The 57,671-nt window shown below is 38.5% G+C and carries 53 protein-coding genes and 1 pseudogene (1 of these 54 running past the window's edge); 19 read left to right on the top strand and 35 right to left on the bottom strand.

All coding sequences use genetic code 11. From position 1 onward, the window contains the following. From FTU83_RS04475 to FTU83_RS04455, 5 genes are all read left to right on the top strand, one after another. Nucleotides 1–1,930, top strand: the 3' portion of a protein-coding gene (locus FTU83_RS04475) for a Mu transposase C-terminal domain-containing protein (RefSeq protein ID WP_180033628.1). The gene continues 191 nt to the left of window position 1, outside the view; the window shows 1,930 of its 2,121 coding nt (coding positions 192–2,121); its start codon lies beyond the left edge, outside the window; the stop codon is at nucleotides 1,928–1,930. Further along, nucleotides 1,927–3,609, top strand: a complete 1,683-nt coding sequence (locus FTU83_RS04470; RefSeq protein ID WP_180091953.1) for an AAA family ATPase — start codon at nucleotides 1,927–1,929, stop codon at nucleotides 3,607–3,609. The genes FTU83_RS04475 and FTU83_RS04470 overlap by 4 nt, the downstream gene beginning before the upstream one ends. Before the next feature lie 25 nt (nucleotides 3,610–3,634). Then, nucleotides 3,635–5,176 carry a TnsD family Tn7-like transposition protein gene (locus FTU83_RS04465; RefSeq protein ID WP_180105747.1) on the top strand — a complete coding sequence of 514 codons (1,542 nt, stop codon included), beginning with the start codon at nucleotides 3,635–3,637 and terminating at the stop codon, nucleotides 5,174–5,176. Nucleotides 5,177–5,184: 8 nt separating this feature from the next. Further along, nucleotides 5,185–6,780: a Tn7-like element transposition protein TnsE gene (locus tag FTU83_RS04460; protein ID WP_180105748.1), complete on the top strand. Its 1,596-nt coding sequence runs from the start codon at nucleotides 5,185–5,187 to the stop codon at nucleotides 6,778–6,780. Between the two features lie 88 nt (nucleotides 6,781–6,868). Continuing rightward, nucleotides 6,869–8,239, top strand: a complete 1,371-nt coding sequence (locus FTU83_RS04455) for a phosphomannomutase CpsG (RefSeq protein ID WP_180105749.1) — start codon at nucleotides 6,869–6,871, stop codon at nucleotides 8,237–8,239. Nucleotides 8,240–8,341: 102 nt separating this feature from the next. Here the strand turns inward: FTU83_RS04455 and FTU83_RS04450 are convergent, their stop codons facing one another. From FTU83_RS04450 to tviB, 30 genes are all read right to left on the bottom strand, one after another. Next, nucleotides 8,342–9,784 carry a capsule assembly Wzi family protein gene (locus FTU83_RS04450; RefSeq protein WP_180105750.1) on the bottom strand — a complete coding sequence of 481 codons (1,443 nt, stop codon included), beginning with the start codon at nucleotides 9,782–9,784 and terminating at the stop codon, nucleotides 8,342–8,344. A gap of 183 nt (nucleotides 9,785–9,967) precedes the next feature. After that, nucleotides 9,968–10,984 carry a UDP-glucose 4-epimerase GalE gene (galE, locus tag FTU83_RS04445; protein ID WP_180105751.1) on the bottom strand — a complete coding sequence of 339 codons (1,017 nt, stop codon included), beginning with the start codon at nucleotides 10,982–10,984 and terminating at the stop codon, nucleotides 9,968–9,970. After that, nucleotides 10,977–12,650, bottom strand: coding sequence for a glucose-6-phosphate isomerase (pgi, locus tag FTU83_RS04440; RefSeq protein WP_180105752.1), 1,674 nt, complete (start codon nucleotides 12,648–12,650; stop codon nucleotides 10,977–10,979). The genes galE and pgi overlap by 8 nt, the downstream gene beginning before the upstream one ends. Beyond that, entirely contained in the window at nucleotides 12,650–13,903 is a 1,254-nt protein-coding gene (locus tag FTU83_RS04435) for a nucleotide sugar dehydrogenase (protein WP_180105753.1), read from the bottom strand. The genes pgi and FTU83_RS04435 overlap by 1 nt, the downstream gene beginning before the upstream one ends. Nucleotides 13,904–13,915: 12 nt before the next feature. Further along, the gene (galU, locus tag FTU83_RS04430) at nucleotides 13,916–14,791 is read right to left on the bottom strand and encodes a UTP--glucose-1-phosphate uridylyltransferase GalU (protein WP_180105754.1); all 876 of its coding nucleotides are present in this window, start codon (nucleotides 14,789–14,791) and stop codon (nucleotides 13,916–13,918) included. 24 nt (nucleotides 14,792–14,815) lie between these two features. Beyond that, complete coding sequence (locus tag FTU83_RS04425; RefSeq protein ID WP_180105755.1) at nucleotides 14,816–15,436, bottom strand: sugar transferase; 621 nt, start codon at nucleotides 15,434–15,436, stop codon at nucleotides 14,816–14,818. Between the two features lie 291 nt (nucleotides 15,437–15,727). Continuing rightward, the gene (locus FTU83_RS04420) at nucleotides 15,728–16,786 is read right to left on the bottom strand and encodes a glycosyltransferase (RefSeq protein WP_180105756.1); all 1,059 of its coding nucleotides are present in this window, start codon (nucleotides 16,784–16,786) and stop codon (nucleotides 15,728–15,730) included. Further along, the gene (locus FTU83_RS04415; RefSeq protein WP_180105757.1) at nucleotides 16,786–17,862 is read right to left on the bottom strand and encodes a glycosyltransferase; all 1,077 of its coding nucleotides are present in this window, start codon (nucleotides 17,860–17,862) and stop codon (nucleotides 16,786–16,788) included. Before FTU83_RS04415 ends, FTU83_RS04420 begins: the two co-directional genes overlap by 1 nt. Then, nucleotides 17,862–18,851, bottom strand: coding sequence for an EpsG family protein (locus FTU83_RS04410; protein ID WP_180105758.1), 990 nt, complete (start codon nucleotides 18,849–18,851; stop codon nucleotides 17,862–17,864). The genes FTU83_RS04415 and FTU83_RS04410 overlap by 1 nt, the downstream gene beginning before the upstream one ends. Before the next feature lie 114 nt (nucleotides 18,852–18,965). Next, entirely contained in the window at nucleotides 18,966–20,447 is a 1,482-nt protein-coding gene (locus FTU83_RS04405; RefSeq protein WP_180105759.1) for a capsular biosynthesis protein, read from the bottom strand. A gap of 3 nt (nucleotides 20,448–20,450) precedes the next feature. Continuing rightward, complete coding sequence (locus FTU83_RS04400; protein WP_180105760.1) at nucleotides 20,451–21,677, bottom strand: oligosaccharide flippase family protein; 1,227 nt, start codon at nucleotides 21,675–21,677, stop codon at nucleotides 20,451–20,453. Continuing rightward, nucleotides 21,677–22,729, bottom strand: a complete 1,053-nt coding sequence (pseI, locus tag FTU83_RS04395; protein ID WP_180105761.1) for a pseudaminic acid synthase — start codon at nucleotides 22,727–22,729, stop codon at nucleotides 21,677–21,679. The genes FTU83_RS04400 and pseI overlap by 1 nt, the downstream gene beginning before the upstream one ends. 2 nt (nucleotides 22,730–22,731) lie before the next feature. Further along, nucleotides 22,732–23,244: a UDP-4-amino-4,6-dideoxy-N-acetyl-beta-L-altrosamine N-acetyltransferase gene (pseH, locus tag FTU83_RS04390; protein WP_180105762.1), complete on the bottom strand. Its 513-nt coding sequence runs from the start codon at nucleotides 23,242–23,244 to the stop codon at nucleotides 22,732–22,734. Nucleotides 23,245–23,246: 2 nt separating this feature from the next. After that, the gene (gene pseG / locus FTU83_RS04385; protein ID WP_180105763.1) at nucleotides 23,247–24,341 is read right to left on the bottom strand and encodes a UDP-2,4-diacetamido-2,4,6-trideoxy-beta-L-altropyranose hydrolase; all 1,095 of its coding nucleotides are present in this window, start codon (nucleotides 24,339–24,341) and stop codon (nucleotides 23,247–23,249) included. Continuing rightward, nucleotides 24,338–25,036 (bottom strand): pseudaminic acid cytidylyltransferase, encoded by a 699-nt coding sequence (gene pseF, locus FTU83_RS04380; RefSeq protein WP_180105764.1) that lies wholly within the window; start codon nucleotides 25,034–25,036, stop codon nucleotides 24,338–24,340. Before pseF ends, pseG begins: the two co-directional genes overlap by 4 nt. Before the next feature lie 2 nt (nucleotides 25,037–25,038). Further along, on the bottom strand, nucleotides 25,039–26,199 hold the full coding sequence (gene pseC / locus FTU83_RS04375) for a UDP-4-amino-4,6-dideoxy-N-acetyl-beta-L-altrosamine transaminase (RefSeq protein ID WP_180105765.1): 1,161 nt from the start codon (nucleotides 26,197–26,199) through the stop codon (nucleotides 25,039–25,041). Between the two features lies 1 nt (nucleotide 26,200). After that, entirely contained in the window at nucleotides 26,201–27,199 is a 999-nt protein-coding gene (gene pseB, locus FTU83_RS04370) for a UDP-N-acetylglucosamine 4,6-dehydratase (inverting) (protein WP_180105766.1), read from the bottom strand. A gap of 105 nt (nucleotides 27,200–27,304) precedes the next feature. Beyond that, nucleotides 27,305–29,164, bottom strand: coding sequence for a nucleoside-diphosphate sugar epimerase/dehydratase (locus FTU83_RS04365; RefSeq protein WP_180105767.1), 1,860 nt, complete (start codon nucleotides 29,162–29,164; stop codon nucleotides 27,305–27,307). Between the two features lie 61 nt (nucleotides 29,165–29,225). Next, complete coding sequence (locus tag FTU83_RS04360; protein ID WP_180105768.1) at nucleotides 29,226–30,395, bottom strand: DegT/DnrJ/EryC1/StrS aminotransferase family protein; 1,170 nt, start codon at nucleotides 30,393–30,395, stop codon at nucleotides 29,226–29,228. A 27-nt stretch (nucleotides 30,396–30,422) separates the two neighbouring features. Next, nucleotides 30,423–31,088, bottom strand: a complete 666-nt coding sequence (locus tag FTU83_RS04355) for an acetyltransferase (protein ID WP_180105769.1) — start codon at nucleotides 31,086–31,088, stop codon at nucleotides 30,423–30,425. After that, nucleotides 31,081–31,689, bottom strand: coding sequence for a sugar transferase (locus FTU83_RS04350; RefSeq protein ID WP_180105770.1), 609 nt, complete (start codon nucleotides 31,687–31,689; stop codon nucleotides 31,081–31,083). Before FTU83_RS04350 ends, FTU83_RS04355 begins: the two co-directional genes overlap by 8 nt. 154 nt (nucleotides 31,690–31,843) lie before the next feature. Further along, nucleotides 31,844–32,383 carry a serine O-acetyltransferase gene (locus tag FTU83_RS04345; protein WP_180105771.1) on the bottom strand — a complete coding sequence of 180 codons (540 nt, stop codon included), beginning with the start codon at nucleotides 32,381–32,383 and terminating at the stop codon, nucleotides 31,844–31,846. Between the two features lie 32 nt (nucleotides 32,384–32,415). After that, entirely contained in the window at nucleotides 32,416–33,555 is a 1,140-nt protein-coding gene (locus FTU83_RS04340) for a glycosyltransferase family 4 protein (RefSeq protein ID WP_180105772.1), read from the bottom strand. Beyond that, nucleotides 33,552–34,646, bottom strand: a complete 1,095-nt coding sequence (locus FTU83_RS04335; RefSeq protein WP_180105773.1) for a glycosyltransferase — start codon at nucleotides 34,644–34,646, stop codon at nucleotides 33,552–33,554. The genes FTU83_RS04340 and FTU83_RS04335 overlap by 4 nt, the downstream gene beginning before the upstream one ends. After that, nucleotides 34,643–35,761 carry a glycosyltransferase gene (locus FTU83_RS04330; protein ID WP_180105774.1) on the bottom strand — a complete coding sequence of 373 codons (1,119 nt, stop codon included), beginning with the start codon at nucleotides 35,759–35,761 and terminating at the stop codon, nucleotides 34,643–34,645. The genes FTU83_RS04335 and FTU83_RS04330 overlap by 4 nt, the downstream gene beginning before the upstream one ends. A gap of 31 nt (nucleotides 35,762–35,792) precedes the next feature. Beyond that, nucleotides 35,793–36,341, bottom strand: a complete 549-nt coding sequence (locus FTU83_RS04325) for an acyltransferase (protein WP_180105775.1) — start codon at nucleotides 36,339–36,341, stop codon at nucleotides 35,793–35,795. Between the two features lie 119 nt (nucleotides 36,342–36,460). Then, the gene (locus FTU83_RS04320) at nucleotides 36,461–37,054 is read right to left on the bottom strand and encodes a DapH/DapD/GlmU-related protein (RefSeq protein WP_060513901.1); all 594 of its coding nucleotides are present in this window, start codon (nucleotides 37,052–37,054) and stop codon (nucleotides 36,461–36,463) included. Next, entirely contained in the window at nucleotides 37,054–38,226 is a 1,173-nt protein-coding gene (locus tag FTU83_RS04315; RefSeq protein WP_180105776.1) for a lipopolysaccharide biosynthesis protein, read from the bottom strand. Before FTU83_RS04315 ends, FTU83_RS04320 begins: the two co-directional genes overlap by 1 nt. A 10-nt stretch (nucleotides 38,227–38,236) precedes the next feature. Next, complete coding sequence (locus tag FTU83_RS04310) at nucleotides 38,237–39,259, bottom strand: NAD-dependent epimerase/dehydratase family protein (RefSeq protein WP_180105777.1); 1,023 nt, start codon at nucleotides 39,257–39,259, stop codon at nucleotides 38,237–38,239. Between the two features lie 15 nt (nucleotides 39,260–39,274). Further along, entirely contained in the window at nucleotides 39,275–40,552 is a 1,278-nt protein-coding gene (gene tviB / locus FTU83_RS04305; protein WP_180105778.1) for a Vi polysaccharide biosynthesis UDP-N-acetylglucosamine C-6 dehydrogenase TviB, read from the bottom strand. A 399-nt stretch (nucleotides 40,553–40,951) separates the two neighbouring features. On the opposite strand from tviB, the gene FTU83_RS04300 reads away from it, so the two are divergent. The 13 genes from FTU83_RS04300 (at nucleotide 40,952) to FTU83_RS04240 (ending at nucleotide 51,933) form a co-directional block, all read left to right on the top strand. Further along, nucleotides 40,952–42,028, top strand: a complete 1,077-nt coding sequence (locus FTU83_RS04300) for a polysaccharide biosynthesis/export family protein (protein ID WP_218945769.1) — start codon at nucleotides 40,952–40,954, stop codon at nucleotides 42,026–42,028. Continuing rightward, a complete protein-coding gene (locus tag FTU83_RS04295) occupies nucleotides 42,028–42,456 on the top strand; it encodes a low molecular weight protein-tyrosine-phosphatase (protein ID WP_180105779.1) in 429 nt (142 codons plus the stop codon). The genes FTU83_RS04300 and FTU83_RS04295 overlap by 1 nt, the downstream gene beginning before the upstream one ends. 16 nt (nucleotides 42,457–42,472) lie before the next feature. Further along, the gene (locus FTU83_RS04290; RefSeq protein ID WP_180105780.1) at nucleotides 42,473–44,671 is read left to right on the top strand and encodes a polysaccharide biosynthesis tyrosine autokinase; all 2,199 of its coding nucleotides are present in this window, start codon (nucleotides 42,473–42,475) and stop codon (nucleotides 44,669–44,671) included. Nucleotides 44,672–44,917: 246 nt separating this feature from the next. Continuing rightward, nucleotides 44,918–45,631 carry an FKBP-type peptidyl-prolyl cis-trans isomerase gene (locus FTU83_RS04285; protein WP_078191625.1) on the top strand — a complete coding sequence of 238 codons (714 nt, stop codon included), beginning with the start codon at nucleotides 44,918–44,920 and terminating at the stop codon, nucleotides 45,629–45,631. 54 nt (nucleotides 45,632–45,685) lie between these two features. Then, a complete protein-coding gene (locus FTU83_RS04280) occupies nucleotides 45,686–46,378 on the top strand; it encodes an FKBP-type peptidyl-prolyl cis-trans isomerase (RefSeq protein WP_180105781.1) in 693 nt (230 codons plus the stop codon). A 193-nt stretch (nucleotides 46,379–46,571) separates the two neighbouring features. Further along, nucleotides 46,572–47,312, top strand: a complete 741-nt coding sequence (locus tag FTU83_RS04275; RefSeq protein ID WP_180105782.1) for a dienelactone hydrolase family protein — start codon at nucleotides 46,572–46,574, stop codon at nucleotides 47,310–47,312. A 51-nt stretch (nucleotides 47,313–47,363) separates the two neighbouring features. Continuing rightward, nucleotides 47,364–47,723: an HIT family protein gene (locus tag FTU83_RS04270; protein ID WP_078191628.1), complete on the top strand. Its 360-nt coding sequence runs from the start codon at nucleotides 47,364–47,366 to the stop codon at nucleotides 47,721–47,723. 153 nt (nucleotides 47,724–47,876) lie between these two features. Further along, nucleotides 47,877–48,923: an A/G-specific adenine glycosylase gene (gene mutY / locus FTU83_RS04265; protein ID WP_180105783.1), complete on the top strand. Its 1,047-nt coding sequence runs from the start codon at nucleotides 47,877–47,879 to the stop codon at nucleotides 48,921–48,923. Between the two features lie 67 nt (nucleotides 48,924–48,990). Then, nucleotides 48,991–49,518 carry a M23 family metallopeptidase gene (locus FTU83_RS04260; RefSeq protein ID WP_168379469.1) on the top strand — a complete coding sequence of 176 codons (528 nt, stop codon included), beginning with the start codon at nucleotides 48,991–48,993 and terminating at the stop codon, nucleotides 49,516–49,518. Between the two features lie 15 nt (nucleotides 49,519–49,533). Continuing rightward, a complete protein-coding gene (locus FTU83_RS04255) occupies nucleotides 49,534–49,779 on the top strand; it encodes a hypothetical protein (protein ID WP_078191630.1) in 246 nt (81 codons plus the stop codon). 19 nt (nucleotides 49,780–49,798) lie between these two features. Further along, nucleotides 49,799–50,368, top strand: coding sequence for a DNA-3-methyladenine glycosylase I (locus FTU83_RS04250; RefSeq protein WP_180042052.1), 570 nt, complete (start codon nucleotides 49,799–49,801; stop codon nucleotides 50,366–50,368). Between the two features lie 25 nt (nucleotides 50,369–50,393). After that, on the top strand, nucleotides 50,394–51,416 hold the full coding sequence (locus FTU83_RS04245) for an NAD(P)-dependent alcohol dehydrogenase (RefSeq protein ID WP_180105784.1): 1,023 nt from the start codon (nucleotides 50,394–50,396) through the stop codon (nucleotides 51,414–51,416). A gap of 145 nt (nucleotides 51,417–51,561) precedes the next feature. Further along, nucleotides 51,562–51,933: a hypothetical protein gene (locus FTU83_RS04240; protein WP_180105785.1), complete on the top strand. Its 372-nt coding sequence runs from the start codon at nucleotides 51,562–51,564 to the stop codon at nucleotides 51,931–51,933. 32 nt (nucleotides 51,934–51,965) lie between these two features. Here the strand turns inward: FTU83_RS04240 and FTU83_RS04235 are convergent, their stop codons facing one another. Beyond that, complete coding sequence (locus FTU83_RS04235; RefSeq protein ID WP_078191634.1) at nucleotides 51,966–52,610, bottom strand: START domain-containing protein; 645 nt, start codon at nucleotides 52,608–52,610, stop codon at nucleotides 51,966–51,968. A gap of 58 nt (nucleotides 52,611–52,668) precedes the next feature. Further along, entirely contained in the window at nucleotides 52,669–53,490 is an 822-nt protein-coding gene (gene dapB / locus FTU83_RS04230) for a 4-hydroxy-tetrahydrodipicolinate reductase (RefSeq protein WP_180105786.1), read from the bottom strand. A 198-nt stretch (nucleotides 53,491–53,688) separates the two neighbouring features. Between dapB and FTU83_RS04225 the strand changes: the two genes are divergently transcribed. Continuing rightward, entirely contained in the window at nucleotides 53,689–55,332 is a 1,644-nt protein-coding gene (locus FTU83_RS04225; protein ID WP_180105787.1) for a PglL family O-oligosaccharyltransferase, read from the top strand. Between the two features lie 84 nt (nucleotides 55,333–55,416). Here the strand turns inward: FTU83_RS04225 and dnaJ are convergent, their stop codons facing one another. The 3 genes and pseudogenes from dnaJ to FTU83_RS04210 all read right to left on the bottom strand — a co-directional run. Next, a complete protein-coding gene (dnaJ, locus tag FTU83_RS04220) occupies nucleotides 55,417–56,535 on the bottom strand; it encodes a molecular chaperone DnaJ (protein WP_111885156.1) in 1,119 nt (372 codons plus the stop codon). A gap of 106 nt (nucleotides 56,536–56,641) precedes the next feature. Then, nucleotides 56,642–57,019 carry a hypothetical protein gene (locus tag FTU83_RS04215; protein WP_180003650.1) on the bottom strand — a complete coding sequence of 126 codons (378 nt, stop codon included), beginning with the start codon at nucleotides 57,017–57,019 and terminating at the stop codon, nucleotides 56,642–56,644. Nucleotides 57,020–57,152: 133 nt separating this feature from the next. After that, nucleotides 57,153–57,545 (bottom strand): annotated as a pseudogene (locus FTU83_RS04210) (efflux RND transporter permease subunit); the annotation flags it as partial. Nucleotides 57,546–57,671: the final 126 nt, after the last annotated feature.

Genomic DNA, 57,671 nt, shown 5'->3' with positions numbered 1-57,671 from the left:
AAAACGATTAAACTTGAGTGAAGATTCTATTCAACTCAAAAAAAGAGATGAAAACTTTTTAATTATTCAAGATTTAATTAATGATGAACAAGTTCTTATCAATGCAAAAATCAGGACTGCAAAAATTAAAACTCTACATCTAGAGAAAGAAGTATCAATTAATAAAATTCTACGACTCCTAAGACGCTACTGGCAGCGTGGTCAAACGATAAATGCTTTGGTACCGGACTATGAAAACTCAGGTGGAAAAGGCCAAAAAAGAACGATAGGTGATAAAAAAATTGGCAGACCACGCATCTATGAATCAAATGAAGGTAAGAATGTTACTGAACAGGTTGAATTATATTTTAAGAAAGCCATCGAAGAGTATTTAGTTCCTGTCAAAAAACAATCCATTAACGAAACTTATCTTCGGTTTAAAAATTTATTTTCCAAGCACTTTCATCAAGTGCAAGCTGGAGATATTCCAACGTATGCTCAATTCTACTACTTTTATAATACGCGATATAGAAATAAGAACAATTCCAAGGAAATTCTGAAGAATCAGAAAACCCTGAAAGATCACAAACCTCTGACTTCAACAGCGACCAAGCAAGCAAATGGTCCTGGTGCACGTTATGAGATAGATTCAACAGTCGCTGACATCTATCTAGTATCATCACGAGATCCATCACAGATTATTGGCCGACCTACCGTATATATTGTTATCGATGTATTCAGCAGGATGATTACTGGACTTTATGTCGGTATGGAAAACAGTTCATTTAACACAGCTATACAATGCCTCAGCGTTGCAATCCAAGATAAAGTGACATTCTGTCAGAGTTATGGCTTGCAAATACAACCAGAAGACTGGCCTATTTATGGTTTACCTGGTGCCATACTTGCAGACCGCGGTGAACTAATTGGCTATCAAATTGAACTTCTTGAAAAAAACTTTTCTGTTCGTATTGAAAATGCGCCACCGTATCGAAGCGATGCCAAAGGTATTGTGGAGAGGGCTTTTGGAATCATTCAGTCACGCTTTAAATCCTACGAGAATATTGGTGTTGTTTCTGGATTCAAGGAAAAAAAGAAAGGCGGACATGATTATCGACTAGAAGCTTGTCTAACTCTGGAAGAGTTCAGAAAAATCATCTTAAGCTGCGTCTTGTTACGCAATAATTTTGATATTTTGACGAAATACGATCGTAGTGCCGATATGCCGACTGACCTGCCTTCTACCCCCCTTAAGCTCTGGCAGTGGGGTCTACAGCACCGTACTGGGATGTTGAGACAAGTGGATAACAAATCACTATATGTTGGCTTGCTACCTAGGATCGATGCATCCTTAAGTGATAAAGGACTTAAAGTCAAAGGATTAGTCTATCAATGTTTGGAAATGCATCAACAAGGCTGGTTTATTCGTAACACGACCAAATCCCGCCCGAAAAAGTTGCGGATTGGTTTTGACCCATACTCAGTAAATACCATTTATGTTTTCTTTGATGAAAATAAATTGGAATACTGGGAAGCCCACTTAAGTGATGCCTCACGTCAATATCAGCATCTGACCTGGTGGGAAGCTGAACAAATTCAAAAAGCGATCAAAACTGTTGAAAAACAGCATTCGCAACTAAAGTCTGTAGCCATCAGTGAATTGCAGGATTTTACTGACAAAATCATTCATGCAGCACAGAGTCGGCAGGCTCAAGTAGGAGTACACCAACTTTCTAAAGCACAACGTACTCGGGATATCCGTCAGAATAAACAAGAAGCTATCCAAGTGGAACGTGCGGAACATCTCCAGAACAGACCCAGCAATTCTATCCAGACTATCAATCCCAACCAAGACAATTCTCAAATATCCCAATCTGACAGCAGCAATCTGGATTTAACCAGTCAACCAGACTTAATGAGACAATTATTTGAAGAGGACGATGAAGAATGAATAATAATGAAATAGTAGTTAATACATCGATACAAGACATCTATGGGGATAATCCTCTCATTACTAAATTACCGCCTATCCTTGATACAAAGTCAGTCATTAAACACCTACGGGGAAAACTGAAATTTATTCCAGAACAACGTTTCTTACCCCAACCAGAAAGAATCCATCTGATTGCTCAGCTGCCTCATGATTTTTTTCAACCACTGACCAAACATCTATCACTGGAACAAAAAATTTCTATCATGATCCGGCAAGGTTACGTGAGTAGAAACATCAATAATGGTGATAGACAAAGGCATTTACACGCCGCTTTTCAACAACTTGAACCATCAAATGAAAGTTCTTACCGATATGCACCTCCAGAATCAACTGCGACCAGCATGTCAATTATAGGATGCTCAGGAAGCGGCAAAACAACGACGATGAACAAGATTTTGCGTTATTACCCGCAAGTGATTGAGCATAAAGAGCTAGGATTAAAACAAATTGTTTTCCTTAAAATTGATTGCCCGCATGACAGCTCTTTAAAAAACTTATGTTCAAACTTTTTTAGAGCAGTAGATTTAGCATTAGGAGATACTAACTTTGAGCATCGTTTCACCAGAAGCCGCTTAAATGTGAATGCAATGCTGCAACAGATGAAAATTATCGCAAATAATTATTCTATTGGACTTCTGATCATTGATGAAATCCAGCATTTGAATACAAAAAAATCTGGCGGGGCTGAGATCATTCTTAATTTCTTTGTCACGCTGGTGAATGTGGCATCGATCCCTATCGTGATGATTGGGACACCTAAAGCGAATGAAATCCTGCAAGAAGACTTAAGGTCAGCTAGACGCAGTGCAGGATTAGGCTCTTTAATCTGGGAACCTATGCGAAATGAAGCGCCTATTCCCGATCCTGGCGACCCTGATCAAATGATCATTTCTGAATGGTATGCCTTTACCAACAAGCTGTGGCAATATCAATGGATTCAACAACCAGCTGAACTGACCGATGAATTAAGAAACACTTGGTATTATTATACGCAGGGCATTCCAGATTTAGTGGTTAAGCTGTTCTGTCTGGTACAAATTCACGCCATCACCATCGGCCTGGAAAAAATCACCTCAGAATTATTTAAAAAGGTCTATGAAGAACAATTACAGCCAGTCCACGACATTTTAGATGCACTGCGTTCAGGCAATCCCGCACGTATTGCACGGTATTCTGACCTAACCATCCCTCAAGTTCAAATTGAAGAATATGTTGAAAAACAACGTTTTAAATCTGAATTAAAAATGGAAAAACAGCATAAAGATTTAGGACCGCATTATTCTACCCTCATTGGTATGCTGACAGCCTTTGGTCACCCGGCTGCTACAATAGATCTGCATGTCACTTCTGCATTAAAAAAATATCCAAACGAGAACTTACAGGTACTACTCCAGCATATTCTGGAAGTATTAGACGGCTCTGTAGCAAAAGATAAATTGGACCAGCCTCAGACCACAACTTCGGTAAGAAAACCAAGAACATCACGCAAAGTCATGAAAGCAGAAGAATGGAAGAGCACTGAAGCCAATGACTTACGGAATTTTTTCAGTCAAGCACAAGAAAAGGAAGTAGATGTTTATGAGCTATTAAAATCATCTCACTATTTGTTTGATCCCACCTCTCCTGTGTTGCATTAAACAAAAAATAGAGAGTAAGTGTATTATGATTTCAAATTTTCCAATACCATATCCAGATGAGTTAATTTACAGCGTGATTGCACGTTATGCTATTCACAATGGAATTTTAAGTCCCAAATACCTTACTGAAGAATTATTCAATAATAGAAATTTGACGCCAACTTACGATTTACCATCTCATATAGGAAAATTGGCTAGTTATTTACCCGATTGCTATGATGCACTCTATTTAATCAACCGCCACACCTTATTACCAATTTATCAACCATTTCAACCTGATACAGTGATGCGTTATGCTGTACATGTATTACAGGGTGAACAGTATCAATCATTACATACCAAGTTGGGAAAAAATGCGTCACGAATCAAATCTGTAAATTTTTTTCGGTTCTGCCCTCATTGCTGGCAAGAACAGATGGAGCAATATGGTGAAGTTTACTGGAAACGCAGCTGGCAGATTACAGGATATGAATATTGCATAAAGCATGAATCTGCCCTTTTTGTCAGCTCTGTTCCTTGCAATGGGCTAGACCGAAGATTTTATAATGCTCATTTAAATGTCCTTATTGACTCCTCACAACTTTTTATTAATTCACAAGACTTAAAGCGTCATCTAGAGTTAGCAAAAATAATCGAGGATCTACTTATTCAATCTAGCCATATTGCAGTACAAGATGTTTCGATTTTATCAAATGCCTACTTCAATCTATTGAAAGACAGAGGCTTACTGTCAGGTCAAAAAAATATCAACTACGAAAAAATTCGTCACCTTGTCTTAGATTACTGGGGCGAAAGCTTTCTTAAATACTATCATTTAGATGATCTTCTTTCTGAGAACTGCTGGCTCAAAAATATGTGCAGGAAACATCGTAAAGCATTTTCTTATCTTGAGCATTGCATTGTATTAAAATCGCTGGTTCCAGAGCAAAAACCAATTGAAACATATAAGCAATATGTTAGCTTAGCATCTATAGAAAAAACAAACTTAGATCAGCAGCACGAAGCTCCCCCTGTATGGGTTAATAATAAAATAGATATGATATTATCTGAAGATCAAAAACAATGGACAAAATTAATTCAGAAAAATTCTGTTAAGCAGGCACGTCAATGTGATCCTGCACTTTACGCTCGGTTATATCGTAATCATAAGAACTGGCTATTACTGACAAATAAATCTGCTGTGGTATTACCTTCAGCCATTCCCAAGCCACGTGTAGATTGGAAAAAGCGAGATCAACAATTGATTAAACAACTCATCAAAATCCGGGATCAATTATTAGAAGATCTCGACTCTCCACAATGGACAAAAAAGTTTTTTATTAAGCAACTTGGCTCGGTAAGTATGATTGAAAAAAACTGGAGGTTTTTACCACTCACCACCGCCTTTCTAGAGCGTTACGCTGAGTCTGCAGATTGTTATCAAATACGCCGTCTTACACGAACATTTATTCGCCAATACACTGAAAATCAGTTCTATCCACCGAGTGTTTTTCTTCGACTATCCGGATTAAGCCCTGAACGATTAACGCCAGAAGCTCGTAGATTTTTTAATAGTATTTGGGGGTGAAATTAAAAATGAGTGATTGTCTGATCGAATATTTACCGAAAGATATGATTTATTATACTGCGAAAAAAATTAGTCGACATGGTCAAACTCGGTTTGATATTGATACTTGTTTATTTAACCCTCTTATTAAACGGTATATTCATCTTAAATTGCCAATTGAAAGTATTCTTCTTTATTACCATAAAACTCCAATTGCCAATCCTGATCCACAGAAATTATTTAACCACACCCTGAAATCAGTGGATTTTTCAGCGCTCAACGTTTTAGATTTATCCAAGAACAATTATCAAAAAACGCATAACGGTCAGTTATACTTTGAGTTTAATTATGATTCACCCATATTAAAGAAAAATATGACAATTCTTTTACCTAAGCTTATTCTTGCTCGGGATCTATTTTTTTCACACCCCTATCTTTTACGTGCAGCACTTTTTGCAGAAAATTATTCAACAGATATTTTAGTGGATATGAATGATGAAAATGCTATACATATTAATATTGCGCAAAACAAAAAAATTATGAGAGCTGATATCTCTGATCCTCATTTTTTAAAGAAGCTAGCTTTAATTTTATTACAGCCGGACTTAAATAAGGCCTTCCTTAGTATTTATCAAAAAACAATTGTTGATCAAAAAGGTGTTAAAAGCTTTAATTTTGATATGGAAGCTCCTAATATCAAAAATATTAACCTAACAGTAGAGGGTATTTTTAATAAAAAAACAGGTATTTACAGAATTGAGCGCATCACGTCTTTCAAAAATCTTGATACAGCTATCAACCGCCCTATTCAATTTCATTTCACTTCAAAAAAGATTATACAACAAATAAAAAATGCTCAAGGACAAAATCCCAAGCAGTCAACACCAACATGTCCACCTAGAGAAAAATTAAATCAAAAAGCTGATGCAGATATCGATAAACTAATAGCCAAACTAAGAAACCTCCCAGGAAAAATTTATACGATAGAAGAATTAAAAATTTCTTTAGAGACGCCCCCTTCCGAAACTACCATACGGCAAAGACGAAAGCAGATGGATAAAGACCAAAATCAAGAAGAAGGATTTGCTGGCGGAGAAGGAGATATAGAGGGTACTCTGCCTGGAGTTACAACAGAATCAGATATTCAACTAGAGCGAGTCACTCATAAAGACTTGATTAAGGTATTGGACAAAATTGAACAAAAAGGATATGAAATCAAAGAAATTAAGAATTCACCGTTTAAAAAATATAAACGTTTCCGAGGCCACAAGTTTTCTAACGCCAATCAACTACGATACTTTTATGTCTATAGAATTATAAACACAAAAAATGATGAACAATTCTATCTATGTGAAATTGATACATCAGATGGAAAAAAGAACATCTCTACACTATTACTCCGATATGAAGAAAAAACTCAATTATTAATTGAGATAGATTTCGAAAAATTAAACAATTCAATACTTTCTCAATCACTCAGTTGGCCTAAAAAGTTTATATCTGAAGTAAGAGGTATTACCGCCTTTACTACAATTAATCATCCTTCAAAAAAGGAACAACTAGACGATGTAAATTATTATGTTGACTGGGCTCAACGAATCTTAGCAAAGGTAAAATCAATATAAAGGTTAAACAGTATCTTGGCATATAGGAGCGATTTTCCTTCTATAATCATACCTTCCTTACTTCGCAGGAATTATTTCGAGAATTTAGATGACACAACTTACTTGTTTTAAAGCCTATGACATTCGCGGCAAACTCGGTACAGAACTCAATGAAGAGATTGCTTATAAAATCGGTCGCGCTTATGGGCAAATTTATCAACCTAAAAAAATTGTGGTTGGCTGCGACATCCGCCTAAGCAGTGAAGCTTTAAAGCAAGCCACCATCAAAGGTCTGAATGATGCGGGTGTTGATGTTTTAGATTTAGGTATGACTGGGACTGAAGAAGTCTATTTCGGCGCTTTTCATCTTGATGTACAAGGTGGCATCGAAATTACCGCAAGTCATAATCCAATGGACTATAACGGCATGAAATTGGTCCGCGAAAATGCACGCCCCATTGGAGCAGATTCAGGTCTAAAAGAAATTCGCTTACTGGCTGAATCAGGCAACTTTAATGCAATTACAGCCAAAGGCTTAACTGAAAAGTACAATATTCTGCCTGAATATATTGATCATTTAATGTCTTATATTAATCCTGCTAAAATTCGCCCACTCAAATTAGTCATGAATGCGGGCAACGGCGCTGCTGGTCATGTGGTTGATGCCATTGAAGCAAAGTTCAAACAACTTAACCTTCCAGTAGAATTGATTAAAATTCATAATGATGCTGATGGTACTTTCCCGAATGGTATTCCCAACCCTATTCTTGTTGAAAACCGTGACAGCACCCGTAATGCGGTGATTGAACATCATGCAGATATGGGTATCGCTTGGGATGGCGACTTTGACCGCTGCTTCTTATTTGATGAGAAAGGCCAATTCATTGAAGGCTATTATATTGTCGGTCTATTGGCACAAGCATTCTTACTGAAACAATCTGGTGAGAAAATTGTGCATGACCCTCGTCTGGTTTGGAATACCTTTGATGTCATTGAACAGTACCAAGGTGAAGCGATTCAGTCTAAATCAGGGCATTCATACATTAAAGAAAAAATGCGTGAGCACAATGCAGTGTATGGCGGTGAAATGTCAGCACATCATTACTTCCGTGATTTCTCTTATTGTGATAGCGGTATGATTCCTTGGTTATTGGCAATTTCTGTACTCTCAGAAACCCAGCAAACATTGTCTTCACTGGTTGAAGAAATGATTGAAGAGTTCCCTTGTTCGGGTGAAATCAATTTTAAAGTTGCGGATACTCAAGCCACTATTCAAAAGATTTTTGATCACTTTGCCGATCAAAATCCTGCGATTGATGAAACGGATGGTGTCAGTCTAAATTTTGGTGCATGGCGCTTCAATGTTCGAGCATCAAATACAGAGCCATTATTGCGCTTAAATATTGAGAGTCGAAAAGATCAAAATCCAAAACCAATGCAAGATTATGTCGATGAATTAACACAGTTGATTCAAGGGTAAATTTTTCTGCATGCTAATAAAAAACCATTCAACTTATTCAATAAGTTGAATGGTTTATTTTTAGCTTAACTCAAAAGAAATTCTATCCAAGCTGACGACTGATTAAAATAGTGAACGATCCAATGGAATTTCGACCCCGATAGACACTCCCGCATCTTGACCATAGACATCAGAATCACTCACCCATCCATTCAGCTTCAATGGCGCATTTGATTTTAAATAATGTGTCCAAGTAAGATCTAAAGCTTTAATTTCATCTTTTTGCGCAAATGCATGATTATTTATTGAATTTGACTGATTCACTTTGGCCATCATTACTCGACCATTTAAGCGATTCATAACATCAAAGCGAATATCTCCACCAAGACTTACTATTTGACCATCCCCGCCCATGGCATGCCCTAACGGGAAGCCGTGTTGATAATAGCCATCTTGATAAATATAGTGATTATAGGAAATACCTTGTACGTCGCCATTGGTTCGAGTATCAGCCCATTCCGCATACACCTGGAAAGGTAAATTATTCAATTGTGAAGAATAATCTACCCCTGCTAAATACATTTTTTTTGAAGGAAGAAGCCCAGCTTCATCTTCACCTACATATTGCCCATAAAGGCTAATCGGGACACCACTCCAGTGGTTTAAATTAAGGCGTGCATCAAAACCCGCAATTTGATTAGACTTATCTAGATCGCCATCATAAAAGTTGTCATTACCTTTAATTGCATTCCATAATGAGTCAAAACTTTCTGAGCGCCCCTCACCTCCCCATTGAAGAATTCGAGAAGCGCCTAGCTCCAAGTAAGGCAATGGCTGTGAAGTTAGACGCAGCCCTAATAGTTTGGCATCTGGAATCGCACTGTAGTCATCTAATTGACCTGCAAAAGCTTGATATTGCCAAGGTCCAATCCAAGACAACCACTTTGTTTCAAAGGCCTGTTGTTCCGCTCTTTGCATAGTAAAACCATAAACAGGGCGACTCGCATCACCACGGATTAGGCTTCCTTCATGTCCAGGTCCCCAATAGGTTGGGATTTGTCCCGCAATCAACCATTGATTCCACAATTTTCCTGCAATATAAGAACCTTCTAAATTGACATCATGTCCATGGTCAATGATTGGATCTTTTTCAGTATTGACTCGCAGTCTTGCATCCCACTGCGTTCCACCTGCATTCAATTCAAGGGCCGCTTGATATTGCGATTTTTGCTCATCTGCAAATTTTTGCGGGATGTTCTGTGGATCTGTTTCAGCAAATAAAGCGAGCTTAATAGAGGTATTTTCTGCTTCTAAATTTGCCATAACCGAATTGACAACTTTCTGCTGAGCATTATTTTCAATTTTGGCAGTAGATAATGCACGCTGAATTTCTTCACCACTCAATGGCCAAGTCGAAGTGCTGATTTGAATCACACCTTGTTGGTTCAGCCAATTTAGATCTGTACGTAGACCATCATTATTCAAAATGATCCCTTGAGCGTAAACCGGCAGAGCTAGAGAAGAAAAAATGGCAAATGATAAAACCCTAAGAGATTGATATTTCATATATTATTTCAGTCAATTTATCTTTCACATATGATAACGATTTTTTTCAAACAAAAGATAAGATCTATCATCATTTTTGCACAATCAATACACGACTCACGACTTAAGTTAAGTAGTGAGAAGTATGGCAAATACAAAATTTGCCATACTGTATTTAATGAATTTACACACTAAATTTAAATCTTAGTTGTATCCATTTGGATTTTGCTTTTGCCAGTTCCAGCTATCCTTCAACATATCTTCTAAACCATATTGAGGCTGCCAATCTAACTCTGCGACAGCACGGGCATTATCAGCAAATGAAGTTGCAACATCACCTTCTCGACGAGGTACATATTCAAAAGGTATCTCAACACCATTCACTTTTTCAAAAGTATCCCGAATTTGTTTTACTGAAATCCCATTGCCTGTACCAATATTCCAAGCGCGGCATCCTTGCGTTTTTAAACGATGATTCAATGCGCATAAATGTGCATTGGCCAAATCAACCACGTGAATATAATCACGCACACCTGTACCATCTACCGTGTCATAATCATTGCCAAAAATTGACAACTTATCACGACGGCCGACTGCCACCTGTGTGACATAAGGCATCAAATTATTGGGTATCCCTTGTGGGTCTTCACCAATTTGACCACTTTGATGTGCCCCTACTGGGTTAAAATAACGCAGCAAAGCGATTGACCAACGCTCATCTGCAGCTGCTAATTTTTCTAGTAATTGCTCAACAATCAGTTTGGTATAGCCATAGTTATTGCTTGGCATACCTGTAGGCATGGTTTCATTCAAGGGTGAAATATTGGCTTCATCATAAACTGTTGCCGATGAACTAAAGACCAACTTAAAGACTTGAGCACGCTCCATCGCTTTAACTAAGCTAATAGAACCTGAGATATTATTTTCAAAATATTTAAGAGGCTCTTTTTGGCTTTCACCCACAGCTTTTAAACCTGCAAAGTGAATCACAGCATCAATAGAATGATGCTGAAAAATTTGATCTAAAATTTGCTGATCGAGAATATCACCTTCAACAAAATCTAATTTTTTAGCTGCCAACGCTTGAACACGTGCTAAAGATTCGACAGAACTGTTGGACAAATTATCCAGTACAACAACGTCATGCCCTGCGCTCAAAAGTTGAATACAAGTATGTGAACCAATATAACCTGCACCACCTGTTACTAAAATTTTAGCCATTGGTTTTTCCTAATAATATTTGTAGTAAGCCTTGCGTTGAACCATCTAAATCCGCAATATCCTTTCGATCACCATTTAATATTGGAAGTAGCTGATTGGCAATTTCTTTGCCTTTTTCTACACCCCATTGATCAAACGGGTTAATATTCCAAAGCACCGACTGTACAAAAACTTTATGTTCATACATTGCGATCAACATGCCCAAACTATATGGATGTAGCTCTTGCAATAAAATGGTTGAACTTGGTTGATTGCCTTCATATTGTTTATATTCCGGCAAATCTTGTACTTCATGTTGATTTAAAGCTTGATTACCAAATGCCAGTAAGCGCGACTGAGCCAAACAATTGGATAAGGCCAAATGATGCTGTTCTACCAGCGCCTCTGCATTATCGACATAGGTAAATTGTTGGGCCTGATAGCGCTGCACTGGCGCAATAAAATCACAGCTCACTGCTTGGCTGCCTTGATGCAGCAATTGGTAAAAAGCATGCTGCGCATTTGGTCCCACTTCCCCCCATATAATCGGACACGTATCTAAATCTACTTTCTTGCCGTCTCTTTGAATCGACTTACCATTCGACTCCATTTCCAACTGCTGTAAATAAGAAGCGAAATATTTCAAACGTCCGTCATAAGGCAATACTGCATGGGTTTGAATATCAAGAAAATTATTATTCCAAGCCCCCAATAAACCCATCAATACAGGAATATTGTGTTCGAAAGGTGCAGTCTGAAAATGCTGGTCTACCGCATATGCGCCAGCTAACAGTTGTTTAAAGCCATCAACACCAATTGTCAGTGCAATCGGTAAACCAATACATGACCAAAGTGAATAACGACCGCCTACCCAATCCCAGAGCAAAAATTGGTTTTCGGCTGCAATACCCCATTCTGTCATTTTATCTGCTTTGGTAGATACGCCAATAAAATGATGCTTTAAAATTTGTGATTCTTGTCCAAGTGCTTTTTCGAGCCATAAACGCACTGTTTGCGCATTGGATAAGGTATCAATGGTCCCGAACGATTTTGAAGAAATAATAAATAGCGTGGTTTCGGGGCGAAGTTGATGCAATAAATCTGAAAGCTGACTACCATCAATGGTCGAAACAAAATGTACATCGAGTGGCTTATGTGTGGATTTTTTGAAATCAGATAAGGCATGACTGACCATCAGTGGTCCTAAGTCTGACCCTCCGACCCCAATATTCACCACGTCTTGAATGACTTCACCCGTTGCACCGCGGCATTGGCCGGCATGAATTTTTTCTACCAAAGCATACATACGCTCAAGTTGTGTATGCACTTGTTCTGCTAATTCAGGATGAGACTGATCATCTTTAGGTAACCGTAGCGCCCAATGCATGGCTGCACGCTGTTCGGTATAGTTAATTTCTTCAGTAGAAAATAAACGCTTTATCCACGACGTTAAATCTTGTATCTGTGCCCACTGGACTAGATTTTTGACAACGGGCTGATTGACTCTATGTTTACTAAAATCAAAAACCACCGGCTCTAAAGGCACAGAGAATTTTTCGAATCGCTGAGGGTCTTCAGCAAAGAGTTCTGTTAAATGCTTATTTTCAAATTCAGTTTTCAAACTATGAAGACTGCCTAAAACTGAATCTAAATGTTCGACCATATAGGGTTGAGTTTTAACAGCCATTAACGTCCTACCCCCATATATGCAAAACCTTGAGACTTCACATATGCTGGATCATAAATATTGCGCCCATCCAAAATAAGCGGATGCTGCATGGTTTTAAGCAATTCGGTATAATTTGGACTCCAATATTGTTTCCATGCAGTCAATAAACACAAAGCATGTGCATCTTGCACTGCCTCATATTGTTCTGTGCAATATATAAGATCAGGTCGCTCACCATATATTTTTTTAATTTCTTCCAAGGCTTGAGGGTCGTGTAATTTAACTTTTACACCTTGAGCCCATAGTGCTGCCAACATGGCATGAATAGGAGATTGTCGCGTACTGGAGGTTTTTTCTTTAAATGCAGCGCCCCATATTGCAACAGTTTTCCCTTTTAAATCACCATGATAATAATTCCATAATTTGCGGAATAAAACTTCTTTTTGCTGCTCATTAATTTCCCACACTTGAGCTAGTAATTGGCTATTTGCACCAACACCTGACACCGTATGCGTTAGGGTCTGAATATCATGTGAAAAGTTTTCTCCACCAAAGCCTGCACCCGGATAGAGATAAGATCCTCCAATACGATTATCCGCAGCCATCCCCTGACGAACTGACTCAATATCAATACCTAATTTCTCAGCAACCATTGCCAAGTCATTGATATAACTAATTCGTGTCGCCAACATGCCAGAGATACTCAACTTGGTAAATTCAGCATCTAAAATGGGCATAAAAAGATACTGCTGCTGACGTGGGAATAAAGGGCGTAAGAGTTCCTTAATTTTAATTTGAGCAATATCCGATGCAGTTCCAACAATCAACTGCTTGGCTTGGGCAAAGCTTTGTAAAGCGTTTCCTTCCTGAATCATGTCGGGTAAATAGACCCACTCATCTTCATGCAAAATTTTTGCAAATTTTTCTGTCCCATGTAGTCCTAAAGTAGACGCATTGATCATCAGTTTAGGGTGAATAATGGGACGTTGTTTGATGTTTTGAAGAATTTCAATACATTGCTTTTCTTCGGCAGGGTTAAAACTGAAGAAATAAGCATCTACATCTAGTGGAATATCATTAAAATTGCAGTATTTTAAAAAATTACTTTTTTGTTTGTTGAGTAGATTTTTTACAGCTTCATCTTGCATATACATTTGTTCGCTTTCATACGTTTTCAGTGGTTCATACCAAAAAACGTGATGACCGCATTCTGCTAGCAAAGCAGCAAATACACCTGAAAAAAGTGTTTGTCCAAATACTGCAACCTTCATATCAGTCTCTTTTTATAGTTTTAGTTCTTTGATCAGCGCTTTAAATTCCTCACCTAACTTTGGATGGTCTACCCCATAATGCAGCACTGCTTTTAAATATCCTAACTTGCTACCACAGTCAAAAGTTTGACCTTTCATACGATAGGCTTCAACTGTATCGGTTTGTTGTAGAATGGCAATCGCATCGGTCAGTTGGATTTCATTGCCCGCACCTTTAGGTGTTTGCTCTAAAAGTTGCATAATTTTAGCAGGCAAAATATAACGACCCACCACAGATAAATTTGATGGTGCTGAACCGACTGCTGGTTTTTCCACAATGCCTTGCATGACGATGCTATGCCCTTCTTCAGGTGTAGAAGCAACATCTACAATGCCATATTGATCCACCAAATGATCTGGTACAGCTTCGACCATAATCTGTGATGCATTGGTTTCATCAAAACGTTGAATCATGAGACTTAGATCATTAGTTTCAGATGAATCTTTTACAAGAACATCTGGTAATAGCACAGCAAAATCATCATTCCCCACAACAGCTTTTGCACACAATACAGCATGGCCTAAACCAAGTGGCTGTGGTTGACGCACACTGATTACACTCACATGTGGCGGTAAAATTTCTGTGATTTCTTTGAGTAAATCAAATTTCTTTTTATGTTCTAGAGTGGTTTCCAGCTCAAAATTTCGATCAAAGTAATTTTCAATCGAAGTTTTTGAAGAATGGGTAACAAGAATAATCTGTTCAATGCCAGCAGCAACTGCTTCTTTAACTACATATTCAATCGCAGGTCGGTCAACCACAGTGACCATTTCTTTGGGAATAGATTTACTCGCAGGTAAAAAACGTGTACCTAAACCGGCAACAGGGAGAATGGCTTTTTTGATCATTACAAATAGTTCGCTAATAAAAATTTATGACTTAATTTTATCTTTAATTTTTTCAGGATCATTTCCTTGAAATAAAGAAGGACCAACATGACCCGGTGCATTAATACCTTCGCGTTTGGTCATCACACCGACTGTTTTGAACATGATTTTAAAGTCAACCAAAGTATTATGGTTATCTACATACCAAACGTCGCATTTAAAGCGTTCTTCATAATCAAGTTCATTTCGTCCACTTACCTGTGCTAGGCCAGTCATACCGGGTTTAACTTCCAAACGACGAGCTTGTTCTGGCGAGTATAATGCTACAAAGTCTTTAAGCATAGGACGTGGTCCCACAATACTCATATCCCCTTTTAAGACATTTATGAGTTGTGGCATTTCATCTAAACTTGTAGAACGCAATTTTTGTCCAAACGGTGTTATACGCTGTTCATCTGGTAATGGATTGCCTTCTTTATCCACTGCATCTTTCATCGACCGGAACTTAATCATTTTAAAGAGTTTACCATCTTTACCAGGACGTTCTTGCAGAAAAAAGATTGGAGAGCCTAAATTTTTACTGACTTTATAAGCAACTATCAGAAATATTGGTGACAGCACAATTAAAGCTATTAAAGAAATGACTATGTCTACTAAACGCTTCATATTTTCATTCACTCTTTCTGAATCTTTCCTAGGAAAACATATAAATAAAAAAAGTCATATTAAATCATAAATTATTCACTTCTTCTTAGTAAGAAGAGAAGCCAACTCTATCGTGGATACATGATATTATAACGTATTGTATTACATCTATATTTCAAATTTTGTAACTTTAATTAACTTAAAAAACAAACTTTATAATAAAATTTATTCCAAAAGATCCACTATTTTTTGTTTCTCATACAATATACAAAAGGTAATAATTCAAGCTATTACTTCCTTAATTTATAAAAATCATTCATTGGCATTTGGCTTTAACAACTCTTTCCATGAATGTATAATCTGTTCAGGATAATATTTACATATTAACTCTGAGTTTTTCTCTGATAAAATTTTCCGCAAATTTTCATTTAAACAATAAACGGCTAATAATTTACCAAACGCCTCGGGTGTATAGTCCGATACAATTTGTGTATTTCCTTCACCTAAAATTTCACTGGCCCCTGTTGGGAAGTTGCTCACAAGAACAGGTAAAGAATTATTCATAGCTTCCAATAGAACCATAGGAAAAGCTTCAAATCTACTTGTCATGCACATAAGTGCTGAATCTTGATAAAATTTTGATATATTCTTAGTAAATGGATGAATTTTTATGAACTCATTCATATTTAATGATTTAATTTTTTCTTCTAGCTCTTTCTGTTCCGAGCCCTCGCCTACGATATCTAGAACCCATCCATTCTCATAAATTTTAGATAAATGGAATGCTTCAATAAGAAAAGCAAAATTTTTCTGAAACTCCAATCGCCCTATTGATAAAATCTTTTTTGATTCACTGTTATATTTACTATCTAGAGGATGAATAAAATTAGGAATTACTAGTGTACGGATGCCATCATTTAAGAACTTTCTCTTATCCGTCTCTGTTAAACAGACTAAGGTAACCATATCTTGACTATAAAATTTTTTTCTAATGAGATTCCTAAACCCTTTATGATAGTTATATTCGATGTGCTCACAGACTATAGGGGTATAATTTAATATTTTTGAAAGTTTAATATTTACTAAATTTAAATCAAAAGAAAAACTTACAACCGTATCGTTTCTTTTGAGAATCGATTTCAGCTTACGGAAATAGTTTAATCTATGGATGATTTTAGCTAACTTATTATGGGTTGGAAATTCGCCAACTTCTAATGATTGTATATTTAAGTTTTCACATCCAGAAAAAGCACATTGCTCACTTCCTGGAACGAGAATAATGACATCTTCAAGAGCTTGTGCAAGTTGAACAATAACGCGCTCTGTACCAGCCATACGGTTAATGCCATTCGTTACAAAATAAATAGTCATTAGAAATGATCCATATTGTTACTAATTACTTGAGATGATTCATATGCTTGAACCGATTCAAAAGCTCGCTTTTGAATTGCATCTAAATCAAATTTTTTTAAATTTATCTCTTCAAATAATTCTAGAATTGAATCGGGAGATTTTGCTTCAACAATAAAACCATTTGAGTTGTGTTTTATAAAATCGGTTGGCCCTGGAATATTACAACACACTGGAATCACACCATGAGCGGCTGCTTCTAAATAAACTTGTCCAAAACCTTCATGGTGAGAAGGTACACAAAGTAAATCAGCATTTAAATAATAAGAACGCAAGTCAGATTGAAAGCCTTCAAATTTTACTTTTGATAAATCTAATTCTGTTTCCAACTCATTAGCTGTGCCACCCAAAACAGTTAATTCACAGTTCAGATTTGTATGATTTATTGCTTCAATTAAATCATAAATACCTTTTCGGTGCTCTAGACGCCCAACATATAATATTTTTAATATTGAGTTATCAGAGTTTGCTTTCAATAGCGCACGGGCAGATTGTAAGTCGGTATAACTTGAATAAGGGATTTTCACACCTACCAATGTACCAGGAATTAAAGCAGTAATTTCCTTTTTTTTATAATTTAAAGGCTCAAGTAATTGCTTCATAGATTGAGTAATTGTAATAGACCGGTGAGAAAAATTAATATTAACAATCTCACATAATTTTAATATATATTGCATTATTGAGCTATAACCCAAATAGGGCACGCCATGATTCACATATACCAACTGAGCCGAACTAAACAAACTAAGAATAAAAATATTTAAAGTTGAATCTACTGTAGTATGAAAATATACTTTATTTATTTTGTACTTATGCACCATTTTCAAAATAAGAAAAAGCCTACCAATATGCTTAAAAATATTTTTATATTTACTATTCCAAGAAACAAATTTAGCTTCGTCAAGCTCGGAAGTATTTTCTAGTACATTAGGAGTAGATATCCAAACTTTATTTCCTTGCTGTATTTGATAATTAGCAATAGGTAAAATAAAGATTTTAGACCACTTATATTCTGGAGCTATATGTAAAATATTCATCACTTCAAATAACCTATAAATGCGCCAACAGAAGAAAATATTTTATAACTATAAAATGCAAGTAAAGGGATAGTTGATAGAATAGCTACTTTTTTTATCCTAAATGTTAAAAATAAATATATCAGCAGTAAGTATTGAAATGGAATACCAAGTCGAACAAGAATTTCTAGCTCAGGAGTAATAAAATATGGCAAAAAGCCTAAAGCACCATAGATACGTAAAGAATTTAATTTCTCATCATTTAATCTTGGACAAAGTATTAAAGTTAAATAGCATATAAAGGAAATTACACTTGTTGCAATTGAAACACCTTCTAACTCATCATTAGTTAAATATCCAGTCAATCGCACATAAACAAAGTCAGGCAAAATACTAAATATTAAACTAAATTTAAAAGAAAGAAGAATTATAATAAAGCTTAAATGTATTAATTTATAACTTGGAGTCTGGAATAATTTATCTTTTATACGAATATATAAAAGAGAAAATATAGCAAATATACTCGAATAATGAGTTAAAATACCTAAACCCCCTAACAAATAAGTTTTGAAAATTGACTTATTAGAATAAAACAAAGAAAATATATAAACAAATATAGCATTAGCCAAACCAAAACGTATTTGGATTAAACAATGCATAGTACCATATACCAACAACCATGCAAAAAGTAAAATATTTGATTTTATAATAGATTTTTTAGTAATATTATAAAAACCAAAAAATAAAAATACTTGTAGAAGAAAAATATAATTAAAATAAAATATTAAAATTGGTTCAATATTTAAGATATTTGAAAAGGATTTAGCTACAAAACCCAATATATACATTGTAGGCTCTACAGTAGATTCTGAACTATCTCCATAATAGAACAATGAAATATAAGGCGCCAAGTCAGGATTATCAATTAAGTATAAAGATACCCAAGTAAGAGCTATAGCACTGAAAAAAGCTTCTAAAGGAAGTATGAGATTTTTTTTCTTAAGAACCATAAAATCAATACCTATTAAAATTTAGTATTTAGAAAACATTCTAATAAATACTAGCTTATTTACCCATACCTCTTAGAACATATAATAAATTAACCCATTTGGTTAAAACATCTATTAATTTTCAATACATTTATCACCACCTATTTCTACTAAGGACAACCCATCTACTAAGGACAATCTATGAAAAATATTTTCAACTAATTTCCTAAAATACTCATCACTCCATAATTCAGGATTGTTTATATATAGCTTTCCTTCATATGTATATCTTTTATATGCTATAATATATTTTTCTATATTCTCTTTATCTTGTTTATTCTCTTTTTTATTCAATTTTCTCCTTAAATCTAAAAACGAGTTTATTTTTATAACATTAGGAAAATTCATATAAAAAACTTTACCAAATAAATAAACAGGCTTACCTAAGATTAGTGCTTCATAACCTACTGTACTATTAATAGTTATTACACCTAAAGATTTAGGTATTAATTTCTTTACATTGTAGGAAAAGTTTATTAGACGTACGCCTGGTAAAGCTGAAATTTTTTTATAAAAATCTTCTGATTGTACGCCTCTAGCGCTAATATGGTCCTTTACATATAGATATGTTCCTACTGGCAAATTATTATGTATATTAATAATATTATTCAACTCAAGTGTGTAATCCATTGCTAGAACAGAAGTTGAGGATTCTGGATGGTAATGTGGTGGATAAATATAAAATCTTTCATTTTTCTCTAAAAGTTCATCTACCTTCTTAGAATCTAAATAGTATTTAGAAGATTTTTTTTCATTCTTTCTTTTCCGCAAGTCTTGTTTAATTGCGGCTATAATTAACTTCTTGATACTACCTTTTTGATAATCATATGTAGAATCCAAGCTAAATATTAAATTCAAATATACAAACAATTTCTTAATTTTTTTAATTGAAAAAAAATCTGAAATTTTCTTCTGCTTATTAATACTACTTTGCTTCATATAATCGGGTTGTATATTAATAAGACTATTAGAGTATTCTTTGTACCAGTTAGTTTCTTCAAGGGTAACAGGAGATAACAACATATGATCTATACATTTTAGTTCATCTTCTATAATAGATGTCTGAATTTCATATCGATTCGGTAAGCGTGACCCCATTAATCCGATGTAGTATCTATTTAATTTTTTTGAAACTTTATATGCTGAATATGCAAATGAATTAGAGACATTTTCATATAAAATACAATCAATTTCTTTATTAAGAATTAAATTAGAAAAAAAAGAATCAAGCCCTTTTATAATTGTTTCCCAATATTCATTCGATTGATCTAAATTATAATGATGATTAAAAAATCTATCAAATTCAGGATATAAGATATCTCCCCAAGTTTCATCATTTAAATAATTTATTGTAAAATTTTGTTCCTTACTCATGTATTCATCGAAAAAGAATGCTTGCTTAGATTCATCTATCCATGGTAAAGGTTCAGTTTTTTTTGTTTTAACTGAATTAATAGCATAAAATACTTTATGTCCTTCTTCTTCTATTTTCTTTGCAATTTCAGCAAAGAAATATTTATACCTAGGCGCATCATTAATTAATAACAAAAAATTCATAGACTAGTTAAACTCACACTTTAAATATGTTAAATATGATTTCACTACCACTAAAATTAAATAGAAGAATAGCACTAACAAAGGAACTATATAACCACTGAATAATGGAGTTAAAATAAATAAAAAGGTTAAAAATAAAATAAAAGTTACAATATGAGTATAATATATAGACTTATCTACACCTTGTGAATATAAAATATAATGTGGAATCATACCTATACAATTTAAAAAAACACCTACTAACATTATTACAAATATATTTATATCATTTAAATATTGATTTAGCTTCATAATATTTAAAAAAATTAAAGTTGCAAAATACATTAAAAAACATGATATAGCAGAAATTCCCGATACACTAATAAGCATTCTTTTTATTTCTTTATTATAAAGTAATTTATTTTTATTCTTAAAAAGTCTAATTAATTTAGGATATGTATAGCTTAAGACTAAAGCATCAACTATAGTGAAAACTACAGTTGAAAATGAAGAAAAAAAACTATAAGAGGCCAAAAACTCCTGACTAAAATATTTTTGCAACCATATTTTATCAAAGGTACTAACTCCTCTAATAGCAAGAGTTCCTATAAGAAAAGGAATACAAATTATAATTCCTTTTTTTATCCAATAAAAATCTACCTTACTCTTTTCGAATGGAACATCAATTATCTTTGCAATAATGTACCCCCCCATTATTAAGCAAGTAAAATCTGCAACAGCCCATGCATATAAAATATTTTCAATATTTTTATTAACAATATTTAAATACATAAGCAATACAATAATAGGCGCCCACGCAGCAGACCTAACAAATGTTAAAAATGAACTCAGCAGTACACTTTGCTTCATTATTAATAGTCTGCATATCTCTTGATTGATGTGTTCAGCAAATAAAATAAAAATAAAAATAAAAATAAATTTTAATTCTAAAATTTTGAAATAAATAATCAAATACAATAAAGGAATAGCTAATAAATACATTACTGAAAACAAATAACTAGTATTCTTTATATATTTAAACCATTCTTTAGGATCTACATCTGCTATTTCCCTTGTATAATATGTATAAAAATCCATTCCTACAAAATACATAAAGTATGTAATTATCGCAGCAAAAACTCCATATATAGCCATATCAGAGGTATTTAACTCTTTGGCTATATAGAAAATAAGGCTTGCTTTAAATAAAACTGTAAGGCCTCTTAACCCTAAGTTAATTAATTTCTTCATTATTTCTTAATTAACTCTAGTGATACAGGAGTATTCATTTGTATATCAACTAACAATTTTTTCCCTAAAATTTCATCATAAAACTTAGGAGCTAAGCCAAAGCCAGGACGGACACTACGAATACAAGATTCGTCAATTATATCACCTGCTTTTAAGTCTTTTACAAAGTAAAGCGAACGTCTAAATTGAGCATTACCCTGCTCACTTGATTTACGACCATAATCTACTTTGCCTAATGCTTGCCAAGCGGTTTTAGCACCTTGACACAACTGCTGCAGTTCTTTTGGCTCTAAAGAGAAACTGTCATCTGGACCACCACCATTACGATCTAGTGTAAAATGCTTTTCAATCACACAAGCACCTAATACTACTGAAGCAATTGCTGTTGTATTATCCAAAGTATGATCGGATAAACCAACTGGCACATCAAAACGTTTTGCCATGTCTTGCAATGTCAACAAATTATAGTCTTCAGCAGGAGCTGGATAACCACTCACACAATGTAAAACAACAAGTTCCTTACAACCACCAGCATAGGCAGCATCAATTGCCTCTGCAATTTCAGATTTATCAGCCATACCTGTCGAGATAATCATTGGTTTGCCAGTAGAAGCAACATACTTGATCAAAGGCAAATCAATTGCTTCAAAAGATGCAATTTTATAAGCAGGTGCATTTAAATCTTCTAATAAATCTACTGCTGTATGATCAAAAGGCGAACTAAACATCGTAATATCTAATTTACGCGCATACTCAAACAAAGGTTTGTGCCATTCCCAAGGCATATGTGCTTTTTCATACAATTCAAATAATGACTGTCCATCCCATAGACCGCCTCGAATCATAAACTCTTCATTATGGCTGTCTAAAGTAATGGTATCTGCTTTATAAGTTTGTAGTTTAATCGCATCCGCACCACATAATTTGGCTTGCGCAATAATTTTCAATGCAGTATCTAAACTACCATTATGGTTTGCAGATAGTTCAGCAATAATATATGGAGGGAAATCAGTACCAATATCACGCCCATTAATCTGAATTTTTTTATTCATCTTTATCTCTCTAACCATTCTGATTTCAATAGCCCAAACTGAAAAATATCAAATTTCCCACGACTATCTTTGAAATGTTCTCGAAGTAAACCTTCTTGCTGAAATCCTAACTTTTGATGAAAAGAAATTGATTTTTCATTAAAAGCCAAAACTTGCCCAAATATTTTTTCAATATCTAAAATATCAAATGCGTATTTAATTGCAGCTTGCCCTAATAAATTACCCATTCCTTTTTCAGCATTTGGTTTAATATAAAAGCCCCATTCATATGCCGAACTATTTTCAATGGATTGAAATGAGATATAACCTTGGGGTTGCTCATTATATTCAAAAATACAAAAAAAACGATCTGTTCTATTTTTATTTCTTTCAAACCATGCTTCATGATCTTCATACGCAATTTTTGAAGTACTCACCATCCATTTACGAATGTCTTCATGATTGCGCCATTGCAAAACTTGCACTAAATCTTTTTTTTCAAGCTTTCTTAATTTTGCATTCTGTTGATCTAACATTTTTATAGGCTCTTCCGCAAAATTTCGTTTATGAGTAAATTAACACCTAGACCTTCAGTAATTTGCATTGATTTTCTTTGCATCTCTCTTAACTGAGCAGGTTTTATTTTTTGTAACACTATTGATAACTTTGTTTTTATTTCAGTTTGATCTAATGAAATTGTTACACCTAAATCATGCAAACCTTTTGCAATCATTTTTTGATTGTCTGCCATACAAATCATAATCGTCGGCAGACCTAGACAACATCTTTCCCATGCCGTACTTCCTGCTGCGCCAATTGCAAGATCATGATTTACCATCAGTTCCGCCATATTTGAAACATTAACTAGAACTTGTGTTGAATGCTTTAACTGCTTCGCCCTTTCAATAACCGTTGATTTCCATGGTGCATTTAGTCCCATAATGATGGTTAATTCAACCTCATAAGGGCATACAGTATTTTCAATAATATTTAAAATCTGAGTTGTTAAATTATCTTTATCTACACCACCTAAATTAATTAATAATTTAAGTGGTGTAGTAAATGCTGTTTGATTTGTTTTTACTTTTTTTCTGTACTCTGCGAATTCAGGTCTGAGTAAAGCATATTTAGGACCTACTAAAATTTTTGCTTTAAATTTATTGAGTAAAGTATAATCACGCTCAACATGAAACATTCCACAATCTAAAATAATATCAGCATCATGTTCGCGATTTGCTAAATCATCAATGACTAAAATATGTTTTGCAATTTTTTTTAATGATGTCTCCCATTTTGTAGAGAGCCCATAATGATCAACAATCACCCAATCAATTTTTTGATATTGGGCAGTGATTAAACTTACTGTTTGCTCAGCATCATATACTTCTGAAACACCCAACCATTTTTGATACTCAGTATTAAGCAACAATTCAGTATTTTCTTGATCGTTTTCTAAAATAAAAGTTTGGTACCCGCGTTGAGTGACAAAATCAACCAAATTTCCATCATGATTCCGAGAAATAAAAAAACATTGATGTCCTTGTGCTTTTAATTGATCAGCAATAGACAAACAGCGAATAATATGCCCAGACCCTATCTGAATAGATGCGTCAGCTCGAATTGCAAAAATCACACTTGATGTTCCAATAATAAATTTGCCATTAATTCAGCACGCGACCAATCATCTGCGGTATCAATATCTTGCACACGATAGCGAGGAAGTTCGACAATTTTAGACTGATCAGAAAAAATAACTGATTTATTTAACCAAGCCTCCGCAGTTCCCCAATAGAATTGCCCTGCATCATGCCAAGCTTCTTCTAAATCTTGAGAGCGAGTATTAAAATGCTCTGGTGAAAACATCTCAACATGTCCCTGTTCAGTCAACTTGATTGCTCTCTGAATTGGAAATGGAAAAGTGGTCGCACTGAACACATAATCCACTTTTTCAGCCTGTATTAAGCTTAAGCCATTTCGTAAATCTTGCTGAATGACAAAAGGTGCTGTTGCATACAAACAGCACACATAATCAGGGCGAATGTGATTTTCATTTTCAAAAAAATTTACAGCATGCTGCATGACATCAGCAGTCGTTGCAAAATCATTTGACAACTCTTCAGGTCTTAAAAATGGAACTTTTGCGCCGTATTCCTGCGCCACTTGTGCTATTTCAGCATCATCAGTCGATACCCAAACCTCATCAAAACACCCACTTCCTAACGCAGCCTGAATTGACCACGCAATCATTGGTTTGCCATGAAAAGTTTTAATATTTTTCCGAGGAATTCGCTTACTTCCACCTCGTGCAGGAATAACGGCAAGTCTCATACTTACACCAATATCTCTTTTAAAGTTTGGTAAATATAGTCTATTTGCGTTTGGGTCAAATCTGGATACATAGGTAAACTAATCGCAGAGGCATAGTAAGATTCTGCTTCTGGGAAATCTCCCTGTTTAAATCCAAGATTTTCATAATAAGGTTGAGTATGTACAGGGATATAATGCACATTTACACCAATACCCTTTTCACGTAATAACTCAAATACCTCTTTACGAGTTTTGCTAATTTCATCAAGCTTCAATCGGATCACATATAGATGTAATCCTGAATACGTTTCAGGTAATTGATAAGGTAATACTACGGGTAAATCCTGTAAAATTTTATTATAAACTTTTGCAATATCATGACGTTTAGCAACAAATTGCTCTAAACGGTGCATTTGAGAAACACCCAAGGCAGCTTGCAATTCTGTCATACGGTAGTTAAAACCAAGATCAACTTGCTGGTAATACCAAGGACCTTCTGGTTCTTTACTCATTAAATCCTGATTACGCGTAACACCATGACTACGCAACAAATCCATTTTTTGTGCTAATTGAGCATTATTCGTTAATGCCATACCACCTTCTGCTGTGGTAACAATTTTTACAGGATGGAAACTAAAAATTGTAATATCAGAATATTGCCCAGCACCGACATAAACATCGTGATACTTACCACCGATAGCATGTGATGCATCTTCAATAATTTTAAAACCATATTCCTGTGAAAGTGCATAAATTTTCGCCATATCACAAGGTTGACCACACAAATGTACAGGTACAATAATTTTAGGTAATTTATTTTCTTTTTTTGCTTGCTCTAACTTCAACTTCAAAGCTGCGATAGACATGTTATATGTTTGCGAATCAACATCTACAAAATCAACATCCGCACCACAATATAATGCACAATTCGAAGAAGCAACAAAAGTAATAGGAGATGTCCATAAGATATCTCCTTTACCCAATCCCAAAGCCAAACAAGCTATATGTAAAGCAGATGTTGCACTATTCACAGCTAAAGCATGTTTAGCACCAACTAATTGTGCCACTGATTTTTCAAATGCAGGAACTTGAGGACCTTGCGTCAGAAAGTCAGATTTCAATACATCAACTACAGCATCTATATCTGCTTGATTAATATTTTGTTTGCCATATGGGATAAACATTTTAGATATTTCCTATTTTTTCAGCGTTTTTCACTAACCATTTTTGAAGATCTTCTGAACTCATCCAATCCACATTGTTGTCGCTTGAATAATGGAAACCTTCTGGTACTTTTTTACCATCTTTAATGCGTTCTGCAGACTCAGCCCAATCATTAATCACTGGTAAAATTTTATAGTGCTCAGGATATTCAAATGTATAGTATGAGTCTTCTACACTGATCATCTGTTCATGTAGTTTTTCACCAGGGCGAATACCAACAACTTCTTGTTTTGCTTCTGGTGCAACTGTTGATGCTAATTCAGTCACTTTCATTGATGGGATTTTTTTCACATAAATCTCACCACCAACCATATCATCAAAAGCATGCCAAACTAATTCAACACCCTGCTCTAAAGAAATCATAAAACGTGTCATACGATTATCAGTAATAGGTAAAACACCTTTATCTTTAATTGACATAAAGAATGGAATTACCGAACCACGTGAGCCCATAACATTTCCGTAACGAACTACTGAAAATTTAGTTCCATGTTCGCCAGAATATGCATTACCAGCAACAAAAAGCTTATCCGATGCAAGTTTTGTTGCACCATATAAATTAATTGGGCTGCTTGCTTTATCTGTAGAAAGCGCAACGACTCCTTTTACTTTTTTATCAATACATGCATCAATCAGATTCATAGCTCCATTGATATTTGTTTTGATACACTCAAAAGGATTATACTCAGCAGTTGGTACGATTTTTGTAGCTGCTGCATGTACGACATAATCCACGCCATCTAAAGCACGATATAAGCGCTCTTTATCACGTACATCACCAATAAAAAAACGAACTCTCGGATCGTTCTTAAATTTTTTAGCCATTTCCCATTGTTTCATTTCATCACGCGAAAAAATGATTATTTTTTTAGGATTGTATTTTTCTAATGTCATTGGTACAAATGTATTACCAAATGAACCTGTACCACCTGTTACTAATATTGTAGAACCTTCTAACATAAATTCCTCTTTTAAAATCACATCGCATCAAATTAAATTAAAACACTTACACTTTTGGAGTAAAACATAATAAAAACAATAAATTAACCATTAGATAAATTACAATTATTTTTTCAAAATAACTTTATATCCATCTACATATTTACTTAATATGTTAGCTAATTGCGTATTATAATCCTTCGTATCATTAAAATTCGACATTATTAAAAATATAGAAAAAATTTCATTAAACTCATAAAACTTTTCATAAGACTTTAATATCCGCTCATGCTCCGTTTTTTCCACATTATCCGCATCAATCAACAATTCTTCATAGAGTTTTTCGCCCGGACGTAAACCTGTAAATTGTACCTCAATATCACCTATACCATTTTCATCGATTGCTCGAAAACCACTCAAACGAATCATTTGTTTAGCTAAGTCTATTATTTTAACTGGCTCGCCCATATCAAGCAGAAATACATCACCACCTGTCCCCATCGCACCTGCTTGAATCACGAGCTGAGCTGCTTCAGGAATCGTCATAAAATAACGCGTAACTTCTGGGTGCGTTACTGTAACAGGCCCGCCTTGAGCAATCTGCTTTTTAAACAAAGGGACGACAGAACCTGACGAACCAAGTACATTACCAAAGCGTACAATACTAATTTGCGTTTTTGGATTCGTCGACGCTAGGCCCTGACAATACAATTCTGCCATGCGTTTAGACGCCCCCATCACATTGGTTGGACGTACCGCTTTATCTGTTGAAATTAAAACAAAAGTTTCAACATTTTGATTCACCGCTGCATCTACACTACGCTGTGTGCCAATGGACGTATTATAAATACCTTCAAATGGGTTTGCTTCAACAAGTGGTACATGTTTATAAGCTGCGGCATGATAAACTGTTTGCACTTTGTACTCTTGAATAATACGTTCTAATTTTTGCTGATTGGTGACAGAACCTAGCACTGGAATAATGTGTATATCAGAAGCCTGCAATTCACGGTCGATTGAATATAAGGCAAATTCAGACATTTCAAACAGCACTAACATTTTAGGCTGATGCTTCACGATCTGACGGCATAACTCCGAGCCGATCGACCCCCCTGCTCCTGTCACCATGACCACTTTATTTTTAATATTTTTTTCTAAGAGTTCAGGCTTTGGTGGTACAGGATCACGCCCTAATAGGTCAATAATATCCACTTCACGAATATCTGAAACTTGAACTTGACCATCGACCAGTTGGGTTACCCCTGGCAGTTCCATGATTTTGACATCTGCCATATCAAAAGACTCAATGAGTTCTTTTTTACGCGCACGTCCGACTGAAGGCATGGCAAGTAATACTTCTTCAATGCCAAATTTTCCAAGTTTCGCTTGCGCTTTTTTTGGGGAATAAATCTTTAAACCACTCAGTGACTGCCCTTGTAAGGAACGCTTATCGTCAATAAAACACACCGGCAAATAATCATCTGAACGGTTTAAAGCAGCGGCAATTTGCTGACCTGCCAGCCCTGCCCCATAAATTGCCACACGTTTACGGCTTTGCTTTTTGGCAAAAGTTTTAAGAGTAGCGTAGCGAATGACTGCTCGACTCCACCACATGTATGAAAACAGCATAAAGCCATACATCAGTGGAATACTCATCGGAATAAATGCAACATTCAATTTTTTAATCGTGTACAAGGCCACGATTTGAATAAATGTTCCGATTAAAATCCGCAGTAAATAGTCTTCATTAAATGAACGCACAATTGCACGATAAATACCGAGCAAGGCAAAAATAGCAATGCCACAAATACCGACATAAATATACCAAGCATCCAGTCCTTGCATGACCTGAACATTGGGACGTGCCAAACGTATGGCATAAGCCAGCCACATCATCAGCGGTAAAACACAAATATCCATCAGCACCAAAACGATTTGTTTTTGGCGACGCGGTAATGATGCTATAGAACGGATAATGTTTTTCACAAGATGCTCAAATGGGGTCAATAAAGCGGATGAGAGCGCGTATTATACGCTCTTTTCAGATTTAGATTTTTGCGATCACCGCTTGAATCGCATCCACGGTTTTCTGCAAGCTGTGCTCAGACAATGTTGGGTGTACAAGGAACATTAAACTTGTTGTACCGAGCTGTTTAGCTTGCGGTAAAGACTGCGCAGGACGCCAAGGCGTACCATCAAATGCTTTTTCTAAATACACTTCTGAACACGAACCGCTAAAACAAGGCACATTCAATGCATTGATTTCTGCCATAATGCGATCACGCGACCAGTCTTCAGGTAAAGCCTCGACATTGACTTGCACATAACATTTATATGCGGCATGTACATAGTCGCTAGAGGGTTTAGCTACAGTAAAATAGGGGCTATTTTCAAACGCCGCTTGGATACGCGCCATATTGGCATTACGCACTTGCGTCCATTCTGGCATTTTTTGGAGTTGTAAGCGTCCGATGACAGCCTGCATTTCCATCATGCGCCAGTTGGTACCAAATGAGTCATGTAGCCAGCGGAATCCCGGGGGATGCTGAGTGTTGTAGACGCTGTCATAATTTTTGCCGTGATCTTTATACGACCACATTTTTTTCCACAGACTTTCGTCATTGGTAGTGACGATACCGCCTTCACCGCCTGTAGTCATAATTTTGTCTTGGCAGAAAGACCATGCACCTATATGACCGATGGAACCTGCTGATTTGCCTTTGTACTTTGCGCCATGTGCTTGAGCACAATCCTCAATCACGAAGATGCCTTTTTCTTCAGCCAATTGCATGATCGGGTCCATATCACACATCCAGCCTGCCAAATGCACACAAATAATCGCTTTGGTATTCGACGTAATCACTGCTTCAATGGTACGGCGTGAGATATTTTGTGAATCCAGCTCTACATCAGCGAAAATAGGATTGGCGCCTGCAGTCACAATCGAGCTTGCTGAGGCTAAAAACGTGCGTGAGGTTACAATCACATCATCGCCTGCGCCAATACCTAAGGCTTTGAGTGCTACATCCAGTGCGACTGTACCATTGGCAACAGCAACTGCATGCTTGGTTCCTGCAAACTGTGCAAATTCCTTTTCAAATTCACGGCATTCTTGCCCTGTCCAATAATTCACTTTATTGGATAAAAGGACTTTTGATACCGCATCGGCTTCTGCTTGAGTGAAGCTTGGCCAAGGCTCAAATGCACTGTTTAACATGGAATTTTCCTAGTCTCAAAATCGAGTTTAAAAATCTATTTTTTTCGTCACAATACGCGCAGGATTTCCCACCACTGTTGCGCCTGCAGGCACACTTTTAGTGACAACAGCGCCCATACCCACAACCGCACCTGCGCCAATGATGAGTGGCTGATCGGGTGTACCCTGCTTAATCATCGCACCTGCGCCAATATAAGCATGGTCTTGAATATGAATATTGCCGTTGCATTTTACGCCTGGTGCAAAAGTAACGAAATCCCCAATCACGCAATCATGCTCGACATAACTGTATAAATTGACATGAAAACACTTACCGATTTTGACATTTGAGCCAATGGTGACAAATGGACTTAAAGCAGAGCCTTCAGCGAGCTCAAGCTGATCCATTAGAACGACATTGTCCGCGATAATCGACCAAAGGTGAATGCCATCCATCTCTAAACGCTGAGCGATCTTTTGTCGTACATGACTATTGGCAATGGCAATTTGTACGTATTTTTCAGAAGCCGTTTCATTTAAAAATGCGAGGTAATTCATGGCACGATGACCGTTTACTTCTGCAACCGATTCCAAGGCATCATCAATAAATACGATTTCTGAAGCATCGCTTTCACGTACTAATTGCTGACGTGCAACAGGCATTAAACTGCGCCCGCAGCCTGAAGCGCCATAAATTGCATAGAGCTTAGTCATCTTTAGGCTCCGAAGTACCCGTAAATTTACTCATGGTCGCTTCACCTTCGGCACTAATATCATCTTTAGACAATACTTTTTGTACCGTTTTCAGCATGATTTTAAAATCGAGCCATAATGAACGGTTTTCGACATACCATGTGTCTAGCTCAAATTTCTTTTCCCATGAAATGGCATTGCGGCCATTCACTTGAGCATACCCTGTGATGCCCGGACGCACGTTATGACGTTTGGCCTGCTCACGATTATAGAGGGGTAAATATTCCATCAATAATGGTCTTGGTCCGACAATACTCATATCGCCTTTAATTACATTCCACAGTTCAGGCATTTCATCCAAACTGCTGGAACGCAGCATTTGACCAAAGGGTGTTAAACGCTCACTGTCAGGCAAGGAATCACCTTGTGCATCAACCGCATCTTTCATACTGCGGAATTTGATCATTTCAAAAGGTTTGCCCTTGAGCCCCGGACGCACCTGACGGAACAACACGGGTGAACCCAAATTTTTTCGCACCTTATATGCCACAAAAGCATATACAGGAGACAGCAGCACTAGCGCAGATGATGCAATCACAATATCCAATAAGCGCTTTAACATGGTTCACTCTTGAGGTTAGATAAAATGGCGGAGTCAATATTCATTTCTAGCAATGATTATACCCTGTCCAAAGCCATCAGATTTGTAAAATATTTCAACGGTCAAAGGGACTCAAATATTCCTCATTCTAAAAGCAGCCAAACCATATAGCCGTTTAGATATCTGTCCAACGACGATTGACTGCATGACCCGGGTTATTCATACTGATCACCTTCGCATAGTTTCCCACCGCAGTTGCATTTTCAGGAATATCTTTGGTCACAACGCTTCCTGCACCTATAGTGGCATTATTGCCAATTTTGACATGCTCAATGATGCAGACATTGGGCCCAATATAAACATTATCGCCAATTTCTGCGGCTTGACGGCCGCCATTTGCACCAATGGTGGTAAATTGCGATAAATTCACATTATTGCCAATCACGGTTGTCGGGTTGACGACCAACGGCCCGCCATGCCCAATAAACAAGCCGTAGCCAATTTGAGTTGTGGTATGAATATCTATGCCGTACTGCTTTTTTTTATAATAATAAATAGGATAAGCCAACTTTGCCCATACAGTTTTTGAACTGGCCAAACGTAGCCAAAATGAAAAATTAAAACCGCGATTGAAAAAATAAGTTTTAAAAAATGTTTTAAAACTGACATGACCGGTATAACGGTATAAATCACTTTTTATATATTTTAAGGTCATTTGGATCGTCTCTAAAATTGGGTGAATCGCCTTTAATGGATATCCATTTCAGCCATCATATGCTTATTCACTTGATGCACATCATATTTATTCAGCGCAATTTCTCGCGAACGCTGTCCCATATACTCAATCAGTTTTGGATCTTCAATAAAGTATTGCATGCATTGCACCAAATCATCTACAGACTTCACTCCGACCAAATAACCATTCACACCGTGCGATACCGTTTCACGGCAACCTGGTGCATCGGTGGTAATAATCGCCCGCCCCATAGCCATTCCCTCTAATACGGTACGTGGCGTGCCTTCACGATAAGATGGCAACACATACACGGAACTTTCCGCAATTGCAGGACGGACATCACTGAGTTTGCCCCAATATTTGAGGCGACCATCAGCAATCCATTCATCGAGTTCGGCTTTAGAAATAGCTGATGGATTATCATCAATCCAACCGACCAAGTGAAACTCAGCTTCAGGATATTGTGCTTTGATGATACGCGCCGATTCAGCATATTCACGCACACCTTTATCACCCAAAAGCCGTGCAATGAGCAAGAATGAGGCTTTGACCACGCCTGCATCATCTTTCGGTAAAGGCATGACATCAAAGTCTTGTACATTTACCCCTGAACCATTCACCACCACAGTTGGTTTATTGGCATCAAGCAAATGCATGTCTTGGAAAAGCTTTAAATCATCAGGGTTTTGGAAAAAGACTTTGTCGCTACGTTTGAGCGCTTGCGCATATAAGCCATGCACCAGCTTTTGAAACAGACTACGCTTGCCAGATTCCACATTTTGAAAGGCATAACCTAGACCAGTAATTAAAGCAAAACGATGCGGTACTTTCGCCAGCCATGACGCGAGCGTGCCATAAATCACAGGTTTAATAGTATAGGACAGCACATACTCAGGCTGAATTTGACGAATTTGCCGATAGATATGTTTTAACAGTTTTAAATCCGCCAGCGGATTGGTCCCAGTGCGCTGCATGGGAATTTCATGCAGATGATAGCCAAGGGCTTGCAGTTTTTGCTGTTCTTCGGGGAATGATGCGAATTCAGGCGCCATGATGTGAATTTCATAGCCGTGCGCAGAAATCGCTTCCAACAGTTTCCCGCGGAAATTTAAAACAGAAGGCAAAAAACTGCTGATCATCAGAAATTTCAACGGCTTTGCTCCCAAACTTGCATATATTGCTGACTCACTTTCTCAATACTGAAATGTGCTTCTACGCGCTCACGCACGGCTTGTTTCAACTGCAATCTTTGATCATTGCTTTGCTGCACATAATTTAAAATTGCTTGCACCAATACAGCCGAATTGCGCGGCGGTACAATTTCACCAAGCTCTTGCACAATATATTGCGCATCACCAACATCGGTGCTGATACAAGGCAAACCTGATGCCATGGCTTCGACCAACACATTCGGAAAACCTTCGGTAATTGAAGTCATGAGGAATGCATCAATCGATTGATAAAAAGCAGGCATATCTGAGATTTGATCCAATAAATGGACTTTTTCGGCATCTAACTGATACTGCTCAAACAAGGCTTTTACTTCTGGATTTTCTAAACTCGCGCCGCTGCCAGCAATTTTAAAGATGATGTCTTGATCCTTGAGTAAGCCCATGGTTTCAAACAAATAGGGGTAGCCTTTGGCCGTGTGATAACGCCCTGCAAAACCAATCACGATTGGTTCATGCAATTGGGGATTAGGCTGAAATTTATCGAGAAACACACCATTGGCAATCACTTGGCTATTGCCATTTTTAAAGCCGAAGGCCTGATGCTGCTGCATAGACGAATGCGCACAATAAATAATAGCACTAGGTTGCTGTGATAGTATTTTACTTATGCCCAAGGCAATCTTGGTGCTGATTGATTCATCTTTAGGAGAAGCAAGAGAATGATGAATACCCCATACGACCTTTGGTTTTTTCGCTAAACCGATAACACTCAGACTGGTCAATGCATTGGCATGGTACATCCAGCATTGCACCGTTGCGGGCTGTAGATTTTTGAGTAATGCGCGCAGCTTACTCACCGTACTCAGCGTATTTAAACCATTCCAACCGAGCGCATAATGCGACTGACAACGCTCTAAAGCACTTTGATACACCTCGGAAGTTTTCATCAGTGCAATGATCACGTACTGATAGTCATGTTCAGTTTGCTGAATTAAGCGTGCCAACATCATTTCGGCACCCCCCACGCCTGCAAAGTTGGTGATCACATGTACCATCAAAGGTTTGCTCATACCGCCGACTCCATCATTCGCAAATACTGCTTGAGTACAGTTTGCTTATGAAACTGTTGAATATGTGATTCAAAATCAGCATCTTGATATTGCACATAATCTGCAAATATCGCTTGCTGCATCGCTTGGGTTAAACCTGCCTGATCATTACATTCAACCAATAAACCAAACTTAGAGTTTTCTAGAATTTCCATTGGTCCACTTGGACAGTTGGTACTCACCACTTTCACTTTAGAGGCTAAGGCTTGAATAAGTACACCCGGCAAGCCTTCCCAATTCGAGCTTAAAACAAATAGCGATGCATATTTAAAATAAGCGTATGGATTGGCATCAAAGCCCGGCAAATCCACCACGTCTTTTAAACCCAATTCAGCAACTAAAGCCTCAAACTCTGCACGCAGTTCGCCCTCACCTAAAATCAATAATCGGGTTTCAGGATGCTGATCATGCAAGGCTTTAAAGGAGCGGATCAGAAAACCAAAGTTCTTTGCTTCAGTTAGACGCCCCACTGCCAAAATCACTTTATGGTCACCATTTAAAAATTTGTGTGTGACTGGCGCTTTGAGCTTTTCAAAATAGGCATCATCCAGCACAGGGTTATAAATGGTGCTGAGGTTATTTTTCTTATAAGCATAATATTCACGAAAATCAGCTTCTACGCCTTTAGAGACACAAACCACTTGCTGTGCCATGGGATAAGTCCAATTCACCAAAGTTTTCAGCAAAAATTTGGCAAGACCTTGCAATTTTAAGTTTTTGGACGGCGTAGATACTTCACGGAAGATTAATCGCGTTTTAACACCTGCGAGTTTTTTCGCAATACCTGCCACAATATTGGTGTGGGTTTGCGTTGCGACTAAGCAGTCGTATTGCTCAGCTTTCATTTTTATTTTTAAAGGCGTGATGCTATTCATCACCCGACCGCAATTAAAATTCACCAACTCAATTTTCGGGCTGACTTCAGGAAAAAGTTTAGCTTTATCACCTGTGACATCACACACGCCCAAATGAATATTCAGACCTTGTTCTGCAAAGCTATTGGCGAGTTGAATGACTGTACGTTCTGCACCGCCACCGCCCAAGCTTGGCAAAAAGAACATGACTTTATTCAACATAATCAAACCTAAATTTTAAAATGGGAGAATATTAATGCGGTGTTTTTGAGGCTTGAATCGCCATGGCACGCTCAACACGCTCACGATAATCCGTGATACCTACCAGCTCACTATCACTGGCACAAGTGCTTTGAATTTTGGCTTGATAGTCGACAAAACTGGATACCACTTTGGCAGGTACGCCAATCGCCACACTGTGATCAGGAATGTCTTTGGTCACCACCGAGCCTGCGCCAATCACCACGTTGGAGCCAATGCTTACACCCGGCATTACAATAGTATTGACCCCAATAAAGACATGCGAACCAACTTGAATTGGGGCAAAGTGTTGATAGCGCTTCCCTTGCTCATCTTTGACTAAACAGGTACTGCCATCATGGGTAATAAATTTCACTCCTGAAGTGACCGTCACATGATCGCCAATACTGACCAAGAACGGTTCCGAGCCCCAACTTTTAATATAGATTCGGCAGTTTTCACCAACTTTCACACCTTTTTTACGTGCATAAGCCACACTGCCTTTTACCATAAAATAAGCTAAATCAAACAGCTGTCGAAAAGCAGAAACCATAAATGACATACACAGTACCTGAATGAGGCGGGGCAACTTAAAAGGAGGAAAATAAGTCAGCTATTTTACGCTGAAAATCTACTTTACGATATGGAAACCGCAGTCACGATACAGGATGAAAAAAAAGATCAGAGCGATTTGATTTTTTTAACAGGACTACCGACATAGACACCTGATTCATCCAAAGGTTTCGAGACGAGGCTACACGCGCCAATCACCGAATCACTTGGAATTTTCACACCATCAAGTACCGTCACCCGTGCACCAAGCCAAATATTTTCACCCAAACTGACCCCTTGTTTGGTAATTGCGTCTTTTACCAACACGTCAGGTTCACCAAATTTATGATTACTGGCAATGATGATGCTTTGCGTGCCAATACGGGTGTTATCGCCAATGCTCACACCTCCACAGCCATTGATATAGGACTTAGAATTGATACTGACATCTTTACCAATTGACACCTTGCCACCAAAGCATTTGATGTAACAACTTTCACCAATAAAACTATTATCTGCGATTTCTAAGCTTGCACCTTGCTCGACAATTAAACTGACATGATCGCCAATATAAACATTCTGACCAATCTTCACTTGTCCACTAATTTCGACCGTACAGGCTTTACCGAAATAACGAAATTTCGTACCAAAAGCCAGGTTATAAAATTGCTGACGGCATTGTGCAGTGAACCAATTCATCAGTTTTAACAGTTTAAAAAACATCAGCTTTTGTTTCTCCACACCACATATAAAATGGCAAAGTTATAAATGATTAGTGCCACAGGCACCGCCAGGAGCATATAAATTTTATCAGCACATAAAACATATAAGCCTGCAAATAAAGCGAACTTAATCATGAGTTCAACAATTTGCAGTTTAAATAATACTTGGCTATTGCGCTTGGCAATTAAATAAGCCGAACTTGGCGGATTACAAAAAACCGCCCAATACCCCAAAGCTAAAATTTGAAAATAGGTCGAAATCCCGACCCATTCAGAACCGAAAATCCATAGATATACCGATTCAGGCAAGATAAAGAAAATTGCAAAAAGAGGCAGTGACACCAAGCTTAAAAGCACACTTGCCTTTAACGCATTATTGTTTGAATCCGTGCTTTTAAACTTACGGATAAAAAATTGACGTAAAGTCTGTGAAATCAGATTGATCGGCACACGTAAGGTACGCTCGACAATGGCATAGAAGCCCATTGCCTGCACACCCACAAAATGCGACACCACATAGTATGGCAAGTTATGTGAAAAACTATTCAGCAAGGCATGCGGTGTATTGGCGTAAATGAAATCTTTATAATTTTTAAACGCATGCCAACTGACTTGATAAAGTTGATGTTTCAGTAAATAAATCAGCACCGCCACAATCATGATAATCGAACTAATGTTATAACTATTCACCAAGCTGATCTGCATCACGAATGGCAACGAGAGTTGCGCTAACACGACAATGGCATTTCTAAAAATATTTAAACCTGCACAAAAATATTCTTTATGCGCTGCAAATTGATAGTTATACAGACTTTGAATCAAAGTGTTGGCAAGTATGCCTGTGGCAACAGCCCCTGCCATTTCAATATTTAGAATAAAACTAATAACAATACCGCTAACAATCGCGATGAAAGTTGAAAATACAGCCCCTTCAAAAATCAGGCTTTTTTTATCACCTTCTTCGGCAACCAATAAAGCTTGATCAAGACGTAAATTCGCCACCGTCGATATAACACTGACTATCGCCAATGCAATCCCGTAAGCCCCAAAGTCAGCAACAGAATATAGGCGTGTTAAAACAGGAAGTGCGATAAATGTCATTATCGCACCTGCCAGTAAACTTAAGGTAATCAGCCCAATCGACTGATACTTTGCGAAAATTTTCGCAATCATCTGTTCAATATCATTTTAAGTTGTTTACGTACCAACGCATCGCCAGTTGAATGCCTTCGGCAATTTTGAACTGCGGTGCATAACCCAAGCCTTGCTCAATTTTGGCAATGCTGGCTTGTGAATGACGTACATCACCAGCTCGGAAATCACGGTACACAGGATCGCGCTCAAAGTTCACCGCATTTTCAGCAAGTGCCACCTGAATGGCACGATATAACTCATTCAACGTAGTACGGTCACCCACAGCCACGTTATACACTTGGTTTTTCGCTTCATCCGATGCTGTCGCCGCTAAAATATTGGCTTGAACCGTATTATCAATAAAACAGAAATCACGACTGGTTTCACCATCACCATTGATGAAGACATCTTCACCAGCGATCATCGATGCCGTCCATTTCGGAATCACGGCGGCATAAGCACCATTTGGATCTTGACGCTGACCAAACACGTTGAAATAACGTAAGCCAATTGCTTTAAACCCATAAGTTTTCGCAAATACGTCTGCGTATAACTCATTGACGTACTTCGTCACTGCATAGGGTGAAAGTGGTTTACCAATATTTTCTTCAACTTTTGGCAATGCAGGATGATCACCATAAGTCGAACTGCTGGCTGCGTATGTGAAGCTGGTAACACCTGCATCACGTGCAGCCGTCAGCATATTTAAGAAACCACTGATATTGGTGTCATTGGTGGTAATCGGATCGGCAATCGAACGCGGTACAGAGCCTAAAGCAGCTTCATGCAGGACATAATCCACGCCAACACAGGCTTTTTGGCAGTCGGTAAACTGGCGAATATCGCCTTCAATAAAACTGAATTTCGCCCATTGTTCAGCTGTGACTAAGCTTTGCACTTCATCAAGATTATACTGATGACCTGTAGCAAAGTTATCTAAACCCACTACGGTTTGACCTAACTTGAGTAATGTTTCGAGAAGATTCGAACCAATAAAGCCCGCAACACCTGTGACCAGCCATGTTTTAGGCGCTGTTTTAAGGTTTTCACATACCTGTTGATATTGATTCATTTTGGTATGCCCCCCTTATAAACGAAGATCAGATTCAGCTTGAGATAACACATATTTCAAGTCATACAGCACATGATCAGCCTTACCCAAAGCACGAATGGCATCTACGCCCATGTCTTTAAACTGGTGATGCGCAACCGCTAAAATTACTGCATCATACTTGCCATTTTCAAGCGCCTGCACAGGGCTAATACCGTACTCATGTTCCGCTTCAGCTCCATCCACCCAAGGATCATAGATATCAGCATCAATATGGTATTCTTTCAGCTCATTCACAATATCAATGATGCGTGTGTTACGAATATCAGGACAATTTTCTTTAAAACTTAAGCCTAAAATTAAAACTTTGGCATCTTCTACTTGAATGCGTTTTTTCAGCATGGCTTTCACCAACTGAGTGACCACATAAGCCCCCATACCATCATTTAAACGGCGACCCGCTAAAATAATTTCAGGGTTGTAGCCAATCGCTTGGGCTTTATGCGTTAAATAGTACGGGTCAACACCGATACAATGACCGCCAACCAAACCAGGGCGGAACGGTAAGAAGTTCCATTTTGTTCCCGCCGCTTTTAATACAGCTTCGGTATCAATGCCCATTTTATTAAAAATCAACGCCAATTCATTAATTAAGGCAATATTCACATCACGCTGGGTGTTTTCAATCACCTTGGCTGCTTCTGCAACCTTAATGCTAGCTGCTTTATGTGTGCCTGCTTCAATAATCAAGTTATAAACTACATCAACATAATCAGCGACTTCAGGCGTAGAACCTGAGGTGATTTTTAAAATATTGGTGACACGGTGCAGTTTATCACCCGGGTTAATACGCTCAGGGCTATAGCCTGCATAAAAATCCTGATTAAATACTAAGCCTGAATTTTTCTCTAAAACAGGAATACAAACTTCTTCTGTTGCACCTGGATAAACGGTCGATTCATAAACAACCACATCACCTTTTTTCAACACTTTTGCAATGCTTTCTGAGGCTTTCACTAATGGCGTTAGATCTGGCTGTTTATATTCATCAATTGGAGTTGGAACAGTAACAATAAAGAAATTACAGTCTTTTAAGTCTTCTAAATTTGCGCTGTAACTTAATTGAGCTGATTGTGCTAATTCTTCAGGAGAAACTTCTAAGGTATGATCACGTCCGCTACGTAATTCATCAATACGCTTATGATGAATATCAAAGCCCACCACGGGAACTTTTTTTCCAAACTCAACAGCTAGCGGTAAACCGACATAACCTAATCCGATTATGGCAATTTTTAATTCGGAGAGTTGTAACATACTGAAGCCTATGTCATCGATGAATCATCAATCATCGTTATGTTGTAAATAGCGTTAAATTATATCAGAAAATCAAATTTCGATTGTGTAATGATGTTCCATAAGGACTGTAATTTTAATCAACAATATTTATTGGATTAAACAACTCCCCCTATAAAACCAACATTGTATATTTAAAAAAATTTAACTAACAACAAGATCTTTAAAAAGATATTTATCCATACAAGTGTTGATTAAACTTACGATTTAAAACAAATGTAAAGCTATATTCTACAAGGTGAATAGTATAAACTTGACATCCTAAAATGAGTAATTTGGGTACTTAAACCCATATTTCAATGATTCAAATATTTTATAAATAGGATTTGTATTCGAGTGAGTTACTATCGTTATAGCTGTATGTTAGCTTTGAGTCTAAGTATGACGGGTTGTGCCATTACTTCAGGCTTGCAAACCTATGACCTTCCTAAAGAAGGCACATTTCAGACTGATTTAGGCTCGACAGTCAATGTTATTAAACTAACTCAAGAAAATTTAGTTGCTGTTCAACCCGCCAAAGTAAATCAGCAAAATTTTGCCCATCTGTTCAATCAACAACAAAAAAGTTATCGTTTAAATCCGGGTGATATTTTATCTATTTATTTATGGGCATACCCTGAAATTACACCACCCACAAATACAATAAGCAATGCAGAAGCGATTAAATCAAATGGTTACCAAATTGATCAAAGTGGCTATATCCAATTCCCTATTATTGGCCGATATAAAGCTGCAGGAAAATCGCTGACACAAGTCAATCAGGAATTACGCAGCCAACTTGCTCGTTACTTAAAAACCCCAGATGTGATTGTTCGCGTACTTTCCTACCAAGGACAACGTTTTTCGGTTCAAGGTAATGTAATGAAAGGTGGTCAGTTTAATCTAACCGATCAGCCGACAAGTATTTATACTGCTTTAGGTATGGCGGGCGGAGTAAATAGTCAATTTGGTGACAATGCATCTTTAACCTTAGTTAGAAATGGTCAAAGTTATGTACTCAATAGTATTGAACTTGAAAAAGCTGGATATTCTTTACACAACTTACTTATCAAACCGAATGACACAATTTATGTCAACTCACGTGAAAACCAAAAAATTTATGTGATGGGAGAGTCTGGCAAAAACCAATCGTTACCAATGCGTGAACAAGGCATGAGCCTCAGTGATGTCCTAGGTGAAAGTCTAGGTATTAACTCACTTTCAGCAAGTCGAGGTAAAATCTACGTAGTGCGTAGCGATGTAAATAGCCCGATGACTGAAATTTACCATTTAGATTTAACCAGTATCGGTGACTTTGGGCTCGCTAACCAGTTCAAAATGCGCAGCAATGATATTGTCTATGTTGATGCATCTGGTTTAGCTCGCTGGCAGCGTGTAATCAATCAAGTGATTCCTTTCTCAAATATCATCTATAACTTGGACAGATTGGGCCAATAATGTTATTTAAAAATATTTTGGTGGTCTGTGTAGGTAATATTTGCCGAAGTCCTATGGCGGAGTATGTCCTAAAAAAAGATCATCCCGACCTGAATATTTATTCAGCTGGAATCTCAGGTATGATTGGACATGCAGCAGATGAAAAAGCTCAATACTGTATGCAAAAAATTGGCATCGATATGAGTGGACATATTGCCCAAAAATTAAATGCTGAACTGATCAAAAAATCAGATTTAATTTTGGTCATGAGTTCAAATCAACAAAAGCATATTGAACAGACATGGCCATTTGCAAAGGGAAAGACTTTTCGTTTAGGTCATTGGCAAGGTAAAAATGTTCCCGATCCATACCAGCATGATCAGGCCTTTTTTGACCAAACTTCACAATTGATCCAGTCTTGCGTTGCAGATTGGACTAAACAAATTTAACTTTTGATGTACGATTATGAGCCAAAATACCAATACAGAAGATACAATTGATTTAAAAGAATTATTTTTCTCTCTGATTGCACAGTGGAAGTTAATTGCTCTATGTGTGATTTTAAGCCTCGTTTGTGCCTTACTTTATTTAAGAGCAACACCAGATACTTATGCAGTCAATGCTTTAGTACAAGTTGAAGAAAGTAAAGGGGCTTCAGCTGCACTATTGGGTGATCTTTCTAATATGATTGATCAAAAACAACCAGCCCAAGCAGAAATTGAGATTCTTAAATCGCGCTTAGTTCTCGGTACCGTGATTCAAAACTTACATCTCGATCTAAAAATTTCAGGTACTGAAAATTCCTTTACTGACCGATTAATTTCAGCTCATAAATATGCCACCGAATATAAAAATAAATCTGTGGTTTTCAAAGATAATGAAAAAAGTTTTGAAATCCGCCAATTTAATATCCCCGCACTCTATCGCGACAAGGATCTTGGCCTACAGCTTCAAGAAAATAAATTTTCTTTGATTGATCTTCAGGCTGAACAAACAATTTTAACAGCACCATTGAACCAAAAAAATTCTTTACGTACAGCAGAAGGCCTTTGGGAAATCTCAATTTATAGTAAAGATCAATTCAAAGATCACTATTTAATTCAAAAGCAGTCTCTACCTGCCGCAGTTGATAGTATTTTGGCAAATTATTCTGTTGCTGAAAAAGGTAAAATGACGGGCGTGCTTGGCCTTAACTATCAAGGCCAAGATAAAGAACATATTACTCAGGTTCTAAATGCCATTTTAGCAGCCTACAGCCATCAAAATATTGAACGACGCTCTGCTGAAAGTGCACAAACTTTAAAATTCCTGGACGAACAACTCCCTGAGCTAAAACAACAACTTGATGTCGCAGAACGTGAATTTAACAAATTCCGTCAAGAGTTTAATACGGTAGATGTCACTAAAGAGTCTGAGTTGTATTTAACTCAAAGTATTACACTCGAAACCCAAAAAGCACAGCTTGAACAAAAAGTAGCTGAGGCGTCTGCAAAATACACCAGCGAACACCCAGTAATGCAGCAAATGAATGCACAATTGGGGGCAATCAATCGCAAAATTGGTGAGCTAAACACCACTTTAAAGAAATTACCAGATTTACAACGCCGCTATTTACAGCTTTATCGTGAAGTTGAAGTGAAACAGCAACTCTATACCGCTCTACTCAACTCTTACCAACAACTCCGTATTGCAAAAGCAGGGGAAATTGGTAATGTCCGCATCGTTGATACTGCAGTAGAGCCAATTGAACCTATTAAACCTAAAAAGTTAATTGTCCTTATACTCTCGCTATTTGTCGGTGGCTTTATTGGTGTATTAATTGCTCTTGTTCGCAATATGCTTCGCTCAGGAATTAAAGATTCTTCAGAAATTGAAAATAATTTGGATCTTCCGGTTTATGCCACTGTGCCACGTTCGCCTGTTCAAGAAAGCCGTATTAAACTCTTGAAGAAGAAGAAAACAATTCCTGTTCTTGCCGTTAAAAATAGCGATGATATTGCAATTGAAAGCCTGCGCAGTATGCGTACTGCCATTCACTTTGCACTGACATCTGCAAAAAATAACCTGATCATGATTTCGGGGCCAGCACCAGAAGTTGGTAAATCGTTTATTTCAACCAACTTAGCTACGATTCTTGCGCAAAGCGATAAACGTGTTTTAATTATTGATGCCGATTTACGTCGTGGTTATTTGAACAAATACTTCAATCATGACAACCAACCAGGTCTTTCTGAGTATTTAAATGGTCAGCGTGATCTAGACAACATCATTAAAACCACTGAAATTCCAAATTTGAGTGTGATTACTCGTGGTAAAAGCCCTTCTAATCCATCTGAGCTTTTAAGTTCTGGTAAATTCAAAGAATTCTTAGATTTGATTTCACCGATGTTTGATCATGTGATCATTGATACCCCTCCTGTACTTGCGGTGACAGACGGTATCATTATTTCGCAATATGCTGGTGTGAATTTGGTGATTGCTCGTTATGCGAAGACTCAGTTGAAAGAACTAGAGTTAACCGTGAACCGCTTTGAACAAGTGGGTGTGAAGGTCAATGGTATTATTCTAAACGACATTCAACGTAGCTCAGCTGGTTATGGTTATGGTTATGGTTATGGTTATAACTATTCTTATGGTTATAAAGCTTCAAAAGACCAAGACTAATTCAAGCCTATTCAAAAAAGCCACCGAATACGGTGGCTTTTTATATTTTCGAAATTTATGTTGCATGCATCTTTCTGTATAAAAAATGTTTTATATATTCATACCGTTATAGTATAAAAATAAGAACATGACTATGATGATCTTTCCTGCACCTTACCTGATCATAGAGATAGGTAAGCGCTGAACAGGAAAAGTCTGCTAGAATTTCAGCAACTTTTTACATATAAAATAATTGTGGGAAAATATATGAGTAAGGCCCTACCTATCGCTGTCGCTGTATTACTCGGCGGTGCCGCACTTGTTCCTGTTTACTATGCAACTAAAACACCTGCTACGCAATCAGCAACATCAACTCAACCAGCTGCAAATGCTTCTGCTGTCGCTAAAATCAGTTATGCACTTGGTTATGAAGTTGCCCATCAAACGCCTCCAGAATTAGATATTGATAGCTTTGTCACTGGCGTTCGTGCGGGTCATGCTCGTGCAAAACCTGCATATACTGAAGAAGAATTACAAAAAGCATATGCTGAGTTCCAGCAAGAAATGCAAAACAAGCAGCTCGAAAGCAATAAGCAAGCACAAAGTAGCAGCGATAATTTCTTAACAGAAAACAAAAGTAAAGCTGGGGTTAAAACCACTGCTTCTGGTTTACAGTACCTAACAACGAAAGAAGGTACAGGTAAACAACCGCAAGCCACATCAGTTGTTAAAGTTCACTACACAGGTAAGTTAGTGGATGGCACAGTATTTGATAGTTCAGTACAGCGCGGCGAGCCAATTGAATTCCCATTGAACCAAGTAATTCCAGGTTGGACTGAAGGTCTACAGTTAATGAAAGAAGGCGGTAAAGCCACTTTATATATTCCTTCAAACTTAGGTTATGGTGCTCAAGGTGTTCCAGGAACGATTCCACCGAACAGTACTTTAATTTTTGATGTAGAACTCATTGAAGTTAAATAATAAAACCGGTACAGGAGAGCTTTTCGCTCTCCTGCTTTATTTTGAGACTCGGTCATGAAATTACAGATCAGTATGTTGTGTTTGGCACTCTGCTCAAGCACTGTATTTGCCAAAGATGTCAGTAATAAAAGTAGTGCTGCAGAACAAGTCGGTTATAGTTTTGGTTATTTAATGGGACGCAGTAATGCTGAATCCATTAAAGACTTAGATATTGATGCATTTGTTGCAGGTTTAAAGGCAGCATCTAAAGGTCAAGCTTCGTCACTAACAGATGAAGAAATGACCCATGCCTTAACTCAATATAAAAAGCAAACCGAAGCGAAACAACTGATTGAACTGAAGCAAAAAGCGGATGCGAATGCCACCATTGGTTCAGCTTTCTTTGCTGAAAATGCCAAAAAACCGGGCATTCAGGTCACGAAATCTGGCCTGCAATATCAAGTCATTCAAGCCGGCAAAGGTAAGTCACCCAAAGCCAATTCAACAGTGAAAGTTCACTATGAAGGTCGCTTAATTGATGGCACTGTTTTTGATAGTTCAATTGCACGCAACCAACCTGCGATGTTCCAAGTGAGCCAAGTCATTCAGGGTTGGACAGAAGGTCTACAGTTGATGAAAGAAGGTGCAAAATATCGCTTCTTTATTCCTGCCAATTTGGGTTATGGTCAAATTGGTTCAGCAGACGTCATTGAGCCAAACAGCACACTGATTTTTGATGTAGAACTCATTGAAGTGCTCCCGAAATAACAAGACTCCCTTCAGGAGCATCGACAAATCTCGGTGCTCCTCAATATTTCTTCGTTCCATTATTTTCTTTTACAATTTTTTTGATTGATTTGACTTAAAATTCACATTGATATCTTATATTTATTTCACAAAAACTCATTTCCCTTTATTTTAAGTCTTCATCAACTGCGCAGCCGCACATAAGGATTTGACCATGACCGTTAAAATTAAGACTCGCGAAATTCAATATACAGCAGCTGATGGAACTCAACTTTTTGGCTATTTTGCCGCACCAGAGTCAGACACTGCGGTCGCAGGTGTGTTAGTTGCCCCGGAATGGTGGGGACGCAATGAATATACCGAACAACGTGCGCGCGAATTGGCAGAACAAGGCTATGCTGCTTTCGCTTTGGATATGTATGGTGACAAAAAAGTCACCACTGATGCAAAGCAAGCTTATGAATGGATGATGCAGACTTTTGATCATACTGACACCATCGTGACCCGTGCGTCTGCTGCATTAAACACTTTGGCACAGCAAAAGGAAGTAAATGCAGATAAACTCGCAGCTATAGGCTTTTGCTATGGCGGAAAAGTCGTGCTGGATTTAGCTCGTTCAGGTGCTGAATTAAAAGCAGTGGTGACCTTCCATGCAACACTTGCTACAGCGACTCCTGCACAAACAGGACAAGTCCAAGCAGAGATTTTAGTGCAACATGGTGAGCTCGATTCGATGGTGAGCTTAGATGATGTTGCAACCTTTAGAAATGAAATGGATGCTGCCCAAGTGCAGTATCAAATCAATATTTTTGAAGGTGCAAAGCATGGCTTTAGCAACCCGATGGCGGATGAACGTGCCAAAGCCAACGGCGTAGATTTAGCTTATAACGCTGCTGCAGAACAGCAAAGTTTAGCGGCCATGTATGCCTTGTTAGCACGCCAGCTTGGTTCTTAAAGCCATAAGAACCAATACCAATATTTAATTTATAAAAATGAGGAGAGCACAATGACAGAACTCAATTGTCCATATTGCAATTTTGACGAATATGACGTGATTGCAAAAAATGATTTTGGTGTTGTACTTCCTGAACCACATACACTGTCTAAAGGGCATGCTGTCATTGTCCCGCTACGTCATGTTGGTTCATTTTTTGAAATTACTGATAAAGAACGTAAAAGTTTAATGTCCTTACTTGAACAAGCGCGTAATGAATTAAATTTACGCTATCAACCCACTGGCTTTCATATTGGGTTTAATGATGGACAAGTTTTTGGCGAAGCCACTGAACATGTGCATATTCACATTATTCCACGTTATGAAAACCAAACATTGGCGCTTGATACCCGCTGGGGCTTTAAAAGCTAAACTTTAAATTTACACTCACTAAGGAGCTTCGGCTCCTTTTTTGATAGCCGCTATTTTTGCATTTCCCCTGATATACAGATTTCGTTTTGAACAAAAAGAATACCTATTGAAAGATGTATACTAGGCAGGTTTTTTCAATTTTGACTGTATTGCATGTTTAACTTTTCTGATGCCCTTCTCGACTGGTTTGATGTCCATGGTCGTCATGACTTACCGTGGCAAGTGAAGGATGGCCCTTACAAAGTGTGGGTTTCAGAAATTATGCTGCAACAAACCCAAGTCAAAACTGTCCTACAATATTTTGATCGATTTATTCAACGATTTCCGACTGTTGAAGATTTAGGCCATGCTTCTTGGGATGATGTGGCGCCCTATTGGGCTGGCTTAGGCTACTATGCACGGGCTCGGAACTTACACAAAGCCGCAGGAATTGTTGCACGTCAGGGACATTTTCCAAGCAAACTTGAGCAGTGGATGGAACTACCGGGCATCGGCCCGTCTACCGCGGGTGCGCTGATGTCTTTGGGTTTAAGACAATATGGCGTGATTATGGACGGCAACGTCAAGCGAGTATTGTCTCGTTTCTTTGCTATAGAAGATGATTTATCGAAACCTGTACATGAACGGGCCATGTGGCAACTGGCGACAGAGCTCTGCCCCACTGAACGCAACCACGATTATACCCAAGCGATTATGGATCTTGGTGCAACCGTTTGCACGCCGAAAAAACCACTCTGTTTATCTTGTCCCATGCAACAGCACTGCAAAGCACATGCTCAGGGTTTAGAAACTGAATTACCTTATAAAAAGCCTAAAAAGCCTGTTCCTGTAAGAGAAGCTCAAGTCATGCTGATTCAATCTGCAGGAGAATGGCTGTGGATACAACGTCCGAATAGCGGTCTATGGGGCGGTCTGTGGTGTTTACCTATTTTTGATCAACCCCATGAGTTTCAATCCCACACTCAGCAACTTGGACTGAAACCTACCACCACTCAAGTGCAGATATCACATAGCTTTACCCACTTCACTTGGCTTTTAGAAGCTACTGTATTTACCGTTGCTGCCGATCAAAAAGAACATTTGGCCATTGAATGCAACGCACAGTGGTTTACACCGATACAAGCCACTTCACTCGGTATTCCTACTGCAATGAAAAAACTCATTTCTACGCTAGAACTCGAAAGCCATTCTATGCCATAGTTTTGAACTGCTCATCAATTGAATAGGGACAAATGTGACTCAAGGATTTTTTCAGCTTCGCAAAGGGTTGTTCGGCGGTATTGGTTTTATTTTGCTTTTACTCAGCGCCTGTACGTCGACTCCACCCAAACCATCAGGCAGTACATTGCCTGCTCATGAAGTGAAAAAATTACAAAACATGCGTTTATCCAATCAATTGCCTGTTCCTGTTCATCAAGTCAAACGAAGTGCGCTTAAGGATACTTGGGGCGCAGCGCGTAGCCAAGGACGAAGCCACGAAGGCATTGATATTATTGTTCCACGTGGAACAAAAGTCCTCAGTGCTACAGAAGGTTTAGTTGCTGACTTACGTAATAACAATTTGGGTGGTAAAGTGATATGGATTATGGGGCCCGCAGGTTCTTGGCATTATTATGCGCATCTTGATGGTCATAAACGTGGCTTAAATGTCGGTGACTATGTCAAAAAAGGTGATGTCATTGGCTATGTAGGTAATACTGGCAATGCTCGACATACTGCACCACATTTGCATTATGGCATTTACTTGGGTGGTAAAGGTCGCAATGCCGTTAACCCCTATCCGTATTTACGTTAATTTTAGGAAACATACATGTCAGAAGCGTTGATCAATCGTCTGGTGGAATTTGCAGAATCTGGTAATCAACAAAAAATCAGCCTCAATGGACAGTCTTATCAGGGCTGGATCATGGAGATCACTGAAGAAGCATTACTCATCAGCACCGGCTACGCAGACAAATCAGGTAAAGATGTATGGATTCAATTTGCCGATCTCGATCAAGCGGAACTGTTGTATTGGGACAATAAAAACGATCAATGGACTGTCTTTAAAATTTAAGTCAAAAGGAGCATTCAACATGACGATACAACGCTGTGCTTGGTGCTCCGAAGATCCTTTATATATTGCCTACCACGACACTGAGTGGGCTAAACCTAGTTTTGATGAGCAGCATCTCTTTGAAATGCTATGTCTTGAAGGACAACAAGCGGGGCTGTCTTGGATCACTGTGCTGAAAAAGCGGGCCTGCTATCAGCAACATTTTTTTCAATATCCCATTGCCGAAATCGCAGCGTTGAGTGACCTACAATTACAAGAAAAATTACAAGATTCAGGTTTGATTCGCCATATCGGCAAACTCACTGCCATTCGTGATAATGCCAAAGCATGGCAACAGTTAAAAGCCCAAGGGATTCATCCGGTGGAATTTCTTTGGAATTTTGTCGAAGGTCAAATTGCCAATAATGATGTAGTTGAATATCGCAGCGCCCCTGCACAAACCGCTCAAAGTCAGGCCATGTCCAAAGCATTAAAAAAGCATGGCTTTAAATTTGTCGGCCCAACGACTTGCTATGCTCTGATGCAAGCTATCGGCATGGTCAATGATCATGAAAATCACTGTGACTTTAAATACACGCACGCAGAATGACCTCAAAAACAGAAAGGATAGAATAATGAGTGACAATACAATTCAAGCCTATGCAGCAATGAACAGTGGTGAAGCCCTTGTTCCCTACCAATTTGATGCAGGTGAATTACAAGCCCATCAGGTTGAAGTCAAAGTCGAGTATTGCGGTCTTTGTCACTCAGATATTTCTATTATCCAAAATGATTGGAAATCTTCGGTATATCCTGTAGTCCCTGGGCATGAAGTGATTGGAACCATTACCCAACTCGGCAGCGAAGCCAAAGGACTGAAAATCGGACAACGTGTGGGCATAGGCTGGACAGCAGAAAGTTGTCAACACTGTGACCCATGTATCGATGGTCGCCAAGTGCAATGTACTGGAACCAAGACAGCGACAATCGTCGGTCATGCAGGTGGCTTTGCCGACAAAGTCCGTGCTGGCTGGCAATGGGTTATTCCGCTTCCAGATGATCTTGATCCAACCAGTGCTGGTCCTCTGCTCTGCGGCGGGATTACGGTATTTGATCCCATTTTACAGCACCAAATTCAGGCCATTCACCATGTTGCCGTGATCGGCATTGGTGGTTTAGGTCATATGGCGATTAAACTGCTCAAAGCTTGGGGCTGTGAAATTACCGCATTTAGTTCAAACTTAGATAAAACCGATGAACTTAAAGCCATGGGTGCTGACCATGTGGTGAATAGTCGTGATCTTGCTGCAATTAAAGCGCAGCGTGGGAAATTCAATTTGATTTTAAGCACGGTCAATGTGACGTTGGATTGGCAAGCCTATCTTTCGACTTTGGCACCGAATGGAAGCGTTCACATGCTCGGCCTAGCACTTGAGCCGATGCAAATCTCCGCAGGTATGCTGATCAGTGGTGCTAAATCTGTCACTGGCTCATCAACAGGCTCTCCTGCAGCACTGCGTGAATTACTTCGATTCGCCGCACGTCAAAATATTGCACCACAAATTGAAATGTATCCAATGTCTCAGGTGAATGAAGCGATTGAACGTTTGCATTCAGGAAACGTGCGTTATCGTGTTGTGCTGAAAGCTGATTTTTAACGCTAAAAATCTAAGCCCAAAAAGCCTGCTGCATGCAGGCTTTCTTCTGCCCTTTATACACTCATCAAAATTAGACGGTGTTTGTATTTATGCATTCCTTACGCAGTTTCGAGCGGGTCTAATCATCTTCAGCACACTCACGCTTATGGCGTGCCAACCCGAACAGCACACTCAAGCCCAAAGCCAGCAGAATTTTATCTGTAAATCTTTAATTCAAGGTTTTTTGAGTGCCCAAAAACTGACGCAATATGAACTTGAGCAGATCCAACCGATCACCAGCGGCGGGTTACATCAGCAGCTATATATTTATAAAGCCAAATCTGAAAACGGCATGAATATCATGCCGCAGCAAGCCAAACTTCGCTTTGCCTGTGAACAAATGACCGCGCGGCAATTTCAAATCAAGCTACATCCGCATCCATTTCCAGAACAGACCTTACTCAGTATCAAACTTCCAGAAGCACAGCACATGCAGCAGTTGACTGCTTTTCGCCTGCCTGAGATGCAAAGTCATTGATCGTTCATATTGAACTGAATCATTACTGCTGCTTATTTTAAAATTTCGGGAAATGCCGTTGCAGTTTTGCTTTTACCCAACTGCACTTTCATTTTTTGTAGCATTTGATAAGGCTGTTGCTGCACAAACATATTCACGAAACTGAGCGGAATGGAACCTTCCGGATTGGCGTAGCCATAGGTCGAAACTTTGACCTTTTGATTGCCTAAACGCTGGAAGGTCCAATCGCCCTCATAGTCGGTGAGGCGTACATAATTGGGATTGATCGGATAACCTTTTTTCACCGCTTTATTTTGGATGCTAATAATGCCCTGTGCATCTTTACGCATTTTGCCTTGTACCACTAAATCACGGTCTTTCAAGGGAAAAGGGAAATCCAGCACCATATATAAGCTGAATTCACCTTTCTGGTCATCACGGGATAAGACTTTGACACTGCCCATATAAGGGACCCAATTCACTGCATTTTCCACATCTAAAATCAGGGAAACCGCTTTTTCGATGGGCACATCAAAACTAGTTTCAGCTTTGTATTGAAAGACAGGATTTTGAGCATTTTGGTAGGTCCAAACTTTAATATTATTTTTATTAATCGTGAGTTTGGCATTATCCATAGTTTTCGCTTGTACTGCCGCAGTGAATGCGACAGCACAGGCCATAAAGATGACTTTTTTCATTCCATTGATCGTCTTATTTTAATTTTATGCTGTTGTTATAACGGATTTTAACGCGCTTTTATACGTCAATATCGTTAAAACCCAGTACATCTTTCATATCGTACTTACGTGCTTCACGACCGACTACCCATGCAGCTGCACGTACTGCACCAGAGGCAAAGTTCATACGGTTGGTCGCTTTATGGGTAATTTCAACACGTTCGCCATCCGCAATAAACATCGCAGTATGTTCACCAACAATGTCACCACCACGAATCGTTTGGAAGCCAATGGTTTGACGTTCACGTGGACCCGTATGACCTTCACGGCAATACACAGCATCTTGTTTTAGGTCACGTCCTAAAGCACCGGCAATAGCTTCGCCCCACATTAGCGCTGTACCTGATGGTGCATCAACTTTATGACGATGATGAGCTTCAATCACTTCAATATCCACAGTATCGCCAAACACTTTTGATGCCAATTCAAGAAGTTTGATTGAAACGTTTACACCGACAGAATAGTTCGCTGCATAGACCACTGGGGTTTCTGTTGCTGTTTCATCGAGATAAGCTTTTTGCTCATCATTCATACCTGTGGTACCAATGACAATCGCAACACCTGCTTCACGGCAAAGTTTAAGATGCTGTGCCGTTGCTGCAGGAGCAGTAAAGTCGATCACGACATCACAATCTTTTAAAACCTCAACAAGGTTACCGACAACCTTTACGCCAACCGCGCCAATCCCTGCAAGTTCACCGGCATCCGCACCGACTAAGCTACTTTCAGGACGTTCTACCGCAGCAGCCAATTGATAGCCAGCTTGCTGAACCGCCTGAATTAAGATGCGTCCCATACGACCGCCTGCGCCCAAGATACCAATACGTGGAGCTGCTGACATAACATTTTCCTAATGTTGATTCGAAATTGGTCTTACTATATCAAAACTCCATGCGCAGGCTAAGTTACAAACAAAAAAATCCTGCATTTTCCGAAGGCATTTTGCAAATCAAGCTCTTCGACAGATGCTGACTATTCCCTCACCAAGTTTGGGCATTTTCACGGTATGATAGGCGCGTTCTATTGATCTTGAATATTCATGAAAACCCTATTGTATCTTTGTGCGGCAGTCTGTATTGCACTGGCATGGCTGATTCCGATTCATTACCGACCTTGGGCCACGTATACCGGTGAGCTTTATACCTTCTTTGCCCTGTTTGCCTTAGCGGCAACGTTCTTTAAAGAAAAGCTCATGGTGGCAAAAATTTCCTTGCCCCTGTTGCTCTTAGCGCTGATTCCCTTCATCCAACTGGCTTTTGGGCAGGTGTATTATTTTAGTATTGCCTTGCTCTGTATGCTGTTTGTGTTCAGCTTCTGGCTGTGTATCAATCTTGGTTTCAGCCTCTCGCAAGGTACGGAAAAACGCGAAAAAACCTTCCTATACCTGAGCTATACCTTTGTTGCTTCGGGTGTCATGACCGGACTCATCGCAATATGTCAGTGGTTAGATTTTGACTCGTTTCTTCCTTTTGTGATGAAAATTAGTGGAACTACGCGCCCATTTGCAAACTTTGCTCAGCCGAATAACATGGCCACGTTTCTGCTCATGTCCTTGTTAGCCTGCTTATATGTTTATGAACAGCAAAAAGTTAAAACCCGCTATTTGGTCGCTTGTGCAATTCCTATTTTAATTGGGGTCGCGCTCAGCCAATCTCGCACCTCTTGGGTGGCAAGTATCTGCGTCCTAATCTATTTGGCTTATGCACAGTACAAAGATTATATCCGTCTTCGCTGGTTTTACAGCTTGGCATGGTTTATCGGCTTTGTGGCACTGATTGTATTGATGCCAAAATTAAGTCAAATCATGAGCCAAATGTCCGACATGAATATTCAAGAAAGTCGTGACGTGGTCAAACGTGCTGGTGGCGATATGTCTCGTTTAGCCATTTGGCAACAAATGGCGCATGCCGTAGCTGCACAGCCTTGGTTTGGCTATGGTTGGCATCAAACCAGTAGCGCTTTTGTCTCGATCTCTGACACGGTACAAGGGCCTGTATGGATTCGTAGCTCACACAATTTTATTTTGGATTTCTTATTGTGGAATGGCGCCATTATTGGTGTGCCGTTCTTGGCCTATTTCGCTTATTGGGGCATCCAATTACAGAAGTTAGCCAAGTCTGCATTATCTGTGATTGGCCTATTGATGGTCGGTGTCTTCGTTATTCATGCCATGTTGGAGTTTCCGCAAAACTACGCATATTTCTTACTGCCTGCGGGTTTTATTATCGGGATTCTTCAAGCAGCGAAGCCACAGACGGCTACTTTGAGCCTGTCTCCGTGGTTTATCCGCATTGTTTTCGTGATTGGCGCCGTGCTGATTACGGTGATTTATCGTGATTATGCCAATGCAGCGATTCAGCTGGGTCAGGCATCAAAATATGAAAAAACACCGGAGAAAATCACCAACCATGAGCCGATCTATTTACTCACGGAATTTAGACATCGGGTAGCGATTATTCGTTTAAATCCATATTCCATCGTTTCTGAACAAACCATTCAGGATACTGAAAAATTGGTTCGCAGCTATCCAGCGAAATACCACATCATTAAATATGCACGTTTATTGGCATTTAATGGTCGTGAGGCTGAAGCACGTCATCAGCTACAGCGTCTTAAAAATATCTATAGGCTCGACATGAGCTATGAGAGTTTATTACCGCCTACAGCACAGCCGAAACCTTAAAACGCTCAATAAAAAAGCCTGCAATTATGCAGGCTTTTTTATACCTGAGTTCACATCACAGCGAACTCAAGCAAATCATTTCAATTAATCAAACAAACGGTCGAAGAATGATTTTTTCTTCGGAGATGATTTATTGTCATCGCCATCCATCGTGTCTTGTAACTCTTTCAACAATTCACGTTGACGAGCCGTTAAGTTCACAGGCGTTTCCACCACGATACGGCAGAGTAAGTCACCGGTCATGCTGGTACGTACAGGCTTCACACCTTTACCACGTAAGCGGAACAATTTACCAGTTTGAGTCCCTTCAGGTACTTTCAAGCTCACACGACCATCGAGTGTCGGAATTTGAATTTCTTTACCCAATGCAGCATCTGCAATGCTTACAGGCACATCCATATATAGGTCAGCGCCATCACGTTGGAAGATTTCGTGTTCACGTACCACCACTTCTACATATAAGTCGCCTGCTTGGCCATCACGGATCGCCTCGCCTTTGCCACTTAAACGTACGCGGTCGCCATTGTCCACACCTGCAGGAATGGTCACCTCTAAAGTTTGCTGACGGTCAGAAACCCCTGAACCATGACATTTATTACATGGGTTCTTAATGATTTTACCTTGACCACGACAGGTGCTACAGGTTTGCTGCACAGAGAAGAAGCCCTGTTGCATACGCACTTGACCGGCACCATGACAGGTTTTACAGGTTTCAACGTCATTCGGATTTTTAGATCCTTTACCATCACAGGCATCACATGGCGCTGGCGCAGTAAAGGTAATGGTTTTTTTCACGCCCTTCACAGCTTCCTCAAGGGTAAGCTCCATAACATAGCGTAAGTCTGAACCACGGCGTGCACGTTGCTGACCACCACGGCCACCACCGCCAAATGCGCCACCGAATATGTCACCAAACTGACTAAAGATATCTTCTGCGCTAAAACCGCCACCGAAGCCACCGCCGCCGCCCATGCCGCCTTCAAAAGCTTGATGTCCCATACGGTCATACATACTACGTTTTTCGCTGTCCGATAAAACTTCATATGCTTCTGCAGCTTCTTTGAATTTTTCTTCAGCTTCTGGGTTATCTGGATTACGGTCAGGGTGATACTTCATCGCCAACTTACGGTAGGCTTTTTTAATTTCATCATCACTTGCGGTTTTAGATACACCTAAAACCTCATAATAATCACGTTTAGCCATGTCTGGCGATGCTCCTCACGGAATTTAATTTAATACTTAACTGTGGTCTGAAATTGGGGAATCAAACCATTTTTTCAAGGGGTAGGCAGGAAAAAAATAAATCGACTTAGAAAACAGCCTTATTTTTAACGAATTTGGATAGACCTTGGATCCATGCATTTAATAGATACAAAAAGGCAATCGAAGAAAAGATCACACCAATTACCGTGCATGCAGTCACCCAAAGATAGGTGTCCCAATAATAGAAAAATAAAGGAATAAACCACAGTGCGGCAAAAATGGCCATCATGGAATAAATCACGACGGTGCGCATGACCCAAAGCGCTTGGGCTTGTAGCCAAACTTCTGTAGAATCGATTTGAGTCACTTTGCGTGCAAAACCGTAGGCAAATACACCACTAATCAGGGTAAATAAAGCGAAAAACATGAAGACATAAGAAATCGCAATATAACGGCGATACTTAGCTAAACTCTCTGCTGTCATCTGTGATTCAACCCCGTACACCACAATATGCCGCGCTGCACTTGTGGTAGTTTTACTTTTTAAAAATGTCTTTGTAGATCAGGTGCTACTATAGAGAAAAATTCAATATTTCGCACCCAATATTATGACACTTTTAAGGATTCTGCTGAGTTTTTTTCACTTTAAACCACTGTGCATATAGCGCAGGTAAAAAGAACAAGGTCAGCAGGGTCGCCACGATCAATCCACCCATAATCGCCACGGCCATTGGACCGAAGAAAATACTGCGAGAAAGTGGAATCATCGCCAATACAGCGGCCAATGCAGTCAACACAATGGGACGGCAACGACGTACCGTCGCATTGATAATCGCATCCCAAGCCGACTCCCCGGACTGAATATCTTGTTCAATCTGATCAATCAAAATCAGTGAATTGCGCATAATCATTCCTGACAGTGCAATCGTGCCGAGCATTGCCACAAAACCAAAGGGTTTATTGAACAATAACAGGAATAACACCACGCCAATAATGCCCAAAGGTGCAGTTGACATACTCCCACCACCAAGCTAAGAGCTATGGTGGGGGAATCTTTGCGACCCATGCAATCTTAGAGATTGCACCTTTCGATACCGCACTGCGCTGACAGTATGGCGGTACAGGAACTCTTTATA

Origin of the sequence: Acinetobacter sp. YH12152, from assembly GCF_013418285.1 — a bacterium.
GTDB classification, from domain to species: domain Bacteria; phylum Pseudomonadota; class Gammaproteobacteria; order Pseudomonadales; family Moraxellaceae; genus Acinetobacter; species Acinetobacter amyesii.
Note: the sequence above shows the minus strand (reverse complement) of the source record. Positions and strands in the feature narration are given on the sequence as shown.

Bases quoted from the DNA above. Each gene is read 5' to 3' on its own strand.
- FTU83_RS04470 (WP_180091953.1), top strand. From the start codon at position 1,927: ATGAATAATAATGAAATAGTAGTTAATACATCGATACAAGACATCTAT.
- FTU83_RS04465 (WP_180105747.1), top strand. From the start codon at position 3,635: ATGATTTCAAATTTTCCAATACCATATCCAGATGAGTTAATTTACAGC.
- FTU83_RS04460 (WP_180105748.1), top strand. From the start codon at position 5,185: ATGAGTGATTGTCTGATCGAATATTTACCGAAAGATATGATTTATTAT.
- FTU83_RS04455 (WP_180105749.1), top strand. From the start codon at position 6,869: ATGACACAACTTACTTGTTTTAAAGCCTATGACATTCGCGGCAAACTC.
- FTU83_RS04450 (WP_180105750.1), bottom strand. From the start codon at position 9,784: ATGAAATATCAATCTCTTAGGGTTTTATCATTTGCCATTTTTTCTTCT.
- galE (WP_180105751.1), bottom strand. From the start codon at position 10,984: ATGGCTAAAATTTTAGTAACAGGTGGTGCAGGTTATATTGGTTCACAT.
- pgi (WP_180105752.1), bottom strand. From the start codon at position 12,650: ATGGCTGTTAAAACTCAACCCTATATGGTCGAACATTTAGATTCAGTT.
- FTU83_RS04435 (WP_180105753.1), bottom strand. From the start codon at position 13,903: ATGAAGGTTGCAGTATTTGGACAAACACTTTTTTCAGGTGTATTTGCT.
- galU (WP_180105754.1), bottom strand. From the start codon at position 14,791: ATGATCAAAAAAGCCATTCTCCCTGTTGCCGGTTTAGGTACACGTTTT.
- FTU83_RS04425 (WP_180105755.1), bottom strand. From the start codon at position 15,436: ATGAAGCGTTTAGTAGACATAGTCATTTCTTTAATAGCTTTAATTGTG.
- FTU83_RS04420 (WP_180105756.1), bottom strand. From the start codon at position 16,786: ATGACTATTTATTTTGTAACGAATGGCATTAACCGTATGGCTGGTACA.
- FTU83_RS04415 (WP_180105757.1), bottom strand. From the start codon at position 17,862: ATGAATATTTTACATATAGCTCCAGAATATAAGTGGTCTAAAATCTTT.
- FTU83_RS04410 (WP_180105758.1), bottom strand. From the start codon at position 18,851: ATGGTTCTTAAGAAAAAAAATCTCATACTTCCTTTAGAAGCTTTTTTC.
- FTU83_RS04405 (WP_180105759.1), bottom strand. From the start codon at position 20,447: ATGAATTTTTTGTTATTAATTAATGATGCGCCTAGGTATAAATATTTC.
- FTU83_RS04400 (WP_180105760.1), bottom strand. From the start codon at position 21,677: ATGAAGAAATTAATTAACTTAGGGTTAAGAGGCCTTACAGTTTTATTT.
- pseI (WP_180105761.1), bottom strand. From the start codon at position 22,729: ATGAATAAAAAAATTCAGATTAATGGGCGTGATATTGGTACTGATTTC.
- pseH (WP_180105762.1), bottom strand. From the start codon at position 23,244: ATGTTAGATCAACAGAATGCAAAATTAAGAAAGCTTGAAAAAAAAGAT.
- pseF (WP_180105764.1), bottom strand. From the start codon at position 25,036: ATGAGACTTGCCGTTATTCCTGCACGAGGTGGAAGTAAGCGAATTCCT.
- pseC (WP_180105765.1), bottom strand. From the start codon at position 26,199: ATGTTTATCCCATATGGCAAACAAAATATTAATCAAGCAGATATAGAT.
- pseB (WP_180105766.1), bottom strand. From the start codon at position 27,199: ATGTTAGAAGGTTCTACAATATTAGTAACAGGTGGTACAGGTTCATTT.
- FTU83_RS04360 (WP_180105768.1), bottom strand. From the start codon at position 30,395: ATGTTAAACAGTGCATTTGAGCCTTGGCCAAGCTTCACTCAAGCAGAA.
- FTU83_RS04355 (WP_180105769.1), bottom strand. From the start codon at position 31,088: ATGACTAAGCTCTATGCAATTTATGGCGCTTCAGGCTGCGGGCGCAGT.
- FTU83_RS04350 (WP_180105770.1), bottom strand. From the start codon at position 31,689: ATGTTAAAGCGCTTATTGGATATTGTGATTGCATCATCTGCGCTAGTG.
- FTU83_RS04345 (WP_180105771.1), bottom strand. From the start codon at position 32,383: ATGACCTTAAAATATATAAAAAGTGATTTATACCGTTATACCGGTCAT.
- FTU83_RS04335 (WP_180105773.1), bottom strand. From the start codon at position 34,646: ATGAGCAAACCTTTGATGGTACATGTGATCACCAACTTTGCAGGCGTG.
- FTU83_RS04330 (WP_180105774.1), bottom strand. From the start codon at position 35,761: ATGTTGAATAAAGTCATGTTCTTTTTGCCAAGCTTGGGCGGTGGCGGT.
- FTU83_RS04325 (WP_180105775.1), bottom strand. From the start codon at position 36,341: ATGTCATTTATGGTTTCTGCTTTTCGACAGCTGTTTGATTTAGCTTAT.
- FTU83_RS04320 (WP_060513901.1), bottom strand. From the start codon at position 37,054: ATGTTTTTTAAACTGTTAAAACTGATGAATTGGTTCACTGCACAATGC.
- FTU83_RS04315 (WP_180105776.1), bottom strand. From the start codon at position 38,226: ATGATTGCGAAAATTTTCGCAAAGTATCAGTCGATTGGGCTGATTACC.
- FTU83_RS04310 (WP_180105777.1), bottom strand. From the start codon at position 39,259: ATGAATCAATATCAACAGGTATGTGAAAACCTTAAAACAGCGCCTAAA.
- tviB (WP_180105778.1), bottom strand. From the start codon at position 40,552: ATGTTACAACTCTCCGAATTAAAAATTGCCATAATCGGATTAGGTTAT.
- FTU83_RS04300 (WP_218945769.1), top strand. From the start codon at position 40,952: ATGTTAGCTTTGAGTCTAAGTATGACGGGTTGTGCCATTACTTCAGGC.
- FTU83_RS04295 (WP_180105779.1), top strand. From the start codon at position 42,028: ATGTTATTTAAAAATATTTTGGTGGTCTGTGTAGGTAATATTTGCCGA.
- FTU83_RS04290 (WP_180105780.1), top strand. From the start codon at position 42,473: ATGAGCCAAAATACCAATACAGAAGATACAATTGATTTAAAAGAATTA.
- FTU83_RS04285 (WP_078191625.1), top strand. From the start codon at position 44,918: ATGAGTAAGGCCCTACCTATCGCTGTCGCTGTATTACTCGGCGGTGCC.
- FTU83_RS04280 (WP_180105781.1), top strand. From the start codon at position 45,686: ATGAAATTACAGATCAGTATGTTGTGTTTGGCACTCTGCTCAAGCACT.
- FTU83_RS04275 (WP_180105782.1), top strand. From the start codon at position 46,572: ATGACCGTTAAAATTAAGACTCGCGAAATTCAATATACAGCAGCTGAT.
- FTU83_RS04270 (WP_078191628.1), top strand. From the start codon at position 47,364: ATGACAGAACTCAATTGTCCATATTGCAATTTTGACGAATATGACGTG.
- mutY (WP_180105783.1), top strand. From the start codon at position 47,877: ATGTTTAACTTTTCTGATGCCCTTCTCGACTGGTTTGATGTCCATGGT.
- FTU83_RS04255 (WP_078191630.1), top strand. From the start codon at position 49,534: ATGTCAGAAGCGTTGATCAATCGTCTGGTGGAATTTGCAGAATCTGGT.
- FTU83_RS04250 (WP_180042052.1), top strand. From the start codon at position 49,799: ATGACGATACAACGCTGTGCTTGGTGCTCCGAAGATCCTTTATATATT.
- FTU83_RS04245 (WP_180105784.1), top strand. From the start codon at position 50,394: ATGAGTGACAATACAATTCAAGCCTATGCAGCAATGAACAGTGGTGAA.
- FTU83_RS04240 (WP_180105785.1), top strand. From the start codon at position 51,562: ATGGCGTGCCAACCCGAACAGCACACTCAAGCCCAAAGCCAGCAGAAT.
- FTU83_RS04235 (WP_078191634.1), bottom strand. From the start codon at position 52,610: ATGAAAAAAGTCATCTTTATGGCCTGTGCTGTCGCATTCACTGCGGCA.
- dapB (WP_180105786.1), bottom strand. From the start codon at position 53,490: ATGTCAGCAGCTCCACGTATTGGTATCTTGGGCGCAGGCGGTCGTATG.
- FTU83_RS04225 (WP_180105787.1), top strand. From the start codon at position 53,689: ATGAAAACCCTATTGTATCTTTGTGCGGCAGTCTGTATTGCACTGGCA.
- dnaJ (WP_111885156.1), bottom strand. From the start codon at position 56,535: ATGGCTAAACGTGATTATTATGAGGTTTTAGGTGTATCTAAAACCGCA.
- FTU83_RS04215 (WP_180003650.1), bottom strand. From the start codon at position 57,019: ATGACAGCAGAGAGTTTAGCTAAGTATCGCCGTTATATTGCGATTTCT.